The 51,873-nt window shown below is 70.4% G+C and carries 42 protein-coding genes; 14 read left to right on the forward strand and 28 right to left on the reverse strand.

The genetic code is table 11. The annotated features are described in order from the left end of the window. Window positions 1-154: 154 nt before the first annotated feature. The 11 genes from GXY85_03515 to GXY85_03565 form a co-directional block, all read right to left on the reverse strand. Window positions 155-2,194, reverse strand: coding sequence for a hypothetical protein (locus tag GXY85_03515; GenBank protein ID NLW49896.1), 2,040 nt, complete (start codon window positions 2,192-2,194; stop codon window positions 155-157). A gap of 125 nt (window positions 2,195-2,319) precedes the next feature. Then, complete coding sequence (locus GXY85_03520; protein ID NLW49897.1) at window positions 2,320-2,832, reverse strand: flavin reductase family protein; 513 nt, start codon at window positions 2,830-2,832, stop codon at window positions 2,320-2,322. Continuing rightward, window positions 2,832-3,461, reverse strand: coding sequence for a DUF502 domain-containing protein (locus tag GXY85_03525; protein ID NLW49898.1), 630 nt, complete (start codon window positions 3,459-3,461; stop codon window positions 2,832-2,834). Before GXY85_03525 ends, GXY85_03520 begins: the two co-directional genes overlap by 1 nt. A gap of 104 nt (window positions 3,462-3,565) precedes the next feature. Beyond that, window positions 3,566-4,045 (reverse strand): DUF3093 family protein, encoded by a 480-nt coding sequence (locus GXY85_03530; GenBank protein ID NLW49899.1) that lies wholly within the window; start codon window positions 4,043-4,045, stop codon window positions 3,566-3,568. A 178-nt stretch (window positions 4,046-4,223) separates the two neighbouring features. Continuing rightward, complete coding sequence (locus GXY85_03535) at window positions 4,224-5,426, reverse strand: hypothetical protein (protein ID NLW49900.1); 1,203 nt, start codon at window positions 5,424-5,426, stop codon at window positions 4,224-4,226. A 111-nt stretch (window positions 5,427-5,537) separates the two neighbouring features. Then, complete coding sequence (locus GXY85_03540; protein NLW49901.1) at window positions 5,538-5,819, reverse strand: PqqD family protein; 282 nt, start codon at window positions 5,817-5,819, stop codon at window positions 5,538-5,540. A 65-nt stretch (window positions 5,820-5,884) separates the two neighbouring features. After that, entirely contained in the window at window positions 5,885-7,108 is a 1,224-nt protein-coding gene (locus GXY85_03545; protein ID NLW49902.1) for a nucleotidyltransferase family protein, read from the reverse strand. 16 nt (window positions 7,109-7,124) lie between these two features. Then, on the reverse strand, window positions 7,125-8,981 hold the full coding sequence (locus GXY85_03550; protein NLW49903.1) for an ABC transporter ATP-binding protein: 1,857 nt from the start codon (window positions 8,979-8,981) through the stop codon (window positions 7,125-7,127). Between the two features lie 85 nt (window positions 8,982-9,066). Continuing rightward, window positions 9,067-10,083 (reverse strand): hypothetical protein, encoded by a 1,017-nt coding sequence (locus GXY85_03555; GenBank protein NLW49904.1) that lies wholly within the window; start codon window positions 10,081-10,083, stop codon window positions 9,067-9,069. A gap of 1,056 nt (window positions 10,084-11,139) precedes the next feature. Beyond that, window positions 11,140-13,107, reverse strand: coding sequence for an asparagine synthase (glutamine-hydrolyzing) (gene asnB / locus GXY85_03560; GenBank protein ID NLW49905.1), 1,968 nt, complete (start codon window positions 13,105-13,107; stop codon window positions 11,140-11,142). Then, window positions 13,104-13,607 (reverse strand): lasso peptide biosynthesis B2 protein, encoded by a 504-nt coding sequence (locus tag GXY85_03565; GenBank protein ID NLW49906.1) that lies wholly within the window; start codon window positions 13,605-13,607, stop codon window positions 13,104-13,106. The genes asnB and GXY85_03565 overlap by 4 nt, the downstream gene beginning before the upstream one ends. A gap of 186 nt (window positions 13,608-13,793) precedes the next feature. Here GXY85_03565 and GXY85_03570 point away from each other — a divergent pair, with 186 nt between their 5' ends. After that, window positions 13,794-14,759: a hypothetical protein gene (locus GXY85_03570; GenBank protein NLW49907.1), complete on the forward strand. Its 966-nt coding sequence runs from the start codon at window positions 13,794-13,796 to the stop codon at window positions 14,757-14,759. A 68-nt stretch (window positions 14,760-14,827) separates the two neighbouring features. On the opposite strand, the gene GXY85_03575 is transcribed toward GXY85_03570, so the two are convergent. Both GXY85_03575 and GXY85_03580 read right to left on the reverse strand, forming a co-directional pair. Beyond that, window positions 14,828-15,421: a four helix bundle protein gene (locus GXY85_03575; protein NLW49908.1), complete on the reverse strand. Its 594-nt coding sequence runs from the start codon at window positions 15,419-15,421 to the stop codon at window positions 14,828-14,830. A 527-nt stretch (window positions 15,422-15,948) separates the two neighbouring features. Beyond that, complete coding sequence (locus tag GXY85_03580) at window positions 15,949-17,184, reverse strand: CapA family protein (protein ID NLW49909.1); 1,236 nt, start codon at window positions 17,182-17,184, stop codon at window positions 15,949-15,951. A gap of 230 nt (window positions 17,185-17,414) precedes the next feature. Between GXY85_03580 and GXY85_03585 the strand changes: the two genes are divergently transcribed. Both GXY85_03585 and GXY85_03590 read left to right on the forward strand, forming a co-directional pair. Continuing rightward, complete coding sequence (locus GXY85_03585) at window positions 17,415-19,196, forward strand: ABC transporter ATP-binding protein (GenBank protein ID NLW49910.1); 1,782 nt, start codon at window positions 17,415-17,417, stop codon at window positions 19,194-19,196. Between the two features lie 34 nt (window positions 19,197-19,230). Further along, on the forward strand, window positions 19,231-21,066 hold the full coding sequence (locus tag GXY85_03590) for an ABC transporter ATP-binding protein (protein NLW49911.1): 1,836 nt from the start codon (window positions 19,231-19,233) through the stop codon (window positions 21,064-21,066). Window positions 21,067-21,076: 10 nt separating this feature from the next. On the opposite strand, the gene GXY85_03595 is transcribed toward GXY85_03590, so the two are convergent. From GXY85_03595 to GXY85_03655, 13 genes are all read right to left on the reverse strand, one after another. Next, window positions 21,077-22,444 carry a hypothetical protein gene (locus GXY85_03595; protein ID NLW49912.1) on the reverse strand — a complete coding sequence of 456 codons (1,368 nt, stop codon included), beginning with the start codon at window positions 22,442-22,444 and terminating at the stop codon, window positions 21,077-21,079. Window positions 22,445-22,456: 12 nt separating this feature from the next. After that, a complete protein-coding gene (locus tag GXY85_03600; GenBank protein ID NLW49913.1) occupies window positions 22,457-24,319 on the reverse strand; it encodes a hypothetical protein in 1,863 nt (620 codons plus the stop codon). 13 nt (window positions 24,320-24,332) lie between these two features. Continuing rightward, entirely contained in the window at window positions 24,333-25,010 is a 678-nt protein-coding gene (locus GXY85_03605) for an RraA family protein (GenBank protein ID NLW49914.1), read from the reverse strand. Between the two features lie 29 nt (window positions 25,011-25,039). After that, window positions 25,040-25,813: an MBL fold metallo-hydrolase gene (locus GXY85_03610; protein NLW49915.1), complete on the reverse strand. Its 774-nt coding sequence runs from the start codon at window positions 25,811-25,813 to the stop codon at window positions 25,040-25,042. A gap of 2 nt (window positions 25,814-25,815) precedes the next feature. After that, entirely contained in the window at window positions 25,816-26,436 is a 621-nt protein-coding gene (locus GXY85_03615) for an acetyltransferase (protein NLW49916.1), read from the reverse strand. A gap of 14 nt (window positions 26,437-26,450) precedes the next feature. Beyond that, on the reverse strand, window positions 26,451-27,620 hold the full coding sequence (locus GXY85_03620; GenBank protein NLW49917.1) for a mandelate racemase/muconate lactonizing enzyme family protein: 1,170 nt from the start codon (window positions 27,618-27,620) through the stop codon (window positions 26,451-26,453). Continuing rightward, a complete protein-coding gene (locus GXY85_03625) occupies window positions 27,620-28,651 on the reverse strand; it encodes an alcohol dehydrogenase catalytic domain-containing protein (GenBank protein NLW49918.1) in 1,032 nt (343 codons plus the stop codon). The genes GXY85_03620 and GXY85_03625 overlap by 1 nt, the downstream gene beginning before the upstream one ends. Continuing rightward, window positions 28,648-29,490, reverse strand: a complete 843-nt coding sequence (locus tag GXY85_03630; protein NLW49919.1) for an amidohydrolase — start codon at window positions 29,488-29,490, stop codon at window positions 28,648-28,650. The genes GXY85_03625 and GXY85_03630 overlap by 4 nt, the downstream gene beginning before the upstream one ends. A gap of 18 nt (window positions 29,491-29,508) precedes the next feature. Beyond that, window positions 29,509-30,381 (reverse strand): GNAT family N-acetyltransferase, encoded by an 873-nt coding sequence (locus GXY85_03635; protein ID NLW49920.1) that lies wholly within the window; start codon window positions 30,379-30,381, stop codon window positions 29,509-29,511. Between the two features lie 14 nt (window positions 30,382-30,395). Next, window positions 30,396-31,109 (reverse strand): hypothetical protein, encoded by a 714-nt coding sequence (locus GXY85_03640; protein ID NLW49921.1) that lies wholly within the window; start codon window positions 31,107-31,109, stop codon window positions 30,396-30,398. 34 nt (window positions 31,110-31,143) lie between these two features. Beyond that, window positions 31,144-32,541 (reverse strand): hypothetical protein, encoded by a 1,398-nt coding sequence (locus GXY85_03645; GenBank protein ID NLW49922.1) that lies wholly within the window; start codon window positions 32,539-32,541, stop codon window positions 31,144-31,146. A gap of 28 nt (window positions 32,542-32,569) precedes the next feature. Further along, window positions 32,570-33,496, reverse strand: a complete 927-nt coding sequence (yddG, locus tag GXY85_03650) for an aromatic amino acid DMT transporter YddG (GenBank protein ID NLW49923.1) — start codon at window positions 33,494-33,496, stop codon at window positions 32,570-32,572. A gap of 104 nt (window positions 33,497-33,600) precedes the next feature. Beyond that, complete coding sequence (locus GXY85_03655) at window positions 33,601-34,320, reverse strand: class II glutamine amidotransferase (GenBank protein NLW49924.1); 720 nt, start codon at window positions 34,318-34,320, stop codon at window positions 33,601-33,603. A 170-nt stretch (window positions 34,321-34,490) separates the two neighbouring features. Between GXY85_03655 and GXY85_03660 the strand changes: the two genes are divergently transcribed. Then, window positions 34,491-35,801, forward strand: a complete 1,311-nt coding sequence (locus GXY85_03660; protein NLW49925.1) for an FAD-dependent oxidoreductase — start codon at window positions 34,491-34,493, stop codon at window positions 35,799-35,801. Between the two features lie 87 nt (window positions 35,802-35,888). Here GXY85_03660 and GXY85_03665 read toward each other — a convergent pair whose 3' ends face one another. Beyond that, window positions 35,889-36,548: a hypothetical protein gene (locus GXY85_03665; GenBank protein NLW49926.1), complete on the reverse strand. Its 660-nt coding sequence runs from the start codon at window positions 36,546-36,548 to the stop codon at window positions 35,889-35,891. A gap of 360 nt (window positions 36,549-36,908) precedes the next feature. Between GXY85_03665 and GXY85_03670 the strand changes: the two genes are divergently transcribed. From GXY85_03670 to GXY85_03715, 10 genes are all read left to right on the forward strand, one after another. Beyond that, window positions 36,909-37,736, forward strand: a complete 828-nt coding sequence (locus GXY85_03670) for a M55 family metallopeptidase (protein NLW49927.1) — start codon at window positions 36,909-36,911, stop codon at window positions 37,734-37,736. Window positions 37,737-37,749: 13 nt separating this feature from the next. Next, window positions 37,750-40,425: a hypothetical protein gene (locus GXY85_03675; protein NLW49928.1), complete on the forward strand. Its 2,676-nt coding sequence runs from the start codon at window positions 37,750-37,752 to the stop codon at window positions 40,423-40,425. 54 nt (window positions 40,426-40,479) lie between these two features. Then, a complete protein-coding gene (locus GXY85_03680) occupies window positions 40,480-43,149 on the forward strand; it encodes a hypothetical protein (GenBank protein NLW49929.1) in 2,670 nt (889 codons plus the stop codon). Between the two features lie 36 nt (window positions 43,150-43,185). Then, window positions 43,186-43,977, forward strand: coding sequence for a PIG-L family deacetylase (locus GXY85_03685; GenBank protein ID NLW49930.1), 792 nt, complete (start codon window positions 43,186-43,188; stop codon window positions 43,975-43,977). 47 nt (window positions 43,978-44,024) lie between these two features. Then, window positions 44,025-44,807 (forward strand): hypothetical protein, encoded by a 783-nt coding sequence (locus GXY85_03690; GenBank protein NLW49931.1) that lies wholly within the window; start codon window positions 44,025-44,027, stop codon window positions 44,805-44,807. 121 nt (window positions 44,808-44,928) lie between these two features. Then, the gene (locus GXY85_03695) at window positions 44,929-45,681 is read left to right on the forward strand and encodes an amidohydrolase family protein (protein NLW49932.1); all 753 of its coding nucleotides are present in this window, start codon (window positions 44,929-44,931) and stop codon (window positions 45,679-45,681) included. Continuing rightward, the gene (locus GXY85_03700) at window positions 45,665-46,453 is read left to right on the forward strand and encodes an amidohydrolase family protein (protein NLW49933.1); all 789 of its coding nucleotides are present in this window, start codon (window positions 45,665-45,667) and stop codon (window positions 46,451-46,453) included. Before GXY85_03695 ends, GXY85_03700 begins: the two co-directional genes overlap by 17 nt. A 48-nt stretch (window positions 46,454-46,501) precedes the next feature. Then, window positions 46,502-48,445, forward strand: a complete 1,944-nt coding sequence (locus GXY85_03705; protein NLW49934.1) for a hypothetical protein — start codon at window positions 46,502-46,504, stop codon at window positions 48,443-48,445. 286 nt (window positions 48,446-48,731) lie between these two features. After that, entirely contained in the window at window positions 48,732-49,340 is a 609-nt protein-coding gene (locus tag GXY85_03710; GenBank protein NLW49935.1) for an MBL fold metallo-hydrolase, read from the forward strand. A 140-nt stretch (window positions 49,341-49,480) separates the two neighbouring features. Then, window positions 49,481-50,773, forward strand: a complete 1,293-nt coding sequence (locus GXY85_03715; GenBank protein NLW49936.1) for a hypothetical protein — start codon at window positions 49,481-49,483, stop codon at window positions 50,771-50,773. 159 nt (window positions 50,774-50,932) lie between these two features. Here the strand turns inward: GXY85_03715 and GXY85_03720 are convergent, their stop codons facing one another. Beyond that, the gene (locus tag GXY85_03720) at window positions 50,933-51,640 is read right to left on the reverse strand and encodes a hypothetical protein (protein ID NLW49937.1); all 708 of its coding nucleotides are present in this window, start codon (window positions 51,638-51,640) and stop codon (window positions 50,933-50,935) included. Window positions 51,641-51,873 lie beyond the last annotated feature (233 nt).

Here is a 51,873-nt window from a genome sequence, read left to right on the forward strand (position 1 = left end):
CGGACGCATCCTGCGTCCGGGACGTTGTGACAGAGAGGCACGCGTGCAAGCTCCAACGAAGGGGGCGGGCAAGATGCCCACCCCACAGCCGGCGAGACGCCGGCGCTACGTTCCGCGCGGCGCGCACGCGGCTACCCGAGGGGGGGGAGGCGAGTCAGGGCACACGCGAGTGGAAGAGGCGGCCCTCCCCGGCGTGGCCGCCGGCCTGCCAGGGCAGGTTCCACTGCATGTGCTGGTCGACGTAGACGTCCCGCTGGCCGTCGATCTCGATCTCCAGGCCCGTGGCCTCCCACGGCGAGAGCGTCCGCCCGTCCGCCTGCACGTCGATGGTCCGCACGGCGACGTCGGGTGCTTCCTCACCGTCGAACGGCACGAGCAGCGTGACCATGATCTGGCCGCCGGTGCCGTGGCGCGTGTAGGTCAGGTGCTCCGGGTTCTCGTAGCCGTCCAGCGGGTAGGGGCACGGCTCCAGCCGGGGCGTGCCGGCCAGGCCCTCGACGGGCACGATCAGCAGGTTGCCACCGCTGGTGGCAAGCCGGTTGCCACCAGCGCCGCTCGTGACGAGCCGGCCGCCGTCCAAACGGCACGGCGCGCCGATCTGGAAGTGGAGCGTGTAATCGTGCCCGGCGTCCGTTTCCGGCGTGAACCGGTCGATCAGGATCCAGTACTTGCCGCGCAGGTAGAAGAGCTTGCGCCGGCCGGCGGCCACTTGATCGGCCAGGTACCGGTAGCCCTCGTGCGCGCCGCTGAAGTAGGCGTAGTCCGGCTCGCTCCGCCAGGCGTCGACGGTGGGGATCACCGCGCCTTTCCAGCGCCACTCGTCCTCGATCGGTATGTGATCGGCGCCGTCGACGGTCGCCACGTTGTGCGCGGCGCTGCTGACGCGCCACATGCGCTCCGGGCTGTCGCCGTAGGGCGCGTTGCCGTTGTCGATGAGGATGGGACGGCCGCGGCTGTAGAGTTCCAGGTTGAACACGTGCGTGTGGTTGTGGCTCTGCACCGCCGAACCGAGCGGCCCCGCCTCGATGCACACCCAGTCGGACGCGCGCGTCCAGTCCTGGCGCATGAAGTAGTAGCCGGAGCGCGGGAGGACGGTGTCCGCCGCCGAGCCCTCCGGCGCGCGGGCCTGAAGGCGCTCGTATTCGGGCAGCACGTTTCGTCCGCCGTCCATCAGGAGACCGCCATAGGGCGCCCGCCAGTCCGGGGCCAGCGCTTCGGCGACGAACTTCGCCTCGGGCATTTCGAACAGGGCGGCGAGCCGGCGCAGCCGCTCGAGCGAGCGATCGGGGCGATAGCGCGCGTTCGTGTCGCCCATGTGCGGGAACTCGCCGCTCGGCGCCATGGTCTTCCACTCCGTCTCGGCGACGCGCCGGAGTCGTTCGTGGAACTCCGGGCTCAGTTCCACCCCCGCCACGTCCGCCAGGCGCTGCACCTGGAGCCAATGGTTCAGCGTGCCGCTGTGGTAGCCGGAGGCCCGTTCGCGCGTGTAGCCGTCCTCCTCCATGAGGACGTTCATCTCGAACTCGAAGTAGGTCGGCATGAAGGCCCCGAACTGTCCGAACCATTCGACTTCCGGGAAGAACAGCGCGGCTTCGTAAAAGCCCATGAACGTGTGAAGCCACCAGTTGTGGCCCGAGGTGCCGAGCGAGCGTTCGCTCCACGTGCGGGACCATTCCCATTCGGCCCGCGACTGGTCGAGCAGCCAGCCGAGCAGCGGCACGAAGGTCTCGTCCGGGCACTCGGGCACGGGCAGCAGGTCCGTGATCAGCTCGCAGAGGCTGCGCGTGACGCCCCATGCGCCGCCGCCCCATTCCGCCCTGGCGGCCAGCACGGCCTCGCCGATCCGCCGGTACAGGGGCTCATCCTGCACGAGGATCATCGCGTCCGTGCCGATGGCCGAGAAGGGGTTGCTGTGGTATCCGGCGCGGATCAGGGTCCGGCCGAAGGCATCTTCCAGCCTGGCCCGAGCCCGCCGGCGCTGCTCGTCCGTTGCCCGGCTGCGGATCAGCTCGACGTATTCGCTCCCGTGGATCAGGCGGGGCTCCGTGCGGCTGCGCAGGCGCTGCACCAGCGCGATCGCCGCCGCGCGCGCTCCGTCGGCCTCCCTGACGGCCGCAACGGCCTGCAGTTCGGGCCGGTCCCAGTCCAGTTGTTCGCAGATACGCTCCGCCACCTCGTTCAGTTGGTCTTGCACTGCAGGGGGCTCCCCGTCCGGTCTTTCGGCGGCCGAAACGACCGCCGCCAGGCAGAAGGCAGATACGATGGCCAACGTCCGAATTCCGACTCGCATGGAAAACGTCCTCCGTCTGTCCGCTTCGCTCACGCACGTTCCGTCGTGCGGAGGATCTGACCGTAATAGAGGCGATGGAGATTGCCCTGGGGATAGGCGCCGGCGCGGATGTCGTCGGCGATCTCGGCGTCGAGCACGTCATTCCGATGCACCACGCGGCACTCGTAGTGGCGCACGCACTCCGCGATGAGGGGCACGGACACCGTGGCGGCGTCGACGGGCGTCAGGCCGCACCGCTCGAACTTGTCGACGTCGCGACCGGACTCGGTGCCGCAGAAGTCGCAGACCTCGCCCATGTCCTGATCCGGCACGCTGACGACGAACTCGCCGTGGGCGCGCAGGTTGGCGAACGTGTGGCGGGACGGCCGCACCAGGACCGTGAAGACGGGGCGGCTCCAGATCACGCCGACGCTGCCCCAGCCGATCGTCATGGTGTTCGGCCGGCCGGTCTCGCCGACCGTCGTCAGGAGCAGGCCCTTGCCGCGCAGTATCTCCAGCGTATGGCCCAGGTTATGGGTGTACTCCACCTGCGTCCATTCCATCATCCATCTCCTCGCGGTTGGTCTGTGGCGGCCGTCTTGCGGACCGCGGAGCCGCCGACGCCGGCCGTCAGCGTCAGCTTCATCATCTCCTCGACGGACACTCCGGGAAGCTCCTCGACCAGGTCCTTCGGCACGAAGACGGTGTAGCCGCCGAGCTGGTAGCTCATCGGCAGGTAGACGGCCACCTTGCCCTCCTGACCGGGCAGGAACCGCTCCGGCTTCTCCTGCGTGATGATGCCCAGCAGCTCGATCCGGCCGTCTTTCGAGCGGAGCACGGCGGATTTGCCGCGGCTCTGCGCCTGTGTGCCGCCCAGGAACTGGAGCAGGTCGCGCACGGCCGAGTAGAGGCTCTTGACCAGCGGGATGCGGTCGATGAGCTTCTCGCCCAGGCGGATCAGGCCGCCGAATATCCACAGCTTCGCCAGCAGCCCGACGGCGTAGATCGCGCCGAGGCCGATCACGATGCCGATCCCGGGGGGCGGCCCCCCCCAGCTCAGCCGCGTCAGCCCGGCCCGCACCGTTGTGTCCAGCCACCAGAGCGTCTTCCACACCACGTAGACCGTGACGATGATGGGCGCGACGACGATGAAGCCGTTCAGCAGTACGGCGCCGTGTCTCTTGACGTTCATGGCAGCTCCATGATCAGGGCCGGACAGCTCCGGGAAACGACGGGTCACTATAGGCTACGCGAAGGCGGGAGCCGAAACCATGGCAGGGCGCGGGCGCCGATGACTCAGCGCCCCGGCCCGATGCGTTCGTTCAGGAAGGCAAGCAGTCCTTCCGGGTCGTCCGTGCCGACAATGACAGAGCGCACGCGGGTCAGGCCCCGCGGCTTCTTCAGCCGGATGCGCACGGCGTCGAAGCCCCAGGTGTTGTAGACGGCGAACCGGCCGGGGATGCCATGCATGCCGTAACCGTGCAGAAAAAGGCGCGTGCGCATGCGCTCGGCGGACTGCATCGTCTCATACGGAACCCGGACGCTGAAGAGGCGCAAGGGTTTGAACTCCGCGACGAGCGCCTCCGGTTCGCCCCGCACGTCCAGCCAGGCGAAGCAGGCGCCGACTGCGAGCAGCAGGAGTCCGCAGGCGGCCAGCGGGGCGGAGGTTTCCGCCCCCATACCGCGGGCATAAACCCCGGCGGCGATGAGCGCCAGTGCCGGCAGTCCCATCAGCCAGAGCCATGGGCCGCGCTGCCTGTGCTCATAACCTGCCATGGACGCGGCTCCCGGTCAGAGGCGCCTCTGCACATGCATACTCAGCACACCCAGCCGACATTCACCACCGGAGTCCGTCATCGGCGTGGTTCCTCATCGGGACGACGGGCGACCGGGCCTGCGTGCCCGCAGGCCGGTCTCTGCGCCCTCCGCGCTCTCTGCGGTGGATTACAGCTTCTCAGGCCTTCTTTGTCCTCTTCCGCGCGCGCTTTGCGGGCGGGCTCTTGCGGGCCAGTTCGCGGAAGACGGCCTGCATGGCCCTCTGCGTGACCTTCTCCGCACGCGGTCCGACGCGCGTGGTGCGGATCTCGTAGCCGCCCTCGGGGTAGACGGCGGCAGTGGGCAGGTAGCCGATGTTGCCGTTGCTGTAGCCGAGGATGAGCGTGGCTTCCGCGGGAGACGCCTCGCGGCCGAAAAGCGCATACTCGACGAAGACCTCTGCGCTCAGCGCGACCAGCATGGCCTCGCCCACGCGCACGCCCTGCAGGCGCAGCCGGCGCGCCTCCTCGCCCTTCTCCTTCGGCGGCAGGTCGGCCGTGCTGTTGACGACGCGCAGGGGCAGGGGCTCCAGGTCGCGCACGTGGCTCAGCGCTTCCAGGACGGCGGAGCAGGCGTCGCGGGCGTGCTGTTCCATTTCGCCGAAGGTGCCGCGCATCCCGGGGCGGTGCGTGCTGTAGGGGTTCTGGTTGGCGCCGCAGCCCTGCAGGAACACGTAGCGCGCGCCCGGCGTGCGGCATTCCAGGCGCTCGACCGCGCGGGCCATCCACTCGCCCGAGAGACTCAGGTTCCATTCGCCCAGCGTCGTCCCGTGCAGGGGCACGCTGAAGAGCACCACGTCGGGCCTGTGCTCGCGCGCGAACCGCCAGACGTCGACCTCGTGGAGCGTCGGGCCTTCGGGGTTCTCGCCGAGGATGATCTGGCCGTCCTCGCGCAGTTCGCGGCGGTTCACGCCGATGTCGAGCGGCGCGTTGCCGACGCTGAAGCGCGCCGGGGAGGCGTCGGCGAGGGCCACGCGCAGGGCGCGGACGCTCTGCCGGACCATCTCGGCGCGGTAGGCCTCCTGCATCTCGTCGGGCTCGTGACGGCCGACGGCCGGCCCGGCGTGCGTGTGGCTGGTGTTCAGCAGCACGCGGTCAGGTTCAAGGCCCGTGGCCTCCCGGATGGCGGCCTTGAACGCGTCGGCATGGTCGAGGCTGAGCAGGCAGACGTCGTAGGTGAGCAGCGCGACGCGCTCGTTGCCGGCCTCGATCACGACGGCGTTGACGAACAGGTCGTCGTGCACGTCGTTGGCGCCCTCGGTGCGCGACGCGTAGCCGGCCATCCGGATGCCCAGCGGCGGCGTGATGCATTCCCGTCCATGCCCGACCGATACGGTGTCCATGCGATGCCCCTTCCCAGGAGGTGCGGCGGATGCGCCAACGCAACGTCTCGGAGTCTACAGCCGCCCCGCCGGGCTGTCAATCCGCCGGCGGGCCTGGTGCGGGGTCTGCGATCAGGAGAGTTCGGCCAGACCCTGCTCGACCAGCCGGGCAATCAGGTCGCGCATGTCGGCCCGCAGCGTCTCCGGCTCCACGTCGTACTCGTCGAGCAGGGCCTCGTAGGCGCTCTGAATCGAGTCGGATTCCATGAGCACCTGCCACATGCGGGCGCCGACCTCGTCCAGACCGTAGTAGGTCTCGTTGTCGAGGTTCAGCAGGACGGCTTCGCCGTCGAGGACGTTGATCAGCACGTTCTCCGCCGCCGACACGCGCTGCGAGAAGGGCACGTCTGCCATGGCCGGTTTCTCCATGCTCTCTGAGTCCGATGCCGTGTCTCCCGGCGGCCCGGAGCCCCGGACGGTCACCGCCTTTGCGCCGTCCTGTGCCCGGGCCGCACCAGCGCAGCCAGCAGCCGCCCGACGGGAGCCACGGCATGCTTCCGTATCATGCGCCAGGGACGCACGCCATAGTAGAGGAACGAGAGCCCGTGCGGCAACCGGCAGTGCGACCAGTCGGCCACCGTCGGGAACGCGGTGGCCTGCCAGCAATGGCCGATGCCGTCCCGCAGGCGTTCGCGCAAGCGCAGGGCGTAACGGAGGGAGTCCGCCGGGATCTTCCCGCGCTTCTCGCCGGCCAGGAAGGACTCCGCCATCCGCTCCGCCAGCCGCACCGCACGGGAGTCCGCGTTCATCGCGTCCTGCACGTGTGCGGGCACGGGCGCCTGCAGCAGGCGCCGGGCCAGCAGAAGGCCCAGGTGCAGTGCGCGCAGGGCGTGCGCGGCGGCCGCGCGAGCCGTGATCTCATCCCAGTGCAGGCAGGGGGTCGTGCGCAACAGCTCCGCCACGTCGCTCAGCCAGCCCAGACAGCTCCAGCGGTGTTTGCCCCCGTGCATGCACAGCAGCACGACCATGTCCTCGGGGCAGAACGTCGGCACCTGCCGCCCCAGCAGGGGCACGGCGCGGAGCCGCCGCCGGAGCGCCTCGCGGTCGATGCGGGCCGGGAAGGTCTTCCCCAGGAGGCCCGTGTGCAGCTCCACCGTCAGGGCGCCGTCGCCCTCGCCGCGCACCATCGGGAGCTGCCGCGCCCGCCGCACCTGGGCCCTCTCCTGAGCCGGCGTGAGGTCGAACGCGCAGCGGTAGCCTTGCCCGCGGAGCAGCGCGCGTGCGCGGGCGAAGTCCGGCGGGTCGATCAGGATGTCCAGATCGCCGAACTGCCGCAGCGCGATGTTGCCGTACGCCAGGGCGGCCAGCGTCGGGCCCTTGAAGGGCACGGCGGGGATTCGGTGCTCGTCCAGGAGGTCCAGCAGGCGGAGCAGTTCGGCGGTCAGGCGCAGGCTGTGCGCTGCGTTGGCCCGGCAGTCCGCCGCCATCCGCTCCAGGGCGGCGGCCGGCACGGCGTCCGGGCAGACGCCGCTCAGGGTCCTGTGCAGCAGGGGCACGAGCCCGTGGTCCTGCGCCGTGCCGCGCAGCCGGTCCCAATCGAGCACCTGCGCGGCCAGAGCGGCGATGTGCGGGCGCGCGTCGGCCTCGACGACCGTGCGGGCGCACGCCGCAAGCAGCTCCATCTCGGGCTTCGCGCACGTCATCACGCAGCGCTCCCCATCACGGGTGTTCGCCCTGAACGACGAGTTGGCCGCGCTCCATCTGCGCATGCCAGGACTGTGCATACGGCCCCGCCCGCTCGACGAGTTCCGCATGGCTGCCCGATTCCACGATCCGGCCCTCCTGCATGACGTGGATCACGTCGGCGTGCATCGCCGTCGTGAACCTGTGCGTGATCAGCACGGCCGTGCGGCCCTCGGCGAGCGTCCGGAACCGCTGCAGCCAGTCGCCCTCGGCCCACGAGTCCATGGCGCTGGTGGGCTCGTCCAGCAGGATGATGGGCGCGCGGCGCAGGAACGCCCGGGCCAGGGCGACCCGCTGCCACTCGCCGACGCTGAGTTCCGCGCCGCCGGCGAACCACTTGCCCAGCAGGGTGTCGTAGCCCCGCGGAAGGCGGGAGATCGGCTCGTCTGCGCCGGCCGCCCCGGCGGCCGCTTCGATCTCGGACGCGCCCGGCGCGGCCGGCAGGTCGCCCAGGGCGATGTTGTCGGCGGCCGTGACGCTGTACTGGACGGGCTGCTGGAACAGGACGGTCACCAGGCGGCGGTACTGCGCGACCGGCAGGTCCCGCAGGTCCACGCCGTCGATCTCGATGCGCCCCCGGTCAGGATCGTAGAGCCGGCACAGCAGCTTGATCAGCGTGCTCTTGCCCGCGCCGTTGGGGCCGACGATCGCCACGATCCGTCCGGCGGGGAGATGCACGTCGAAGTCGCTGAGCGCAGCGTTCCCGCTGCCGGGGTACCGGAACGAGACGCCGCGGAACCGGATGCCGTCGCGGAGTTCGGCGGGCACCGGCCGGGGGGCCGCCGGGCTGACCACGCGGGGCGCGAGGTCCAGAAACTCGAACAGGTTGCCGAGGAACAGGCAGTTGTAGTAGATCTGCCCGATGTGCTCGGTGAAGCTGCGCATGGCCGCCTGCCCGCGGCTGAAGACGGCGTAGAACAGCGCCAGGTCGCCCAGTGTGCCGCGGCCGTGCAGCACGCGCCAGACCATCCAGAGCAGGGCGGCGCCGGTCACCAGCAGCCCCAGCGCGGCGGCCCCGGCCTCGCTGAGGGCCTGCCGACGCGAGAGCGCCACCCGCTCATCGCGCAGCCGCTGCCGCAGCACTCGGTGTAGTGCCCGGAAGTGGTCTCCCAGCGCGAAGAGGCGCAGTTCGGCGGCGTTCTCCTTGGACGTCAGAACCCAGTCGTAGTACCACGTGCGCCGCTCGTTCTCCGTGTTGCGCAGCCGCCACTGGTGCTCCCGCAGGGCGAAGGCCAGCATGACGTAGAACGCCGGCATTGCGGCGGTCAGCAGCGCTACGGGAAGCCACCATCCGTACGGGACCAGCACCGCCGCCATGGCCAGCAGCGTGACGCCGTTCTGCAGCAGGCTGCCCGTGTTCTCCAGCAGGGCGACGGACCGGTAGCCGGCCTGGTCCCGGGCGCGATGCAGGTGATCGAAGAACTCGGGCGACTCGTAGAACGCCAGGTCGGCGGCGACCGACTGCTCGTGGATCAGGCCGCTGATGTGGTCCCGGAGGAGTTCCGACTGCACGGTGCGCACCAGGCCGGCGGCGACGCGCAGCAGTTCGTGCGCCAGCACGAGCGCCGCCACCAGGGCCGCCAGGACCAGCACCGGCCGCATGCGCTTCCAGTCGCCGCCCGCCAGCGCGACCTCCTGAAGTCCGTTGATCAGCGAACGGGCCAGGTAGACCGTGGCCGCCGGCAGGACGCCCTGCACCAGCAGCAGAACGACCCAGACCAGCGTCCATCGGCGCGTGGCATCCCAGACAAGGCTCAGCGTGTCCGGCATGTGCCGGATCTGTGCCAGGGCCTTGCGGAGGTTGGTGCCGAAGATACCGAGTGCGGATTGCATGGTCTGATGTCACCACGGCCGGCCGCGCATCTGTCGGGGCGCGCGGACGGCGTTGTCGGGCCTCCTCAGGCCCTGCACGGCGATGCTACGCGCACTCCGACTCGACGGGTGCGGCGGCCGAGTCGGGTTCCGTGCCCGGCGTTCGGGAGGTCTGCGGCGGTCCGACGTGGGCCAGGATCGCCGTGCGAACGTCCTGGAGGAGCGAGTAGTGCCGCGGGTAGGACAGGCGGAAGAGCGGCACCATGCGGCTCCAGCGGACGATCCGCTCGAACTCCCGGCGGAGCAGGTCCCGATCGTCCACGAGCAGATGGAACGTGCCCTTCATCAGTTCCATGGCCGTATCGCGCAGGGACACCGGCGCGATCGTGATCCCGTCGGCGTCGGCCGTCTGCCCCGGAGGTGCCAGCAGGTAGGCGCCGCGCAGCCGGACGGGGCCTTCGTGCCAGGTCATGCCCGTGTCGGCAGGCGAGAGCCGCCTCTTCCCCGTGTAGTGGGCGACCTGCGGCAGCGCCGTGTCCGCTCCGAACAGCGTCTCCACACTGTCCCGCCAGAGGCGCAGGCTGGGGTAGGTGGCCACGACCGAGAGCGCCCCGCCGTCTTCGCTGACGATGATCGAGTCGTCCGAGAGCAGGGGAGCGCCGTCGAGGCCGAAGCTGGACACGAGGGTGGACTTGCCCCGGCCGGTCTCGCCCAGGAAGGCCACCGCCTCGCCGCCGATGAGCACCGCCCCCGCGTGCACGACAACCCGGCCGCGGCGCGAGAGCGCAAGGGGCAGCACTTGGTCCAGGAGCAGGTGGCAGAGCGTCTGGCGCGGCAGGCGGGGTTCCGGACGGCAACTGAGGCACCGGCCGTCGGGGTCCAGCACGAAGTCGGCCATGCCGTAGAATCGCACCAGGTGCCCCTGCGGGACGACGCCCACCGAATACCAGGCGCTCCCATCCGGCAGCTCCGCGTGCCGCACCCACCGGTGGACGTGCGGGCTGGCCGTCTCGGGAGGAAGCAGCGGAACGGGAGGCAAGGGACCCTCGCCCGTCACCCGCGGAAGCACCAGATGGGGGCCGCTTCCGCCGAACATCTCATCGAACCGAGACGGTTGGGTCATCCTTGGGACACCTGCCAGGGTTATGCGGTTGTCGTCCTCCGCCCGTGTCGGACGGAGTGGCCGCCATCGCTGTCTGCAGACGGTCCGGATGCGGAAAGAACGTGGACGGTGCGATGCCAACGATGTCGGACCTGCGTTGCGACCTGCACTCGCGGCGACTGCCCTCAACGCGGTCCCTGGGCGGCAGTGGGCGGCGTCCGGCCGATGCCGCCCACTCCCATGGCAGCGAGCGACTCCGACCGACAGGCCGAGGAGGCGAAAGGGCTCTCGGACGATCCCGTGCCGGCCTGCGCGCGTCCGGCATCCTGCCCGGTCAGTTGCACAAACGGACCCACACACGTCGGACAACGGTGTGCAGGCACTCGCCCGGGTCCGGTCCGCCCACGTTCCGCGGCCGGCCGCGACCGTCGGCACTTCTCACTGCGACAATCCGCAACCGGCTGCACCACACACCCGGCGCGGCAGATCATCACCCTCGGTCATCCCCGTCCGGCGGTTCGGGCGCGGTGCGGGAGAGGCCGGGCATCCCATGCTATCGCGGACACAATGTCCCGCGTTCTCTCCTAACCGTCAGGCGCCGCCCGCCATCACACTCCGGCGAACCGGGACAGCGCCCCGGCCGCCCATCGAGCGCCTGTCACGAACGGTGACCGGGGTCCTTCCCGTGAGAATGCGGAGCCGAGTGCTCCACCATGCTTGAGCCTCCGCCCTTGGTCAGTTGCGCGACCGTCCCGTATGTGCTCATACACGGGGCGGAGTACCGTCTCTTTGCTGACAGAAAGCGTGTGGTGTCCTTCTTCATGGATCCTCTCCGGAGCGGCCCGGATCCTGCAACACGGTTGCCACACTCGTCGCTCGTTGCAGCGCAACCGTAGAGAGGATCCGCCCGCGTGGCGTTCTGCACGTCTCTCCAGTGTGCCGGTCACCGCAGATTGGACGGACGGCAACCGATGCACCCGCACCGGTCGCGAATTATACCGGCAGGCGCGCGCCTTGTCAATAGGGAAAATGCGCAGTCTGGACCCATCCTTCTCCGGAGTCTCGAGACCGCCGTCCTCACGGCCTGGCGGTTGTCTGCTGCGGCTCCCGTGCCGCCCGGCCGTGGCCCCGGCGCCAGACGGCCAGTGCGACGGCCTGCCAGATCCTGCCGCCGTCTTCCACCGCCCCGGTGGCCGCATGGCGGCGACGGGCCTCGTCCAGCGTGTTCAGACACACCAGGTCAGCCAGGTCCGTCCTCGGGCCGTCCAGCGCATCCGCGATGAGGCCGGCGGCCAGCGCGAACCACCGGGAGAGGAACGCGGCCCCGAGGTGTTCCCAGCCCTTGCGCCAGGTGACCTCGGGCGGGAGCAGGTGCTCGACGGCCCGGCGGAGGGCCACCTTCGTCCAGCCGCCGCCGAGGCGCTGCGTGCGCGGCAGGCGGAAGCAGAACTCGACGAGCCGCTTGTCCAGGAACGGGCGGCGCGGTTCGATCGAGAAGGCCGCCGCCATCCGGTCGTAGCGCTCGAACGCCACGGGCAGGTTCGGGGAGTCGAGCCGCCCTACGTCCAGTTCGCGCAGGCGGCGCGGGAGCCCCCGCCCCGGCCGGCCGCGTCCGTAGTGGGCCTCCACGCGATCGGCCAGCCGGATGCGGTCCGCAAACGCGGGATCGACAAGCGAGTTCCGAATGAGGGCGGCGGCCCGCCGCCGTCTGCGCATGTCCCTCAGCCGACCGCTCATCGGGATCCTGTGGGTGGGCAGCAGGGGCCGAAGGCCGTCGTGGAACAGGAAGTGCCACGGAGACTTCTTCCAGCGGCGGTAGAAGTCCGCCAGGCCCCGGGCGTCGGCCGCGGCCTCCCCCCACCGGCCCTCCCGCAACAGATAGGCCAGGTACACCCCGGCATGCGAGGCCACCACGTCGCCGTCCACGCCGTCCAGCAGGACCCGGATCCCCTCCCGCCGCGCGGCGGCGTACATGGGCAGCGGCACGCTGATCATGTCGTTGTCGAACAGGTCCTCGGTGTGGCGGACGATCCGCTCGAGGTCCGGCAGGAAGGCCGGCAGGTCCGCCGGGCGGACGGTGAAAGGCCGCACGCGGCCCTGCGCGAGCACGGCGCGGATGGCCCGGCTCTCCGGGCAGCCGGTCTCGTCGTCCGCCACCGCCGAGAACGTGCGCAGCGGGCCGTCGGCGGCATTCGCCAGGAGGTCCCGCGCCACGGCCACGATGGCCGACGAGTCCATGCCCCCGCTGAGCATCGCGCCGACGGCGTCGGGGGACCGAAGCCGGCACCGGACCGCCTCGGTGAAGACCTCCAGGAACGCTTCGGCATGCTCCGCGTCGGACCCGAGGCGGAGGTCCTCGGCGGACGGGTCGAGCGCCCAGTAGCGGCGCAGCGTCGCGCCCTGTCCGGAGACCGTCAGGGAGTGGGCCGGCGGCAGGCGGAAGACGTGCTCGTAGAAGGTGCACGTCTTGTCGATCGGCTCCAGGTCCGTCAGCAGGTAGTCGGCGATCCGGGCCTCGTTGATCCGCCAGGGCACCGCCGGCAGGGCCATGACGCCCTTGGTCTCGGAGGCGAAGGCGAACAGCGAGTCGGACAGGTGGTAGCAGAACGGCTTGATGCCGAAGTGATCCCGGGCGCAGAAGAGGGTCTGTCGGCGGGCGTCCCAGACGGCGAAGGCGAAGTCGCCCAGCAGGCGGGCAGGGCAGCCCTGGCCCCAGCGCTCGTAGGCGCGCAGGATCAGCTCGCTGTCGGTCACCGTGTCGGCCGGCCGGCCGGCGGGGCCCAGGGCCGCGATCAGTTCCTCCCGGTTGTCGATGCGGGCGTCGGCCGTGATCGTCAGGCCGCGGACGGGGTCGGTTGCCGGCAGCGTCTCGTGGAGCGATTCGGGCGTGGTGCGCAGCATGCAGTGTCCCAGGCCGACCGGCCCCTGCGCCCACGTCCCTGATCCGTCGGGGCCGCGGTGGAGAAGGGCGCTGACCATCCGCTCGACCTCGCGGGGCGCGGCGGGGCGACCATCGAGACGACAGAATCCGGCAATCCCGCTCACGGCGGCCCCTTTCGGACGGGCGGGTCCCCGGGCGGGCCGTCGGGCCGTGCCGCCGTCCGGGCCTGTCGGAACCGGCCGAACCGGCGGCGGACGCCTTCGGGCTGGTTGACGGGCTGGCCCATGAGTTCGACCCAGGCGTGGGCCTCGAGTCGGCCCGCGTGCTTGTATGCGCCGACGCAGAGTTCCGTCTCGATGCCGCGGCGCCGCAGCAGATGCTGCAGGACGATGGACTGCAGGAGGCACGCGGCGCGGAACGGACACCAGCGCGCGGCGACGGCCACCATGCGTGCCGCCTCGACCGCGCTCACCATGGCGCCGGCCGCGCTCGCTGCGTGTCTTGTGTCGGGCGGCGTTCCCGTGGCCGCCCGTCCGAGCACTTTCAGGCGCCGGAGCCCCAGTACCCGCAGGGCGACTGCCGTCAGCGGCAGCAGGACGAGTGCGCGGAGCAGCAGGCTGCGCTGGCGGCGGCTCAGCGCGCGGTACTGGCGCCACTTGCTCATGGATGCGGGCGTTGCTTTCGGCTGACGGGGAGGCACGGCCCGGGCCAGTGTACCGGCTGGCCCCGGCAGGGGCAAGTGGTGGCGCGGCGCGGTGGCTTGAACGCCCCGGGGGCGGCCCGTAGAATCCGGTGCGGGACGGTGGTCCCGATGTCAGGTTCTGGGAACGCGGGCCGGAAGGGGAAGGTCATGTCGATGCTGTCGGTCGGGCTGGGGGTGGTGGTGTTGATGGGGTGTTCGGTGGCGTGGGCACAGGAGGCGTCGGAGGGGATCGCGGCGGGCTTCCCCGGCGACGTGGGGATCGAGAAGCACCCGGCGGTCCTGTTTGCCTCGGGGTTCGAGGACGGCTTCGAGGGCTGGTCGCTCGTCGAGCGCGACCGGCGGATCAGTTCGCTCGTTGAGGATCCGGAGCTGGCCCACAGCGGCACCACCTGCTGCCGGAGCGTGGCGGTGCGGGGCGTGAACACGGGCGGGAACGTCACGCACAACTTCCGGAGGGAAGTGGACCAGGTCTTCCTGCGCTTCTACTGCCGGTTCCACAGGGATGCCGTCATCCCGCACCACTTCGTGAAGATCCGCGCCATCCGGCCCGGCGGCGACGGCATCCGCGCAGGGCGGCGTCCCGCCGGCGACCGCGCTTTCTGGACCGGCATCGAGCCGGTGCGCGATCGCACCTGGCAGTTCTACACCTACTGGCACAAGATGCGGGCCTCCCAGCAGCGTGCGACCGAAGCCGAGAGCACCTACTACGGGAACCGCATGATCATGGGCGGCCAGGAGCGGCTGGAGCGCGAGCGCTGGATCTGCGTCGAGGCCATGCTGAAGGCCAACACACCGGGACAGTCGGACGGCGAGCAGGCGTTCTGGATCGACGGCGAGCTGATCGGCTGGTGGAAGCCGGGCAGCCCCATGGGCAACTACCGCGGCGCGCACTTCGTGACGCCCGCCCCGCCCGGGACGGAGCCGATCCCGTTCGAGGGCTTCGACTTCCGCAGCGATCCGGCGGTGAAGATCAACCAGGTGCTGCTGCAGTGGTACGTCACGGAGCGCTACGCGCGCGCCGGCACAAGCGACCGGAATATCGTGTACTTCGACGACGTGGTGATCGCGACGGAGTACATCGGGCCGATGGCGGCACGCACTGACACGGACTGACACACGGACCATCCTTCGCTGGAGCGTCCGTGTCCGTCCGTGCTCGTCTGTGTTGGCTCTTGTCCCCCTTATTCGCCGCGCCTGCGGGCGCGGCGGGTGCGGTACAGGCGCTCCGTGAAGCCCCCTTCCGCCTCGAAGGCCGCTGCCTGCGCGGATACCTGGCGGTCCAGAAGGTGGCAGCATATGTTCAACAGGGAAAGGACCGCGTTGGCCGCGAGCGCGGAGTACGGCGGCGCCTCGCCGTCAGCCGAACGGTGCTCGTGCTGCGCCCAACTGCGCACTTGTGCCAGTGTGGAGCAGCGGCGTGCGCGGAAACGCTGCAGCGCGGGGTGGTCGGGCGGCCATTCCGCCAGCCCGTGCTGGCGCAGGTAGTCCTGGTAGTCCAGCCGGAGTTCCTCCAGGCTGGCTCGGGCCACGTTCGTGAGCTTCAGCTCCATCTTCCTGGACGTGCCGCTCGCCGTGCTGCCTTCGGCGATGTTCTGCACCCCTGAGCGCGCAGCCTGCACCATCTGGTCTCTGGTGCGGCTGCGTCTGTCAATGTAGCGCTCACAGAAGCGCACTGTCATATCGTAGATCAGCTGTGCCACGCGAAAGCTCCTCAGGCGGCGGTATCCGCCGTGCCTCGGCAGCAGAGGTTCGCGCTGGCCATCTTTGCCGGTCATGGTGCTGGAGCTTAGCATGCCGGCACGCTGCCTGTCCAGGGAAAACGGCAAAAACGAACACGGACGAACACGGACGAACACGGATGGACACGGACGAACACGGACGGACACGGACGGACACGGACGAACACGGACCGGCAACACGCCCCCCCGGCCCGTGCCGCACCCGGCCCGTGCCGCACCCGGCCCGTGCCGCACCCGGCCTGCCCAGCCCCGGCGCAGGCGGGCTTGCCCGCCGGAGGCGGGTCCGTGTCCGTCCGTGTTCGTCCGTGTTCGTCCGTGTGTCCGTGCGTTCCTGTCTGGACTCTCATGCACAAGACGTGCATCTTCCCCAAGCGCCCATTCCACCACCGCGACAAAGCCGGCAGCGGCAGCCGGCATTTGTGTGTACCATCTGAAATGAGGATAAGGCAAGGCCATGACTGCCGATATCCCCCGCCCGGAGCACCCGCGGCCGCTGCACTGGAGGCGGATATCGACGGGGGCATGGCCCTGGGTTTCGACGGAGCGCGCCTGAGGCCGTCCCGTCACCTCACCATCTCGTCGTAGCGCAGGCCCGTCCAGCGCGCGACGAGGTCGCGGGCCCACTGTGGGGAGGTGTCCTCCTCGCCGCGGGTGACGCGTTCGCAGGCGCGCAGGTAGAAGCCGTGGTGCGCGGGCGTGCGCAGGACGTTCAGCAGCTTGGCCGCGGCGGCCACCCGATCGGTCTCCGAGAGGGCCAGTGGCGACTTGCAGACGCCGAGGTGCGCGTCCGGGCCGTGGCTGTCGATGAAGGCGTCCCAGCAGGCCTGCACCGCCTCGGGGTCCGCCAGCAGGTCGGAGACCTTCTGCAGGTCGTCCAGGAACGGTGCGCGTACGGCGTCGGGCATGAGCCGCAGTCGGTCGGCCTGGATCAGGTAGGGTGTCAGCGAGGCGCGCTCCAGCACGTCGCCGCGGAAGTCCAGGTGGAACAGGTAGCCGCAGTGGCGGTAGAACAGGTCGTTGGGCTGCCAGAAGCAGAAATTCCCCAGGCTGTAGGCGATCGGCACCTGGTCGAGCATCTCGATGCCCTGCGGCACGTGCGGGTGGTGGGCGATGACGGCGTCGGCGCCGGCCGACGCGATCAGGCGCAGCCCGTCGACCATGTAGGGCGGCGGCAGGGGCGTGTGCTCGCGCCCGCCGTGGACGATGACCACGACGACCTGCGCGGCGCCGCAGTCCTTCAGGGCCAACACCTGGTCGGCCAGGACCTCGGGCTCGAAGCCGTAGCCGCCGGGGCCGCCCTGGCGGGAGCGGCATTCCTCGCCCTCGGCGCAGTTCAGGACGGCCACGCGGACGCCGCGGACCTCCAGCAGTGCGGGCCGGGCGGCCTCGTCTTCGGACATGCCCGCGCCGACCGTCAGGACGCCGGCCGCGTGCAGGTGGTCCAGCGTGTGGGCCAGGCTCTCGTCGTCGAAGTCGCGGGTGTGGTTGTTGGCCATGCAGGCGACCTCGAAGGGGGCTGCTGCGAAGGCGCGTGCGCCCTCGACGGGGGCGTTCAGGTTGGGGCCGCCCTTGGGGATGGGCCGGCCGACGTCGCCGAGCACGCACTCGAAGTTGGCCACCCGCACGTCGGCCTGCCGCAGGACGGGCAGCAGGTCGCCGTAGACGCCCTCGGGGTCGGAGAGCATCACGCCGCCCAGTTCGCGGATGGGCGCCCAGTCGCCGGCCAGCGTCATGCGCCAGGCCGGCCCCTGGCCCCTCAGGTCGGTGGTGAACACGCCGCTGCGCCAGTCAGCGCCCATGGTGATCCGTCCTTCCGTTCGTGGTGCAGGAGTTGCGAGCGCGCCGCTCGGACAAGCGGCGGTCAACGATAACACGGATCGCCGCCCGAGACCACCGCCGGCGCGGCCGCGGCGCCGCTTGAATCACGAGTCGAATCCGGTACACTCTGTCCGGACCGATGAGAACGCACAGACTGCGCACGCGCGCGATGGGCCGCATGGCACGGCGGACGGGTTGAGGAGCGGCGGGCATGAGCACCCCCGACGGTCCGGCCGCGTCCCTGGCGCCGCGTGCCCTCTCCTCGCTGGGCCGCCTGGTTCCCTTCCTGCGACCGTACGCCACGCCGATCCTGATCGCGCCCGCGCTGCTGGCGGCCGAGGTCTTCGCCGGCCTGCTCCAGCCGCGGCTCCTGCAGACGGTCGTGGACAAGGGCATCCTCGCCTCCGACTTCGGCGTCGTTCTGCACATGGGGCTGCTGATGATCGGCCTGGCGATCGTCGGCGTCGCGTGCGGCGTGGCGAACACCCTGCTGGTCGTCCCGGTCGCGCAGGGGTTCGGCGCCGATGTGCGCGCGGCCGTCTTTCGCAAGGTCCATTCGCTGTCCGTGCGCAACCTCGACGAACTCGGCACGGGCAACCTGATCACGCGCTGCACGAACGACGTCACGCAGTTGCAGGACGCCCTGCAGTCGCTGCTGCGCATCTTCGTGCGGGCGCCGCTCATCCTGCTGGGCAGCATCGTGCTGGCGGTGCTCACGTCGCCCTCGCTGGCCTTCATCATGGCGGGCATCGTGCCGGTGCTGTTCGTGGCCATCTGGGTGTTCTTCCGCTTCTCGCACGCGATGTTCACGCGCATGCAGGCGCGGCTGGACGCGCTCAACCGTGTCACGCAGGAGAACATCGCCGGCGTGCGCGTGGTCAAGGCGTTTGCGCGGGCGGACCACGAGGCGGCCCGCTTCGAGCGCGCCAACGAGGACCTGACGGCCGCCACGGCCGGCGCGATGCGGTTCGGCGCCCTCATCATGCCGTTCATGGAACTGGTCGTGGACATGGCGCTGGGAGCGGCGGTCTGGTACGGCACGCGCGGGGTCTCCTACGGCGACCTGCAGCCGGGGCAGGTGATCGCCTTCGCCAACTACCTGCGGCGCACGGTGATGGCGCTGCGCCTGGCGGCGATGGTGCTGGTGCGCCTCTCGCGGGCGGGCGCGTCGGGCGCCCGGGTCGTGGAGGTGCTCGACAGCGAGCCGGACGTGCAGGACGCGCCGGACGCGCCGGAGACCCCGTCGCTGCGCGGGCGCGTGGTGTTCGAAAACGTGACGTTTCGCTACCGGGGGGCCGAAACGCCGGCGCTCCGGGACGTGTCCTTCACCGCCGAGCCCGGCCAGGTGGTGGCCGTGCTCGGGGCGACGGGCTCGGGCAAGTCGACGCTCGTGCATCTGATCCTGCGGTTCTACGACGTCGAATCGGGCCGGATCACCGTGGACGGTCTGGACGTGCGCACGCTGCGTCGCCAGGACCTGCGCCGGCACGTCGGGATCGCCCTGCAGGAGTCGGTGCTGTTCTCCGGCACGATCGCCGACAACATCCGCTTCAGCCGGCCGGCGGCGGCGGACGAGGAGGTCGTCGCCGCCGCGCGGACGGCCCAGGCGCACGAGTTCATCTCCGCGTTGCCGGGCGGTTACGGGACCCGGCTCGGCCAGCGCGGCGTGAACCTGTCCGGCGGCCAGAAGCAGCGCATCGCCATCGCGCGGGCGCTCCTGGCCCGGCCGGCGGTGCTGATACTGGACGACAGCACGAGTTCGGTGGACGTGGAGACGGAGGCGCGCATCGAGGACGCCCTGCGCGAGGTCATGGCCGGCCGCACCAGCATCGTCATCGCCCAGCGGATCAGCACGATCCTGAACGCCGACAAGATCCTCGTGCTCGACTCCGGACGGCTCGTGGCGGAGGGCACGCACGGCAGCCTGCTGGCCGACAGCCCGGTCTACCGGGAGATCTACGACTCACAGCTCGGCGGCGGGGTGGGCCAATGACCGGATACCGCACCATGCCATCGGGGGGCCCGACGTGAGCTGGCACGAACGGGGTCCCAGCTTTCGGATGGGCGGCGGGGGCGGACCGCGCCGGCGCATGATGCTGCTGGCGGCCGAGAAGCCGAAGAGCGGCCGCCGCGTGTTCGCGCGCCTCTGGGGCTACCTGCGCCGCCGCACGGCCGCGCTGCTGGTCATCTTCCTGCTGATCATCGTGGCCGCCGCCGTCGACCTGGTCAACCCGCTGATCCTGCGCACGGCGATCGACGATTACGTCATGGCCGGCCGGATGGGCGGGCTGCCGGGCGTCGTTGCGCTGCTGGCGGGCGTTGCGCTGCTGCGCGTGGCGGCGAACTGGCTGCAGGCGTTCCTCATGGTCGGCGTGGCCCAGCGCACCGTGTTCGACCTGCGCCGCGCGCTGTTCACACGCCTGCAGGCGCTGTCCGTGCGCTACTACGACGAGCACTCGGCCGGCGACCTGATGAGCCGCTTCACCAATGACCTAGACAACGTCAGCACCACGCTCAGCGACAGCGTGTCGCGCTTCTTCCTGGGGACGATCCGGCTGCTCGGGGCGGTCTCGATCATGTTCTACCTGAGCTGGCGGCTGGCCCTGATCTCGCTGGCCACCGTGCCGATCGTCATGGGTCTGGTCCGATGGGTCTCCCGGCACACGCTGAAGGGATACCGCGATCAGCAGGAGGCGCTGGGGACGCTCAACGGGCTGATCGAGGAGACCATCACCGGCGCGCGCGTCATCAAGGCCCATGCCTGCGAACCGCGAGTCCTGGGGGAGTTCGACGAGGCCAACGCGCGCCTGCGCTCCGCCGCGATGCGGGCAATGACCTTTGCCATGCTGCTGCCGTCGCTCATGCACCTGGCGAACAACCTGAGCTTCGCCGTCACGACCGGCGCGGGCGCATGGATGGCCATCCGCGGCTGGGTCAGCGTCGGAACGATCGTCGCCTTCCTCCGCTACTCGGAGCAGTTCGGGCGGCCGCTGAACGAGATCGCCAACGTCTTCAACACCATCCAGGCCGCCCTGGCCGGGGCCGAACGCGTCTTCGAGGTCATCGATCAGGAGCCGGAGACGACCTCCCCGCCCGACGCCGTCCCGCTGGGGCGCGTGACGGGCGACATCGAGTTCGACGACGTGACGTTCGCCTACGAACCCGGCGTGCCGGTGCTCCGCAACGTCAGCTTCCATGCCAGGCCCGGGCAACGGGTCGCGCTGGTCGGCCCGACCGGCGCGGGCAAGACGACCATGGTCAACGTGCTCGCCCGCTTCTACGACGTGGACTCCGGCACGATCCGGATCGACGGCTGCGACCTGCGCCGCTTCCGCAAGGACGACCTGCGCCGTCAGCTCGGCATCGTGCTGCAGGACAGCTTCCTGTTCGGCGGCAGCGTGATGGAGAACATCCGCTACGGGCGGCTCGAGGCGAGCGATGACGAGGTCGTCGAGGCGGCCAGGGCGGCCAACGCCGACGCCTTCATCCGCCACCTGCCCCGGGGCTACCACTCCACCCTGGCCGAGCGCGGGGCCAACCTCAGCCAGGGGCAGCGCCAGCTCCTGACGGTCGCCCGCGCGCTCCTGGCCGACCCGGCCATCCTGGTGCTGGACGAGGCGACCAGCAGCGTCGACACGCGCACGGAGCGCCACATCCAGGAGGCGCTCGGGCGCCTCATGACCGGCCGCACGAGCCTGGTCATCGCCCATCGGCTCAGCACCATCCGGGACGCCGAGATGATCCTGGTCATCGACGGCGGCCTGATCGTCGAGCGCGGCCGCCATGCGGATCTTATGGAGCGGCGGGGCTTCTACCACCGGCTCTACGTCAGCCAGTTCAAGGGCCACGCCGCGCCGGAGTGAGGCGCGCGCCTCATGTCAGCCGCACAAAGGCGACGCTGTCGGCAGGCACGTAGACATGGCAGTTGAACGTCTGCGAGACGGAGACCGCGCGTTGCTCGACCGGTTCGAGTTCCAGCGTCTCCTCGCACCAGCGGGCGTCGCCGTCCACGCGCCGAAGGGTCAGGGTGCGCACGCCGGGCGTCAGGTTGCGGAACGTCAGATTGGCGGCGCGGTCCTGCGGTTCGTCGGCGTTGTGGTTCACGATCATCACGCCGACGGCATGCCCGCAGCGGCCGGCGAGGACGCGCAGGCCGTGCGGCGCCTCAACGGGAAGGCGCGCCTCGCCCAGTTGCGCGAGCATCTGGTAGACGAAGTACTGCGGCCGGACCTCTCCGCCCACGCCGAACAGGCCGAGCCTGTGCGGGATCTCGTTCCAGTGCCGCGTCATGAGGCGCACGCCGTTGTCCGAGAAGAACGGCTCGAAGTCCTCATGGAAGCAGGTCTGGTCCCAGATGTGGTAGTAGAAGGACCAATCGAGTCCGGCCTCCATCATGTCCAGGATGGCGGCGGCGACGATGGCGGCCCGGCGCGGATCGCGGGCCTGCTCGGCGACCGAGACCTTGAGCGCGAGGTCGCTGTTCCACTCCGTGACCAGCGTCTCCGGCCGCCGGCCCGGGTAGCCGTCCAGCACCTTGCGGATCTGCCGCACGCACGCCGCGTGCTTCTCGGGTGAGTCGTGGTACAGGTGCCAGGAGACGAAGTGGAGGGGGGTGTCCGTCTGTGCGCAGAACTCGACCAAGCCGGGCAGCAGGGCGTGGCCCGCGCTCGCCAGGGCGGGCCCGCCGACCCGGGCCTCGGGGAAGACCTCCAGGACCGGGCGGACCGTCATCGCGTAGTACTCGGCGTACTCGGCGGGATCCTTGATGAGGTAGGGGCAGCCGCCGTTCTCGCCGATGTCGGGCTCGTTGCCGATCTCCCAATGGGTGACGACCCGCCGCTGGACGCTGTAGCGGCGCACCAGTTCCCGGACGACGTTCTGCCACTCGGCCACGTCGCGCGGGCGCCAGATGCTCTGGTCGATCTCGGGATAGAGGGCCTTCGGCTTGATCGTGACGGCGGCGACGACCTTCGCGCCGGTCCTCTCCAGGGCATCCATGTAGGGATCGAGCCGGCTCCAGTCGAAGCGGCCTTCGCCCCTGTAGACCCGGAAGAACTCCTGGATGAAGATGCGGATCAGGCGCGGCCGGAGCCGGCGGGCGTCCTCCACAACGCGGCCCGGCAGGGGCAGCCAGTTGACTCCGCCGTGCCCCAGGGAATGGCGCCACGTTTCGAGCGGCTCGCCGTTCGGCTTCGCGTCGACCGTCACGTCCGTCAGTTCGTTCGGCAGGTTGAGACGCATGGAACTCTCCGCTCAGAGCCGGCGCCAGGAGTGGGAAGACAGCTGACCTGTTTCGGCCGTCTCCGCATCGTGCTCGGACAGGTTGGCGACCACGCGCGTGCCGTCCGCGAAGGTGGTCGCCTGGACGGCCCGATCCTCGGACAGGAACTCATGGGAGACCATCTCGTGCTCGCCGATCTGCTTATGCAGCCGGCTCACGGGCAGCGCCTCCCGCAGCGCCTCCTGCACCCCGGATTCCTCGAGCCGCACGAGGTACGAATACGTCTCCCGCGTCTCGATGTTCACCCAGCCGTACTGCTTGCCGAAGGGGAAGACGTTCGGCGGGCAGCCGTAGAGGGCGTCCATCGACGCCTTCAGCGCGGGCGCGCCGCAACCCGTCGTGCCGATGCCGTGCGGCAGATCCTGCAAGCCGAACCCCGGATGCGCATTGTAGTTGTGCACCTCCCACCAATCGTGGATGCAGGAGTCGTGGAAGACGAGCATCGTCATGGGCACCGGCACGCAGCCGGCGCTCCACGTGCGGGGCGGCATCATCTTGGTCGAGCCGATGTCGTACCAGCCCGTGTGGTAGTCGTTGAACCCCTCGCTGGAGACGGCGCGGTTGCCGACCGTCTCGTCGCTGAACAGCCGGCGGACCCAGTCCATGTCCTCGACGCGGCCCATGGGGCGGTTGCCGTGCAGCTCGTGGTCCGTGTCGAAGCAGCGTCTGCCGGACCACGTGGCGCTCACGTCGAAGTGCAGCCAGTCCATGGCCGCCATGTCGCCGGCGAGCCTGCTCTTGACGTGCTCGGCCTGGTAGGGGGTGCAGACGAGGTACCAGCGCTGCTCGTCGATCTTCCAGTTCGGGATGGGGCGCCCGTCCGGCCCCTTTTTGAAGATCGCGTGCATGGCCTCCGAACCGTCGTCCAGCCCTTCGATGACCCACGCCCACGGGCCGACGTGGGCGCCGTCCACGGCCTTGACGGCCGCGATGGTCTCGTCGGTGAGCCAGATCGGCGCGTCGCCGCCCATCTGGAAGTCGAGCGAGTACTGGAACATGCGGACGGGGTAGTAGAAGACGGACTCGAAGCCCATGCGGCGGAGTGCTGCAGCGCCGGCGGCGTAGTCGAGATCGGGGCATTTGTTGTACCCCACGAAGGCCATGAGCGCCCCGAACAGGTCGCGCAGGATCGGCTTGCGCCCGATCTTCTCCTCCCACGGGACGAACTCCCCGCGGTCCTCGAGGCGGGCGCGGTAGCACTTGCAGGCGGCCGTCAGGTCCGCGTCCGTGGGGTAGATCCGCACCCGGGCGCCCGTCCACCCGTCGATGGGGCAGCGCTCGTGGGCGAACTGGAAGTAGGGCCCGTCCGGAGACTGCCCCAGCCTGGCCGTCCAGTTGGCGGGGCTCTCGTGGCAGACCATCAGGCCCCCGCGGCTGCCGAGGACCGCCGCCATCGACATCGAGAAGCTCATGTGGCCGCCGTGGCCGAGCGTCTGTTCCCACGCTTCGCCCGTCCCGCTCAGCAGCACGCCCTGGTAGAGGGGCGCGGCCACCTGCCGAGGCCCCGCGTCCGGCAGCAGCGGGCCGGGCAGCGACACCGCTTCGACGTCCTCCGCACTGCAGTCCAACCGCACCTCTACGTGATCCTCGGCGGGCAGGTAGAGATGGGCGAACCCGCCGCCCGCCGTCGTGTAGCGGACCTCGATGCCGCCCTCGGCCCGCCGGGCGGCGCCCTCCGGCAGCGGCCGAAGGGCTCGGTCATCCCCTCGGAGGCGGTAGCCGGCCCGCGACAGATCCACGTGCCAGCGGCAGCCCCGCCTGCGATCCGTGATGGCGATTGACGAACCGTCTTCCGCGATGGCCAGCGATATCCCGGTGGACGTCATTTCGATCATGGGGGCACTCCCCCTAGAGAACGCCGTACTTGTCGTAGACCTCGCGGAGCGTCTTGCCGGCAAGCAGTTCGGCGCGGGAGGCCGACTCCTTGCCCGCCTTCTCTCGCGCGCGCTCCAGCACCTCGTCCTCGACCTGTCTCGGGATGACGACGACGCCGTCGAAGTCGGCGAACACCAGGTCGAGCGGCTGCACCAGCACGTCGCCGCACGTGATGGGCACGTCGTAGGCCATGACCCGCCCGCGCCCCTGCGAGTCGAGCGGCCGGATCCCGGCGCAGTAGACTGGGAAGCCCATGTCGATGATGCGGTTGCAGTCGCGCACCTGGCTGTCGCAGACGCAGCCGACGGCGCCGTTGCGCTGCGCCACCGTGCTCATCAGCTCACCCCAGGGGGCGTTGGTCCCGCCGTAGTCGGTGGAGTGGACGGCGACGTCGCCGGGGCCGAGGGAGTCCATGGCTTCGATCTCCAGGCCGTACGGGTCGTCTTCGACGATGTAGTCCGTCTCCATCCAGCGGAAGGTGCGCGCGCGCCCGACGAAGCCGCAGTTGCGGCGGCCGGGCAGCAGGGGGCGGAGGCGCTGGTGCATGGCCTGCCGCCTGAACCCCATGCCGTCCAGGATGTCGCAGACCGCCGGCACGTAGAGATGGCTGTGTATGAAATCGAAGCGTTCGCCGTCGTCCACAAACGTCATGGCCAGTCCTCCCGGCGCGTCGCGCGCCTCTACCAGACGAGCGGCTCCATGATCTTCAGGATCCGCCCCTCGCACTCCGGCAAGGCCTGCCGGAGAAGGTGGATGAACGTGTCGGGGTTCTCCGCGTTCAGCCGCATCAGGTCGTAGTGCATGGGAACCGCAACGTCGGGCCGCACGGCCCGCGTCAGCCGGACGGCCTCGTGCACGTTCAGGTTGCCGTACTTGCCGTTGATGCAGACCAGCAGCACCTGCGCCCGGGGCGCGGCCCGTTCGAGCAGATCGGACCACGCGGTGTCGGACGAGTGGTAGACGCTCTTCCCGCCGGGCAGTTCGAGGCGATAGCCGCATGTGTCGAGTACGTCGGGCCCGGTGGGCACGGCGTAGACGCCGCGCAGCCGGATGCCGTAGAGTTCGGCCTCGTCGCCTGCGTCGACTCGCAGGACGTTTTCAGAGGGGATGCCCAGTTCGCGCAGTCTCCGGCAGGCCAGGCGCGGCGCCACAAATCGCGTCGAGGCGGGGTGTCGGTAGCGCCCGATCGTCTCCGGATCGAGGTGGTCCAGGTGGTCGTGCGTCACCACGAACATGTCCACCTGGAGGTCTTCGGGTTCGATGGGTGAGGGGACGGCCCGCGCGAACGCCGGAGACGCTTTGCCGACGGAGTCGGTGAGGTAGGGGTCGATGGCAACCGTCACGCCGCCTCCGCGAATGAGAAAGCCCGCCTGCCCGAGCGGCCAGAGCGCGGCCTGATCGTCGGCAAGCCGGTAATCTCGGACACCCGCCATGGCGCCGGCGCTTGTGCTCACTTTCACGCCTCCCTGTCCCGAAGTTCGCGGGCCGGGTTGCCCGCCATCACGGCGTCCGGCGGGACGTCTTTCGTCACGACGGCTCCCATGCCGACGAGGCTGTTCCGGCCGATGCGCAGGTTCTGTCGCACCGTGCAGGCCTGGCCGAGATAGCAGCCGGCCTCCACGTGCACGCCTCCGGCGAGTGTCACCCCGCTGCAGACGACGGCGCGGTCTTCCAGAACGTCGTCATGGTTGACCACGGCGCCGGCCAGCATGAAGACGAAGTCGCCGAGGACGGCGTTCAGGCCGACGTAGCCGTGGGGGTAGATCACGCAGCCGACCCCGATGCGGGCCGTCTGCGAGACGAAGGCGGACGGATCGATCAGCGTGGCGATGCGATCGCGCGGCAGTTCGATCGGCTCACGATACTCGTTGTCCGGCACCACAAGACAATCCGGATGGCGTTCCAGCGCCTCCCGCGTGCCGAGCACCGGGTGGCCGTTGATCTCGCCGCCGGCCAGATCGGCCCGGCGCTCGGGCACCACAAAGCCCCGGAGGCGCCACGAGCCACCGCACCGCCCGGCGATCTCCGCCATCTCGGCCCCGTGCACGCCCGCCCCGAGTATGATCAGGTCCCTCACGTCGTCCTCCGCAATCAGAGCACGCGGTGCTTCTCCACGATCTCATCGTCGACCTCCACGCCGAGGCCCGGGCCGTTCGGGATGGGGATCCGCCCATCCTTCATGCGGATCGGCTCCCTGCAGATCCGGTTCAAGAGCGAGGCCGACGAGACGTTGTATTCGAGGTAGAGTGCGTGCATCTGGTAGGCGTTCAGATGCAGGCTGGCCGCCTTCAGCAGGTCGGTCAGCCAGGCATGGGGCACGCAGTCGATCTGCCGGCGCTGCGCCAGGTCCGCCACGCGCCGGCCCACGCTCAGGCCGCCGCAGCGGCTCAGGTCGGGCTGCAGCACGTCGACCCGCCCATGGTCCGCCAGGCGTTCGAACTCGCTCTCTCCCGCGGCCTGTTCGCCGGCCGCTATGCGCAGCCGGTCGGCCGCCGCCGCCACGGCCGCGTAGCCGGCGACGTTCTCCGGATGCAGGAAGTCTTCGAGCCAGAACACGTTCAGCTCTTCCAGTTCCCGGATCAGCCGGATCCAGTCCTTGATCGGGCGCGGCCGGTAGACGTTGGCGGGATCGATGCCGTACCAGCCGGCGTCGACCATCAGCGCCACGTCCGGGCCGGCCTCCTCGCGGGCCGCCCGCACCAGTTCCACGTCCATCTGCAGGTCGCGGCCGAAGACGCCCCAGCCGAACTTGACCGCGCGGAATCCCTGTGCGACGTATTCCGCGACGGCCCGTTTCATGGCCGATGCCGAAGGCCGGAAGAGGGTCGAGGCGTACGCCGTCACGCTGTCGCGGTAGCGGGCGCCGAGCAGCGCCCAGACCGGCTGGCCGAGCGCCTTCCCGGCGATGTCCCAGAGGGCGATGTCCGCGCCGGAGATCATCTGCATGCCGGCGCCCTGGCGGCCGTAGTAGCCCAGGCAGCGGTACATCTTCTGCCAGAGCCGCTCGCGTTCCAGGGGGTTCTCCCCGATCAGGGCGGCGCGCAGGGACTCGAAACCGACCTGCCCTCCCGAAGGCGCCTCCACGATGGCCCGGCCCACGTGGGGCTGCGTCTCCACGTCGGACCAGCCGGTGATGCCTTCGTCCGTCCGGATGCGGATCAGGCTGATGAACCGCACCCCGTGCGCCTCGGCCGCCTGTGCCGGGTCGCTGTAATCCTTCCCGGTGTCCAGCACCATCGCCTCGACGCCGGTGATCTTCATCAGGCTTCCTCCGCCTCCGGGATGATGGCCACCTTCATCGCCTCCTCGCGCCCCCGTTCCGCCAGACGGAACGCCTCTCGATAGTCGCGCATGGGCAGGCGATGCGTCACGAGTTCCCCCAGCGCCAGCGAAGGCTCGCGGAGCAGGGCCACCGCTTCGTCGAAGCGGTCCTGATCGTTGCAGGCGCCGACGATCTCCAGTTCGCGCACGTGCACGTCGAACAGGTCCAGGGAGACGGGCCCCGGCACGGGCGAGAACAACACGAGGCGGCCCTTCGGCCGAAGCAGCGACAGGCCTTCGCGCACGGCCTCGGGGGAGCCGGCGGCGGCGATGACGGCGTCGTAGCCGGACGCCCCTCCGGCGGCGGCGCGCAGGGCGGCCGCGGCATCCTCGCCCAGGGCGCGGGTGTTGACCGTCGTGGCGCCGGCCGCAAAGCCCAGCCTGAAGTCGTGCCGCCCCGCCACGACCACGCACGACGGCTTCAGCCCGGCCGCGAGCCTCGCGATGAGGATGCCGAACGGCCCGTCGCCGATGATCAGCAGGCGCGCGCCCGTCGCGAGCCGCGCCTGGGCCAGCGCCTCCAGGCAGACGCTCACGGGCTCGGCCAGGGCCGCCACCGCCCAATCCACGTCCGGCGGTAGGCGCCGCGCGCGGTCCGCGCGCACCACGTAGTACTCGGCGAACGTCCCGGGCATATTCAGCCCGAAGTGGCCCATCCGCGAGCAGAGGTGGCCCATGCCGGCCCGGCAGTTCTCGCACTCGCGGCAGGGGTGGACGGGATGGGTCGCGACGGCATCACCCGGGGAGAACCCCTTCACCTGCGAGCCGACGGACTCGACCGTCCCCGCGCCCTCATGCCCGATGGCCGCCGGCAGCCGGATGCCGAAGGGGTTCTCGCGCACGTCGTTCAGATCGGACGTGCAGATGACGGCGGCCCGCGTTCGCACCAGCAGCTGGTCGTCCGCCGGCACGGGGCGGGGGACGTTCGCCGGTTCCAGCCGCCCGACGGACTGCAGAACGAGGGCTCTCATGTTTTCACCCCCAGGAGGTCGAGCGAGTCCCGCGCCAGTATCTCCTCCAGCGCCGAATCCGAGACGCGCGGAAGGCCGCTGTCGCCCGTCACCCGGTTCACCCCGCGCAGGCCGTCGATGGACTCCCCGCTGCGGGCGAACGGATAGTCCGTGCCGAACAGCAGCTTGTGCATCACGCGGTATTCCTGCGCCAGCATCAACGTGTTGTAGAACTGCCACGGGCGGTAGTAGAGCGCCGCGACGTCGGCGTAGACGTGCGGATGCTTGCGGATGACGGCGATGCATTCGCCGCCGAACGGGTGGCCCAGGTGGGCGAGCACCATGCGCAGGTCCGGATAGCGCATGGCCACCTCATCCCAGAGCCACGGGCGTCCGAAGGAGAGCGGGGCGAGGCGGTTGAACGTGGTCCCCGTGTGGAAGATGATCGGCAGGCCGCGGTCCTGGCAGTACTCATAGACCCCCTGGCAGCGGGGATCGCGCGGGTCGACGCCCGCGTAGATCGGCCCGATCTTGACGCCCTTCAGGCCGAAGGTCTCGATGCCTTCCCGCAACTCCTCCATGTGCTCCGGTTGGGTGGGATCGCAGGAGGCGAAGCCGATCAGCCTGTCCGGCGCCTGCGAGACCACGCCGGCGACGTACTCGTCCGGCACCCAATAGCCCGTGCGCCGCGCCTTGAGCCCGAAGACGACGGTGCGGACGAAGGGCGCCATGTCCTGCAGGAGGGCGTCGAGCTGCACGGTCAGGTCCAGGCGGTAGCCGCGCGATAGGTCGGTTTCCCGCACGGTGTCCTCGCGGAAATGCTGCGCCTGGTCCCAGACGTGCGCGTGGATGTTCTGCATGGCGCGGCGCCCCTACAGTTACAGGTCCTTCATCCATTCCGTGATCAGGTAGCGGCGCCGGTAGCCGGCCCGCTCATAGGCCCGCAGGGCCGGGAAGTTCTCCAGCCCCGTGGCTATGAGGGCCTCGCCGGCCCCCATGTCCGCCAGGCGGCGAAGCGACATTTGCACCATGATCCGCGCCAGGCCGCGGCTGCGGTGTTCCGGCTGCGTCGTCACGTTGCCGATCTGCCCGACGAGCGTCCCGTCCGGCGAGCGCAGATGGGGGTAGAGCCGCGCGTAGCAGTGCGCCGCCTTTCTCCCGTCCCGAACGGCGTGATATCCAAAAACATCGGCGTCGTATTCCGGGGCCGTATCGACTTCGATGACCTCGTAGCCCTCCGGCACGGCCTCCTGCCGGATCGGCTCCGAAAGGTCCCGGATGAGGATGACGTCCGAAGGCTTCATCCGGTAGCCGGCGCGGATGAAGGATTCGATGGCGCCGTCGGCCCAGGATGGCAGGTAGGGCTCCTGGCCGATGACGAAGCCGCCGTAGCACGCGCCCGACCGCCAGCCCGGCCCGCGCGCATGCTTCAGGTTGCGCTCCGACAGCAGCCGGCCCCATTCCTCCAGAAGCCAGGCCCCGTCCCCGGCGTTGCCTGGCGGGACGGCGAGGATGAGGATGCCGCCGGTCTCGGCGTCGACCCGTTCCCCGTGGATGAACGCACGCGGCCGGCCCCCACGCCACGCCGTCAGCATCAGGTCGGGCTCGAAGCCCGGCTGCGTCCGCCAGTGCCGGACCAGCGCCTCGTCGATCGGACGGCTGTAGGGCCAGCCGGCCGTGAAGGCGTTCACCACTGCGATCTCCGGACCCGGCCGGTCGGGATCAAACGGCCTCAGCTCACGTTCCGCCATGCCTGGTTCCTCCTTCAGGGGAGGACATTATATGGCTTGATCGCCCCGCGCGCCCGCATGGGGACGAACGCTTCGGCGAAGCCGCAGCCCGCCTGCTGCCCCCAATAGGCGTCGGGCCGGCCGCAGAGTTCGGCAAAGCCCGCCTTCACTCCCGCAGTGGCGCGCATCGCCTTCTCCTGCGACTCGTGGCGACCCAGCAGGCGCACCTTCTCCTGTTCCTGGCCGCTGATGTCGACGAAGTGCGTCGGCACAAAGCCGAAAGGCCCGTGCGGCTCGACCATGAAGACCGCCGGATGCCGGGGCAGCGGGGGCGAGTCCGTGGGCAGCACCGGCAGGCACGACTGCATCACGCAGTGCCGCGCCAGCCACGACGTCATCCCATGATCGGCATTGTAGTCCTGCTCGAAGTGAGTGAAGACGAGGTGCGCGCCCGACCAGCGGATCGCCTCGATGACCTTCATCCGCACGTCCGGCGTGTCGTAGAGGAATTCGTCCGGCTCCCGCAGGTTCAGGTACTCCGCCCCGATCGCTGCCGCAAGGGCCGACATCTCTGCATGTCGGATCCGGGCGGCTTCGTCTGCGGCGATGTCGGGCTGCTGGACGAAGCCCTTGGCGCCGTCCGTGAGCGTGACGAAAAAGAGCCTGTCGCCGCGATCCCGGCACTTCAGCATCGTGCCGAGGCAGCGCATCTCGTCGTCCTGATGGGCCATCAGGGACAGCACGTTCATCTCGCCACTCCTCTGAGGTAGACCCCGTATGCGCTCAGACGACCAGCGGGTCGAACTCCTCGAACCGGTAGCCGAGCCCCGGGCCGCGCAGGCTCCCGGTGCGCAGCAGGCCGTCTCGGGCGCGGAAGATGCCCGGATGGACCTGCTCCTCGCGGCGGGAGGCCCCCGGGCAGAACTGGCGCGCGTTCGCCTCCACGCCCATGATGGGGCGGATACGCGCCGCAAAGCCCACCGACTGGACGAGCCCGAGGCCGGTCAGCGTCAAGTCCTGCACGCTGTAGGGCACGCCCGCCTCGGTGGCCTTCGCGAGCATCAGGAGCGAGTTCGACTGCCCCTTGCAGGTCTTCAGCGCCACGCCCGTGTAGCCCTGGCGCAGCGCCTCGTCCATGGCCTCCAGGCCGCTCAGTGCCTCGTCGGCGAGGATGGGCTTGAGTTCCGCCGCCCGCGCGACGTCCAGCGGCCGCTCGAACAGGTGCCGCGTCGTCGGCTGCTCCACGTAGAGGATCGCGTCGTATGCCTCGGGGCTGCGCTCGCGTACCTTGTGCAGATACTCGATGACGTACTCGACGTCCCGGCACATCTCGTTGGCGTCGGAGGTCAGGTAGACCTCGGACCGGCCCGACCCGGCCAGCGCCTCGCGCACGACGTGGTGCACGTCGACCGTGCGTTCGACGTCCCAGTCCAGGTCGTTCCCGCGCATCTTCACCTTGTGGCAGAAGACGCCGTCGCGCTTCACCCAGCCGGCCAGGTCGGCGGGGTATTCGTCGCGGGGGTCGTCGGGGCCGACGTCGCCCGGGGTCAGCGGGTCGTAGCCGCCGACGAGGTGGAAGACCGGCAGCGTCTCGTCGTAGCGCGGCTTCAGGTAGTCGGCCGGGTACCTGCCCTTGAACGCGGGGCCGAGGTAGCGGCTCAGGTCCCACGAGACGTGCTCCGGGCCGAGCGCCGCATAGGCGTCGAGCCCCAGGGCATTGCCGAAGGCGTCGTGCAGCGCGGCGTCGAAGGCCGCCCCGACGACCAGCGCGCACATGCGCGGCATCGGCTCGCCGGGCGCATACTGCTCGATGATCTCGTCGGCCAGTTCCAGCAGCAGCGGCTCGGTTTCGAGCGCATGCTCCATCGGGTGGCCGTATGCATCGCGCCGGCGCAGTTCGCCGCCGTAACGCACGGCCAGGTTGCGCATGAAGTCGGTGACCATGAACGAGGGCACGACCTGCGAAGGCCAGCTCCAGGCGGCCCCGAGCACCATCGAGCCGCGTCCGACCGCGCGGCGGCCGTCGCGCGTCTCGACCAGCACCGCCACGTTCAGGTCCGCACCGGACCGGGCGCCCGGCCCCTTGACGGCCCCGCCGAACTTGAGCGTCGCGCGGTACGCCTTGTAGGAGAAGGCCGTCTCCACGTCCAGAATCCGCACGTCGGTCTCGAGCCGCCGCATGGTCGGCCCCCCCTTCGCACGTCCGGCGTTAGTCGTCCGATATGGACAGTTTGCACACAACCGCGCCGACGACCACCATGGCACACGCCACCCAGAGGGTCAGCCCCGGCCGGATCCCCAGGCGGAGGGAAGAGACGAACATCGAGAGAACCGGCGTCAGGTAGGAGAACGCCGCAACCAGGATGATGCGCCCGTTCCGCATGGCCAGGTCCCAGCACGTGTAGCCGAGCAGGTTGGGCACGAGGGCCAGGAAGAGCAGCTCCCACAGGGCGCGCGGGCTCCATTGCGGCTGCTCGGCGACGAAAAGGCGCAGCAGGAAGAAGGCCCCCGCCGTGGCCAGAAAGAAGAACGGCACGCCCGTGCTGCCCCCGTTGCCCGCCCATCTGCGGCTCAGGTTCGAGTAGAGCCCCCAGGAGACCGCCGCTCCCAGGGCGAGCAGGTAGGGCGCCGGCGCGCTCAGGAAGCCTTCGGCCAGGCCGGACCAACTCAGCCGCCCCTCGTGCGACATGGCCAGCAGCACCCCCGTCAGCGCGATGACGACGCCGGGCATGAGCCAGAGCCGGGCCCGGCGCTTCAGGATCCAGACCGAGAACAGCAGCGTCAGGCCGGGCCAGAGGTAGTTGATGACGCTGACCTCCAGCACCTGCTGCCGCGTGACCGCCCGGCCCACCGCCAGGCAGAGGCCCAGTTCGCAGCAGACGAACAGAGCGCCGCAGCCGAGCAGGTAGGCCGGCGGCAGCTTCAGCGCGCTGACCAGCCCGCCCCGCTGCAGCGCCAGCAGCGCGCACCCGGCCACGCCCGCCACCAGGAACATGAAGGCGCCCATCGTGACCGGCCCGAGGAACTCGGACGCCGTGCGCGTGAAGGCGATCGTGGAACTCCAGCAGGCGATGGCGATGAAGCCGAACACCGTGTTCAGCGGAGCGTGCGAGTGGACGCCTTCGGTCTTCTCCATGGAACGTCCTTGCACCGGCAGGGCGGGGAGGGGCAGACGACTGCAAGCATACCGTACGGGGCGGTTCTGTCAACTGCATGCGCCCCGCGCGCGGCGTTGCCGGTTCAGCCGGCGGACCACAGGCGGATGGTCCCGGTCGGATCGACGTACCCTCCGTCGGCATCCGGCAGGTCCGTCCATTCCTCATCGCCGATGGGCTCGGAGGCCAGCAGGAGCATCGGCGGCTCGGCGCTCCGGGGGCTCAGCCGTTTCAGGGGGTTGCCGCTCCGGTAGAAGTGGAGGCAAACGCCGTCAGAGAGCAGTATGGCCGTGCCCGTCTGCGGCCGCACGCGGGGCATGATCTCGGCCAGACAGGCCGCCACGGCTTCCGGCGGCGCCGCCGGATACTCGGCGCATGTCTCCCGCATCTCCGTCAGGATGCGGCAGAACAGCAGTTCACTGTCGGTCTGCCCCAGCGGCGCGAGGTCCGGCGCAATGGCGTTCCGGAATTCGTCATCGTTCAGGACCGTGCCGTTGTGGGCGAACATCCAGCCGTGGCGCAGGAACGGGTGGGTGTTCGGCAGCGTATGAGCGCCGCGGGACGCGTTGCGGATATGGGCGATGAAGGTGGTCCCGCGGGCGCTGCGGGCGTCTCGCACGAACTGCTCGTCCTCATGCGCGGGCCTCGGCGCGCGGGTCAGCGTCCAGGCGCCGCTGCGGAAGGCGGCGATGCCCCAGCCGTGCGGGTGCTTCGGCCCCTGCTCGCGCAGGGCGTTGCGCGCGTCGACGAGGTAGTAGCTCAGATCGCGCTCGCGTCCACTGACCATTCCCAGCAAACGGCACATGCCCGGTGTTCCTCCAGAGTGGCGGCGTCTGGCAGGTGGCAACGTATGGCCGAGCAGCATAGCGTCTCCCCCGCCCGAATCAAGGGCGCAGTCCGCCGCGCCTTCGCCTGGCCGACGCCGGGGCGTATAATGGTGCGCTCGTCCGATGGGGTGTGTCAACAGGGGAGTGCATGATGGATCGATACGACGTCCTGGTGGTCGGCGGCGGGACGGCCGGCGTGGTTGCCGCCATCCAGAGCGGCCGGGCGGGCGCCCGCACGCTGCTCGTCGAGAAAAACGGCATGCTGGGCGGCACCATGACCGTCGGCGGGGTTAACTACCCCGCGCTCTTCTACGCCTGGGGACGGCAGGTGATCGCCGGCATCGGCTGGGAGTTGGTTACCGCCACGCTCGCCGAGACGGGCGGCCAACTGCCCGACTTCAGCGACGCCCAGGCACCGCACTGGCGCCACCACGTGCGCATCGACAAGGCGGTCTTCGCGGCGCTGGCCGACGAGGCCGTGCTCGACGCCGGCGTTGAGATGCTGCTGCACACCATGATCGGCGGCGTGGAATGGAACGGCGACGGCTGGGACGTGACCCTCTGCACCAAGTCGGGCCTCCAGCCCGTCCGCTGCCGCGTGCTGATCGATTGCACGGGCGACGCCAACGCCGTCGCGCTTGCCGGTTTCCCGGTGGACCAGCCGGACGAATGCCAGCCGGGCACGCTGACCTTCCGCATCGGCGGCTACGACGCCGACGCGCTGGACATGGAGCGCATTTCCGACGCCTACAAGGCAGCCGTGCGCGAGGGCGTGCTGAGCGAGAGCGACCTGTGGCAGGGCCTGGGCGCGGCGCCCGGCTTCCTGCGCGCCCGCGGCGGCAACGCCAACCACGTCTGCGGCATCCACGCCGCCGGCAGCGAGGAGCGCACGCAGGCGGAGGTGGAAGGGCGCCGCGTCGTGATGCGTCTGTTCCGCTTCTTCCGCAGCCAGCCGGGTCTGGAAGGCCTGCGCATCGATGACCTCTGCCCGGAGGTCGGCATCCGCGAGGGCGGCATCATACGCGGCAAGAAGACGATCACGCACGATGACTACTGGGGCGGCCGCCTCTGGGACGACGCCGTCTGCTACAGCTTCTATCCGATCGACCTGCACCTGCCGGTCGGGGTCGACACGCGCCGGCTGCCCGAGGGCGTCGTGCCGACGATCCCGCGCGGCGCGATGCTGCCGGAGGGCAGCCGGGGCCTGGTGGCCGCGGGCCGCTGCATCAGCGGCGACCGGCTGGCGCACTCGGCCTATCGCGTCGAGGCCACCTGCATGGCCACCGGCCAGGCCGCCGGCGCCATGGCCGCGCTCTCGGCCGACGGGGGCCTGGACGTGGAGGCGCTGCCCATCGGCGACGTGCACGACCTGCTCCGCGCCCACGGCGCCATCGTGCCCGAGCTGCCGGGCGCGCGCAGTCCCCACACGGCGGAAGTCCATCATGGCGGAGCACGGTGAGCGCCCGGGCTCCCTGTTCGTCATCACGGACCGGCAGCGGGCGGACACCCTCCGAAGGCATCCCACGCGTGAGTGCTGGGGGCCTGCTCAGTACTTCGGCCGGCCGTTCCAGAACCGGAAGGCGTCGTCGCCCATGGGGTCCAGAAGGAGCATCGAGAAGAGGAGATCGGTCGCCTGCGCCGGGTCCATCCCCAGCCGGACGTACACCCCCAGGCGCAGCAGGAGGGGTTCGTAGAGCCCCGCCTCCATCGAGACGTGCGCGAAATCCTGCCAGCCCTTATGGAAGTAGGGCGACTTCTCGCCCGTGAAGATCAGCTCCTTGGCGGGCGAACGCCCCACGCTGGCGCTGCCCAGGTGCTCGCGCCAGCCGTCCAGCTTGTTGCCCGTGCGCTTGTAGGCGTTCGTCGTCCACGGAATCTGCTCGATCCGGACGGAGTGCCACGGGCCGAGCCCGACCTTCGTGCGCACGTCGCCGAGCGTGCCGAGGCCGCGCCGGTCCCACTGGATGTCCGCGCCGGCGCGGGAGATCATGCCGAGATGCAGGAAGTCCGTCGCCTCGACGTAGAGGCCGATCGGGGGGCGGAAGGGCGTGGGGTTGCTCCCGATCCGGGGCAGGTTGAGGCCGACGCTCACGTCGACCAGGTCCATCACGTCGTCGCGCACGTTCCTGGCATACCCGCAGCCGGTCGCCAGCAGGATTCCCGCGACCGACAGAAACACGGTGAGGCTCCGCACTGTTCGCGCCATGGCCGTCGTCTCCCTTTCACCGGCAGGACGAAGATCCCCGGATGTGAACCGATTGCCCATGCGATTATGTCCACCTCCCGGCCCCCAAGTCAATGCGTTCGGGTCGCGTCTCCGTTTTCGGCCCTCCCCGAGCCATGCAAGACCGCCGGCGGCGCCGGCGGCGGCTACGTTCTCAACTCCGTACACAACATCCAGCCGGACGTGCCGCCGGAGGACGTCGTGGCGCTCTTCGCAGCCGCCGAGGGCGCCTGAACGTCCGTCCGTGCGCGTGCCTGTGCCGGGACGATTGAAGCCGGGACGGGTCCGCTGTATAAGAGGCCGGACCGTACCAGAGTGCTCTTCACCGGAAAGGGGGAGCAGATGAGGCTGTACATCCAGGCGGACATCGAAGGCATCGCGGGCATGACCTACTGGGAGGACCGCGAGGACAAGTCGCCCGAGAACCTCCACCGGCGCCTGCGGCTCCGCAAGATCATGACGGCCGAACTCAACGCCGCCGCGCTCGGGGCCTTCGACGGCGGGGCGGAGGCCGTGACCATCTGGGACTCCCACGGCGCGGGCAACAGCGTCGTCGTCGAGGAACTCGACAGGCGCGTGGAGCTGATCACGGGCGACTACCACCGCGCGCCCTGGCTGCCGTTCTGGGAAGACGGCTACGACGCCGGCATGTACCTGTGCGCGCACGCCATGGCGGGCACGCCGTTCGCCTGCCTGCCGCACACGCGCGTGGTCCTGAACGGCACGGTCTACGGCGAGGCCGGCATGTTCATCGCGCAGCTTGCGGCGGCCGGCAAGCCCACCCTGATGGTCTCCGGCGACCGGGCGGCCGTCGACGAGGCCCTTGCCCTCGTGCCCGAGATGAAGAGCGTCGTGAGCAAGGTCGCCCTCGGCCCCTACCTGGTCAAGACGCGCACCCCCGAGGCCGTCTGCCTGGAGATGCGCGCCCGGGCGCACGAGGCCGTGCGCGCCTGGCAGCAGATGCCCGTCTACCGCATCGAGCCGCCGTTCGTCTTCTCCTACACCCAGGACGGCGCCGAGCGGGAGTACGTGGGCGGATCAGACGACCTGGTGGACGTCTACCGCCGCTTTGTCAACACCGTCTTCCACTGCGAAGGCGGCAATCAGAGCACCGGCAGGGATCATCTGGACCGGTTCCTCCCGGACGAGTACAAACGGAAGCTGACGTGAGGAGGCCGACGTGATGAGGCTCTGGAGGCGGACCGGGGCTGCGGCCCTGTGCGTGATGCTGTGTGCGTTCGGCCTCGGAGCCGCTGCGCCGGATGGCGAGACGGCCGCGCGCGTGCCGATCCTGGATACCTACGGCCCGTGGCGGATGCACTGCACGCTGGCGCCGCCCCTGCTGGCCTCCGGCGAGGCCATCGGGCTCCGGCACGCCTGGCTGAACTACAGGACGCCCGACCCCGACCCTGCCTGGCCGTCCCGGGACTTCGACGACCGCTTCTGGAACCGCGGCCCGCTGAAGCTGTCCTGCAAGACGGCGCTCGCCGCGCGCATCTGCCTGCGCGGCAAGTTCACCGTGACCGACCCCGCCGCGGTCGCCGACCTGCGCCTGACCGTCGGCTACAAGGGCGGCCTGATCGTCTACCTCAACGGCGAGGAGATCCACAGGGCGCACGTCGAGAAGGGCGCGGCCGTCGCCGACGGGCTGGCCGGCGAGGAGCGCTTGCTCGAAGACCACACGGTCCCGCTCGACCGGCTCGTCGAGGGCGTCAACGTGCTGGCCCTGGAGGCCGTGCGCTCGGTCTACCCGCAGGTGGAAGAGGAGGACAACTACGAGCCGAACGCCTGCGAGTTCCTGCACGCGCGGCTCTCGGCGGCCTCGGCCGGCGGCCTGGTGCCGAACGTCGTGCGTCCGGCGGGGCTGCAGGTCTGGAACGCCGACGTGCTGGCGGCCGACGTGGACCTGGACTTCGGCGACACCGCCGAGCCGCTCAGGCCGGTCACGATCGTCGGCGCCCGCAACGGGCGCTTCTCCGGCAAGGTCGTCGTCGGATCCACCGAGCCGATCCGCGCGCTGGCGGCCCGCCCCGAGCCGCTCGTCGGCGGCGGCGGCGCCATCCCCGCTGCGGCGGTCCGCATCCGTTACGGCGTCCGCGGGGGTGGTTCGGGCCCCAACCTGTCGACGCGCCTGGTCCCGCACGCGCCGTATCCCCAATACGCCAACCGTCTGAGCGCCCTGGCCGAGGAGCCCCTGGAGGAGTTCGAGGTGCTGGTGCCGGGCCGGCGCGGGCGGCAGTACTGGCGCTTCGAGTCGTTCCCCGGGCAGCCCGAGACGGTCAACGGCGCGGTCGTGCCCGTCTGGATCACCGTGCAGGTGCCGGCCGACGCCGGGGCCGGCGACTACGCGGGCGCCGTGCGCATCGAGGTGGACGGCCAGGAGCCCGTGCGCGTGCCCGTGGAGCTGCACGTGGCGGACTACACGCTGCCCGACACGCAGGACTACCGCACGTGGCTCGACGTCATCCAGAGCCCCGACACGCTGGCCCTGGAGTATGACGTGCCGCTCTGGTCCGACGATCACTTCGACCTGATCGCGCGGTCCTTCCGCCTGATCGGCCAGACGGGCGCGCGCACGCTCTACGTGCCGCTGATCGCCCACACCAACCTGGGCAACGAGCAGTCCATGGTCCGCTGGATCCCGGACGGCGACGCCTATGCCTACGACTTCTCGGTCATGGAACGCTACCTCGACACGGCCCGCGAGCACATGGGCACGCCGAAGCTGATCGTGTTCGTCGTCTGGGACCACTACATGATCCCGGAGTCCGACGCCTCCGGCGACGAGGCCTCGCAGGCACGGGGACGCCAGCGGCAGATGGCCCAGCACGTGCAGAAGGAGGGTGGGGACCTCGGCCAGGGGCCGATGGTCACCCGCCTGGACCCGGCCACGGGCGAGACGGAACTGCTCCTGCTTCCGTCGCACACGGATCCGGAGGCGAGCCGGCCGCTCTGGGCGCCGCTGTTCGAGGGCGTGCGCGCGCGTCTGGCGGAGCGCGGGCTGGAGGAGACGATGATGCTGGGCATCATGTCCGACGCCTGGCCGACCAAGGAGGACTGCGAGTTCTTCCGCGAGGTCACCGACGACGCGCCGTGGGTCATCCAGTCGCACGAGGGCTACCTGCGCGACGGGCGACGCCTGCACGACGTGGCCCGGCTGGGATACCAGGTGGTCGTCTGGCCCGTGCATTTCTCCGACGACGGTACGCACCGCGGCGAGCGCGACATCGGGAAGATCACCAGCCTCTGCGGCTGGCGCCGGGATGACCTGGTGGCCCGGTTCAACCGGACCAACGCCCTGGAGACGTGGATGGAAGCCGGCTGCCGGTTCGCCATCGAGCGCAACATCACCGGCGACCACCGCGGCCAGGGCCGCGTTGGGGGCGATTACTGGCCCGTGCTGAAGAACGAGCGGGGCGACCGCGTCGGCCGGGTGCACGAACGCTACCCGGAGAGCAACTGGCGGAACCTCGTGATCCGGGCCTCGCTGCTGGCGCCGGGGCCGACCGGCCCGGTCGCGACCAGCCGCATGGAGGCGCTCCGCGAGGGCGTGCAGGAGTGCGAGGCGCGCATCGCCATCGAACGCGGCCTCTACGACGACGCCCTGCGCGCGAGGCTGCCGGCCGACCTGGTCGAGCGCTGCGAGCGTTACCTGCACGACAGGCACATGATGATGTGGCTGAGCGGGAGCGGTCTGCAGTTCTACCATCAGTACCCGGACGCCTCCTGGCGGGCCAAGTGGCCGCACGGCTGGGGGGGCGGGTTCACCGGTCACAACTGGTTCCTGGGCTCCGGCTACCAGGAGCGCAACCGGGAGTTGTTCGCCCTGGCAGGGGAGGTGACGGCGGCGCTCCGGTGAGCGCGGCCGTCCGCCATGCGGCAGGGCGATGAGACAATCGTGCGGAGGAGTGGGATGAGGGCGTTCGGCGCGATGTGGGTGGCGGTCGGGCTTCTCGGTGCCGTCTGTGCGGCCGCCGAGTCCCCGGCGCAGGAGGGACGTGTGCCGGTGCTGGATACGTACGGGAACTGGCACATGCGTTCGATGCTGGCGCCTCCGGTGCGGGCCTCCGGCGAGGAGGGGGCCCTGCCGCGGGTCTGGATGGCCCACAAGACGCCGCCCCCGCCCGAGGGCTGGGAGGCGCCGGACTTCGACGACCGCTTCTGGAACCGCGGCTCGCTCGTGCGCGTCCCCAAGACGGGCATCCTGGCGCGGGCGTGCATTCGCGGGAAGTTCGCCGTGACCGACGCGTCCGCCGTGGAGGCACTGTGGCTTTCGGCCCGCTACCGCGGCGGCATCGTCGTGTACCTGAACGGCCAGGAGGTGCATCGTGCGCACAGGGAGCCGGGGCGGGAGCCGGCGGACGGCCCCGGAGGCGAGGAGCGGGAGATCGTGGACCTGGCGCTCCCGACCGACCGGCTGCGCAACGGCACGAACGTGCTGGCGCTGGACGTCGTGCGGGCGCCGTACCCGGAGTCCGGCGGGCAGCCCGGCGAGTTCGTCTACGACATCAAGACCTGCGAGGTCCTGGAAGTGCGCCTTTCGGCGCCGAGCCGTGCGGGCCTGATCCCCAACGCCGTCCGCCCCGAAGGGCTGCAGGCGTGGAACTCGGACCCGCTGGCCGGCGACCACAGCCTGGACCAGGGCGACGCGGGCGTTCCCCTGCAACCGGTCACCATCATCGGCGCGCGCAACGGCCTCTTCTCCGGCAAGGTGGTGCTCGGCTCCACCCGGCCGATCCGGGGACTGAAGGTGGCCCCGGGGGCCATCTCCGGGCCCGGCGGCGCCGCCATCCCCGCCGACCACGTGGAGGTGCGCTACGGGGTGCCCTGGGGCGAGGAGCGCCTGGCCGACACCGGCCTCTACCACGGGCAGTGGCTGCGCGACAGCCCGTATCTCGACTACACCGTCGCGCTCGGGGCGCTGGCGGATGCGGCTCCGGACGAGGTCCCCGTGCTGCACGGGCAGCGGCAGGCATCCTTCTACACCTTTCCCCGCGGGCCGCAGGTCGTCAAGGCCGTCCCGGCCGCCGTCGTGCCCCTGTGGCTGCGCGTGCGTACGCCCGCCGACGCCGCCCCGGGCACCTACACCGGCTCGCTGCGCGTCCAGGCCGACGGCGAGGAGCCGATCGACGTGCCCCTCGAACTGCGCGTGGCGGATTACGTGCTTCCCACCACGCAGGACTACCGCACCTGGGTCGACATCATCCAGTGTCCCGACACCCTGGCGTTGGAGTACGACATCCCGCTCTGGTCCGACAGGCACTTCGACATGATCGCCCGCTCCTTCCGGCTGATCGGCGAGACCGGCAGCCGCATCGTCTACATCCCCCTGATCGCCCACACGAACCTCGGCAACGAGCAGTCGATGGTCCGGTGGATCAAGCGCGAGGACGGGGGGTATGACCATGATTTCTCGATCATGGAGCGTTACCTGGATGTCGCCCGCGAGACCATGGGCACGCCCAAGCTCATCGTCTTCGTCGTCTGGGACGTCTACATGATCCCGAAGGAGACGGACGGCAAGCGACGGACCCGCGAGGTGTGGCACACGGCGCACCTGGACAAGATCGGCGCCGAATACGGCCAGGGCCCGATGGTGACCGTCCTGGACCCCGCCACCGGCGAGACGGACGTGCTGAACCTGCCGCCCCACGAGGGCGACCCCGCGGACAAGGCGCTCTGGCAGCCGGTCGTCGACGGCGTGCGCGAGCGGCTGCGCGCGCGCGGCCTGGAGGACGCCATGATGTTCGGCCTGCACCACGACACCTGGGCCGGCAGGGATGACGTGGCATTGTTCAACGACCTCGCCCCGGACGTCCCATGGGCGATGCATTCGCACGAAGGCCATAAGGCGGACGCGAAGATGTACGGCATCGCGCAGGTCGCCTACCAGGCCTGCGTCTGGGCCGTCGCCTTCTCGGATGACGGCACGGATCGCGGCGAACGCGACAAGGGCCGGATCACGAGCCGTATGGGCTGGAACCGTGAGCACCTGATCGCCCAGTTCGACCGCGTCACGCGCGACGACCACCCGAACACGCGCTGGCGCCACCTGGCCGAAACCTGCATCACGGGCTCCCAGAGGGGCCCCGGCCGGCTCGGGGCGGAATACTGGAAGGTCGTCCGCAACGCGCGCGGCGAGCGCGCGAGCACGTCGTTCGAACGCTATCCCGAGAGCAGTTGGCGGAACCTGTTCATCGCCTCGAGCCTGATCGTGCCGGGACCGGAGGGGCCGGCGGCCGGCCGCCGCCTGGAGGCCCTGCGCGAGGGCGTGCAGGAGTGCGAGGCGCGCATCACGATTGAACGCGCCCTGTACGATGCCGAACGGAGGGCCCGGCTCGGAGACGATCTCGCCCGGCGCTGTGAGGAGTACCTCCACGAGCGCCACATGATGCTCTGGCAGAGCCTCTGGAGCATGCAGTGCTATTACCGGTATCCCGAGAAGCAGGAACGCTACGAAGGAGGCGGTTGGCGAACGATGCCCAACGTCTCCGGGCACAACTGGTTCCTGGGCTCCGGCTACCAGGAGCGCAACCAGCAGCTTTTTGCTCTGGCCGGAGAGGTCGCGCGGGCGCTGCGATAGACGTGGACGGAACGCCGTCCCGAATGGAGTGGAGCGATGGGTTGCACGGGCTTTCCTGACGGGCTGAGGCCCGAGGACGTCGTGCTCTTTGCCGGGGCGCATCCCGACGACGAGACGGTGATCGGGCCGCTGCTGGCCTACTGCGCCGACCGCTGTCGCCGGGTCGTCGTGCTCTCGCTGACGCGGGGCGAGTCCGGCCACAACCTGACCCGCGAGGATATGACGCATACCCTCTCGCAGGTGCGCGAGATGGAGTTCAGGGCGTCCGTCGGCGCCTTCGGCGGCCTGCCGATCATGCTGGACTACGTGAACGGCACGTCCCGGGCGCACCCGGGCGGGCTGGCGGTCCTGGACCTCCGCCCGGAGGCCCACAAGCGCTGGCGCGCGGCCGGCCGTGAGACTCCGGAGCAGATCCGGACGCGCTGGACGGAGCAGACGGGCGACCCGGTCGAGGCGGTCCTGGCACTCCTGCGCGCGAACAAGCCGAGCGCGGTCATCACGTTGGACCTCGAGCGCGGCTTCACGGACCACGTCGAGCACATCGCCCTGGCGCACATCACGCGCGACGCCGTCAGCGCATACAACCGCGAGGCCGACGCGAAGGCCACCCTCTACTACGCCTACGACCCGAAGGGCGACGTGCAGGAAGGCGAGCACATCCTCACCAGCGACCTGAACCGGCTCGGCGGGAAGGACTACTTCGCCGTTGCCGCCGAGTGCCGGGTCATCTACGAGAGCCAGTTCGGCCCCCGCGGCTCGCAGGAGAGCACGAACTACTCGGCCGCACGTTCCGCAGAGGCGCTGCTCCGGCGCCCGGACGCCGGCTGAACGGCGTCCCGCGCCCTGTCCCGCCGTTTGCAGAGGAGGTGAGCAGTATGTCGTTCCTGGAGTCACTGAAGCCGGACGACGTTGTGCTCTTTGCCGGCACGCACGCGGACGATGAGACCTTGATCGGGCCGCTCCTTGCCTACTGCGCCGATCATTGCCGGGAGGTGGTGGTCAGCTGCATGACGCGCGGCGAGTCCGGCCACAACCTGACCCGGGAGGACCTGACGCACACCCTCTCGCAGGTGCGCGAGATGGAGTTCAGGGCGTCCGTCGGCGCCTTCGGCGGCCTGCCGATCATGCTGGACTACGTGAACGGCACGTCCCGGGCGCACCCGGGCGGGCTGGCGGTCCTCGACCCTGACCCGCAGGCCCAGGCACGCTGGCGGGCGGCGGTGTCGCAGACTCCGGACGAGATCTGCGCGCGCTGGACCAATCAGACGGGCGATCCGGTGGTGGCATTGCTCGCGCTCTTGCGCCACAAGCGGCCGAGCATCGTGATCACCCTCGACCTGGAGGGCGGCTACACGGGCCACGTCGAGCACGTCGCCACGGCCCGCGCGACCGTCGAGGCCGTACGGGCCTACAACGCCGACCGCGAGCCGAAGGCCGTGCTCTACTGCGCCTGCGACTGGACGGACGCGTCCAAGGACGGCGAGCACATACTCACCAGCGACCTGAACCGCCTCGGCGGCAAGGACTACGTCGCGCTTGCCGAAGAGTGCCGGGCGTTCTACGAGAGCCAGTTCGGCGTCCGCAGCGGCGGCGGAGGCGGCTCGTACGTCACCAAGCGCGCCCCGGAAGCCCTGCTCCTCCGCGTGGACGCCGGATAGGGGGCCGCGCCCGAAGCGCACACGGTCCGTCCGACGCCCCCACGGGCGAACCTGCGCTTGCGCCTGCCGCCGCCGGCGGGTATCGTCGAAGACTCATCCAAGAGAGCGGGAGTCGCCGGCCGTGAAGCTGTTCGACGCGCGCATCGTCCTCGGCCGTGCCATCGACCTGGAGCCGTTCCAGTCGTCCGACGTGGAGTCGATCCGCCGCGCCCTGGACCGGTACGGCATCGAGCGGGCGCTGCTCAGCTCGTTCGCGTCCTTCCGATTCGACGTGTCCTACGGCAACCGCCTGACGTTCGAGGCGGCCGCGGCCGATCCGCGTCTCATCCCGTGTCCGGCCGTCCTGCCCGACGCGGTGGGGGAGGTGGGGGACGAGGACGCGCTCGTCGGCGGGCTGATCGAGCGCGGCGCCCGGTGCGTGGGGCTCTACCCGAAGAGCTGCGGCCTGGCCGCCGACGAGCGCGTGCTCGGCCGCCTGCTGTCCGCCGCCTGCGTGCGCCGCCTGCCCGTGCAGGTGCCCGCCGGGGAGCTGGACCTGCTCCCGATGGCGGGCCTGGCCGCCCGGCATCCGGACGTGCCGTTCATCTACTGTCCGTACCCGCCGGGCCTCTACCGCGACCGCAACCTGCTGCCGGTCCTCGCCGACACGCCGAACCTGCACATGACGATCAACCCGCCGTTCGGCCTCAACGAGGGCATCGAGACGATCTGCGCGCGCATCGGCTCCGGGCGCCTGCTCTTCGCCTCGAACTACCCGATCGCCGAACCGGGCGCCGCCATCGGCCACCTCGCCTATGCCGACATCCCTCCCGGCGACCTCGAGAGCATCGCGTTCCGCAACCTGGAAGGGCTGATCCATGCCGTCCGCCTCTGAGAGCCTCTGCGACCGTGTCCGCGCCCGCCGGCCGCTGCCCCTGGACGGCATTGTGGACATGCACATCCACCTCGGCTCGTGGGCGGCCTTCGCCATGCCGGGAAACGATGCCGACTCGATGGTGCGGCAGATGGACCGCGTCGGGGTCGCGGTGGCCGTCTGCAGCCACCAGGCGTGCATGACGCCTGAGGTCGCCTACGGCAACGACCAGGTGCTGGAGGCCATGCGGCGCCATCCGGGGCGGATCCTCGGGTATGCGTCGGCCTACCCGGTGAACGACACGCTCGGGATCGACGAGATCCGCCGCTGTCTGGACGCGGGGATGGTCGGCGTCAAGATGCACAACGCGAACAGGATTCCCTATACCGCAGAACGCTACACGCCCATCTGGCGGCTGGCGAATGAGCGTCGTCTGCCCGTGCTCCTGCACACCTGGGGCGGGCTGGGCGCGCACGAGCGGCTCTTCGAGGAATACACGGACTGCCCCATCCTGCTGGCGCACTCGGGAAGCACGCGCGCCGACGACTACGTGCCCTGGGCCGTCCGTTACCCGCACGTCTACCTGGACCTGGAGTTCTCCGGATGCCCGAACGGGCTGGTGGAGTGCCTGGTGCGGCGCGCCTCGGCCGAGAAGATCGTCTTCGGCTCCGATATGCCCTGGATGCCGCTCGGGCAGCAGATCGGGCGCGTCGTGTTCGCGGATATCGCCGAGGAGCAGAAGCGCGCCATCCTGGTGGACAACGCGCGCCGCATCCTGGGGCTGGCCCCCTGAGGTCTGTCGATGAGGTGAAGTGAGATGGTACGACGGAAAATGCGAACGATGGCGCTTGTCTGTGCGGCGGCGGTCCTCTGCGCCGCCGACGTCCGGGCGGCGGAGGGTGGCATCCTGCCCCCCGACCGCGTGGCCGACTGGAGCCGGGCCGGAGTGCCGGGGGGCATCCCGACCGACCGAGACCATCTGCTCGACGTGACACAGGAACCATACAACGCGGACAACACAGGCGCGGCCGATGCCCAGCCCGCCATCATGAAGGCCATTGCGGACGCCGCCGAAAACGACGTCGTCTACCTCCCCGCGGGCACGTATCGCATCGACCGCGGCATCTCGGTGTACGGCGGCAAGGGCCGGCTCACGATCCGCGGCGACGGGCAGGACCGGACGATCATCCGGCCCACAGGACCGCAGAGCGGCGGGATCAGCGTCAAGCCGGCCGACGGCGGCGACTGGTGGTACGCCCGGCGGCTGAAGCTGGACATCGCGGGCAGCCACGCGCGCGGGGCGACGGAACTCTCGGTCGGCGACACGACGCCGCTGGACGCCTATCCGAACGGCGGCGTCGGCCAGCTCTGCCAGATCTCCCTGAAGAATGACCTGCGGCTGCCGGTGATGACGACGGCCGGGTTCGAGTACGCGCGCAAGTACGTCACGCGCATCGTGGGCCGCACCGGCACGACCGTGACCATCTCGCCGCCGCTCCTGTTCGATCTTCCGCAGGAGCTTGCGCCGGTCCTGCGGCCCGTCGGGCGGTACACCGAGTTCGTGGGCATCGAGGACCTGACCGTCGACGGCGTCCATTGCCCGTCCGGCAACTGCCTGGTCAACATCGGCCAGGCCTACGGGTGCTGGATCAGGAACGTGACCGTGCGCAACGGCGAACGCCGCCTGCTGAGCATCGACGGCTCCCTGCACTGCGAGATGCGGCACTGCAACCTCTACGGGCGCAAGGTGGAGGCGCAGCCGAACAGCGGCGGGCTCTTCCTCACCATGTCCACCGCCTGCCTGATCGAGGACAACATCCTGTCGCCGGCCACCGAGATGAGCGGCGGCGCCACGGGCAACGTCCTGGCCTACAACTTCTGCGACGACGTCGGCGTCCAGGGCAACCTGCTCTGCGCCAGCCTGAACGCCAACCACGGCGCGCACAACAGCTTCAACCTCTTCGAAGGCAACTTCATGCCCAGGTTCCAGAGCGACGGCTACCACGGCAGTGCCTCGCACGACACCGCGTTCCGGAACTGGTTCCACGGCACCTCGACCCGGACGACGCAGTACTGGATCTGCGTGACCCTGAACCGGTTCAGCCGCGACTACTCCCTGGTGGGCAACGTGCTGGGCCGCCGCGGCTTCGACTGGCTCCGCGAGGTGGAGATGGAAGGCTTCAACTACGCGAAGCACTTCATCTGTTCCTTCGGCTATCCGAACATGGGGAACGGCTGGTGCAACGGCCGGACCGCGCAGCCGAGCCAGGGCCGATACTGGGCCGACTGGGATCCGAGCGTCGGCACGGCGATCCGGGGCGTCCTGACCGAACGCACAAGCGACGAGACCGGCGTCATCACCCTCACGTCCGGCACGCTGACGCCCGGGCAGTCGCCGATGCTGCGGGGCGGCCAGACCCAGAGCTGGGTGCGGATCGGCCGGGTGGAGGGCGACACGGCCGAGGTCGACGCCCGCCCCTGGGGCGCCAGGCTGCCGCGCGTGAACACCGAGGTGCTGCTCTTCCCCGGCGCGGGCGGCTTTCAGGAACTGGACCTGGACGTGGCGGCGACGACGCTGCGGAAGGGGAACTACAACTTCCACGACGGCGGCGTGCCGCCCGATGAGGCCCTCGGAGACGCCGTGCTGCCGCCCAGCCTCTACCTGGACGGGAAGCCGGACTGGTTCGGCGACCTCGCCTGGCCGCCGTTCGGCCCCGACACGGACTTCGAGGACAACACGATCCCGGCGCAGGCCCGGTACGAGGAGATCGGGATGCAGGGGTGAATCCGGCGCTGCCGGGCGGGCATGCGTCCTCGCCCGCTCAGCCTCCGGCCGGGACGCCCGTCGATTCAGGAAGGAGCAGGCCACGCAGACCGCTGAGACGTCCGTTCCGCCGGCCATCGGGCCGCGCCCCGGCCTGACGCTCATCCCGCTGCAGTCCGGCAGCAGCGGGAACTGCCTTTACGTCGAAGGCGGGGGCGTCTCCCTGATCCTCGACGCGGGCATCGGGGGGCGGGAGGCGTGCCGGCGCCTCGCGCCCTACGGACGCAACATCGCGTCCGCCGGCGCCGTGATCCTCTCGCACGACCACGCGGACCACACCCGCAGCGCCGGCGTGTTCAGCCGCATGTTCGGCCTGCCCCTCTGCATGACGGGCCCGACGCATGCAGCGATCGGCGGCCGCCTGGGGCGGGTGGCCTCCGTGCGCGTCTTCGAGCCCGGGGAGGTCCTGCAGTTCGGCGGCCTTCGCGTCGAGACCGTCGTCACCGCTCATGACGGCGCCGGGGGCGTCGGGTTCGTCCTCTCCGACGGCGTCCGCCGGCTGGGCATCCTGACGGACCTGGGGCACGTGTTCCCGGGGCTGGGGCCGCTGATCGCGTCCCTGGACGCCGTCTACATCGAGAGCAACTACGATCCCGAAATGCTTGCGAACGGGCCGTACCCGTTCAGCGTGCAGGAACGGATCCGCGGCTCCGGCGGGCACCTGAGCAACCACGAGGCGGCGAACCTTCTTCGCGACCAGTCCAACGGGCGGCTCCGCTGGGTCTGCCTGGCCCATCTGTCGGAGACGAACAACCGGCCCGAACTCGCCCTCCGGACGCATCGCGCCGCGCTCGGCCGGCGCTTGCCGATCCACGTCGCCCGCCGCGATCGGGCGGTCGGGCCCTTCCATCTGTGAGGCAGCGTCCCTCTGCCGGCCGGATGCGGAGCAGACGTTGACAGCATCCTTGCCGGCGACTACAGTGCGCCGGCGGAGGTACGCGAAGTGCCTCGCGGCGGTGGACGGGGCCGGCGGCCCCCATGCGAAGGAGAGTACCGATGCGTTTCGGCCTGGCGGTGGCGGATATCACTCCTATGTCCCGCATGCCCATGCGGGGCTATGCAACGCGCAAGGACCTGTTCGACCGCGTCCACGACCCCCTCACGGTCACGGCGGTCGTCCTGGAGGAAGGCGACCGGCGGGCGCTGATCGGCGCCGTGGACCTGGTCACCCTGCCGGGAGACGGCAGCCTGCCGGGGCTGCTGGAGCGGCTGGGCGGCATCGTCGGCTGCCCGCCGGACTGCGTGATGCTCAACGCCTCGCACACGCACGGCGGCCCGACGCCGTCACGCTCTGCCTGGGGCGACGACGACCCGTACGGGGACCTCTGCGAGCGCTACAAGCAGTTCGTCTACGACCGGATCGCCGATGCCGCCGCGCGGGCGGTTGCCGACCTGCGCGAGGGCACACTGCGGTTCGGCGAGGGGACGACCGACCTGCCGATCAGCCGCCGCCTGGAACGGGACGGCCGCATCCTGCACGCACCCGCGCCCGACGCGCCGACCGACCCGCGCACGCATCTGCTGGCCCTGTATGACGCCGACGGCACGCCGGCGGCGCTCGGCCTGAAGGTCTCGTGCCACGCGGTCGCGACCGCCTGGCAGCACCAGATCACGGCCGACTACCCGGGCGCCTGGCGCGACGCCTTTTCGGCGGCCTTCGACGGCCGGGTGACGCCGTTCTTCCTCCAGGGCGCCGGCGCGGACACGCGGCCCCGGCAGGCGGCCGACGGCGACGACTGGCGCGCCGTGCCGCACGAGGAACTGCCGGACATGGCCCGCGGGCTGCTGGCCGAGACGCTCATCGCGCTGGCCGGTGGGCTCGAGACCGTCGGCCCGCTGGTGCTCGCCGGCGCGATCCGGCCCGTTCAGGTTCCGTGCCGGCCGCTGTATACGCGCCGCGAGCAGTTCCAGGATCTGCAGAAGTCCCGGAACGAACGGGAGCGGCGCTATGCCGAGAAGTGCCTGGGTCTGCTCGATGAGGGCCGGTCGGTGCCCGGCCACGCAACGGTGCAGGTGCAGACGCTCTGGCTGACCGAGGACCTCGCCCTGGTCGGGCTGGACGTCGAGCCGCTCTGCGCGCTGGGGTTCGCGGTGGAGGAGGCGCTGGCGCCGGCGCGCGTTGTGCTGCTCGGCTACACCAACGGCTCGTGCTGCTACCTGCCGACCACCGCCGAGATCGAACGCGGCGGCTACGAGGCCGAGAGCTACCTCGGCAAGACCTGGACCGGCCCGCTCGGCCCGGGCATCGAGGAGAGCATCATCGCCGGCCTGACGCGTGCGTGCAGGTAGGAGGCCGCGCTCCGTCGCGGCCGGGGATTGCCGGAGGCCGGGCACGACGGAGCGTGCCCCTCCAACGGCCCCGCCCCCCAATGGGTAGCCCCGGGCGTCTCCGCCCGGGGCGTGCGTGCAAGCAGGGGGTCGCCCGCCGCCTGTGCAGCGCGTGCGCTGCTACTGGACGACGAACGTCGTCTGGAGCGTGTTCGAGACCTCGTCGGCGGCCACGGTGATCTGCACCTCGTACGTGCCCGCGGCGGCCTCGGCCGGCAGGGCCAGGGGCACTTCGCTCGTGTAGGTGCCGCTGGTCCGGGCCACGTCGACGGGCGCCTGCGCGACCGTGACGCCGCTGAGGAGGATGGTCCGGGTCTCGCGCACCGTCACCACCTGGTCCAGGTTCGGGGCCATCACGGCGTAGGTCACCCGCAGCGTGACGCTCTCGCCCGGCCGGACCGTGGCGGGCTCTGCGGCGACCTGCGAGACCTCGAGCCGCACACCCTGGCTCGGGGTGTAGTCATACAGCTCCACCGTCTCCTCGGCGGTCCGGTCCCTGTGCTCGAGGTATGCGCCGATGGCGCCGCCCGCCAGAGCGCCCACGACGGCGCCGACGGCCGCGCCCTTGCTCCCGCGGGCGATCCCGCCCGCGAGCCCGCCGGCTACCGCCCCCGCGCCCGCCCCAATGGCGACCTTGCGGTGTTCCTCGACGAACGAGCATGCCGGCAGCAGAAGAACCATCGAAGCCGCCAGAGCCAGCCAGACGCCACTTTGCGCGCGCATCGCACACCTCCCACGTTCACAGATCGATCCGCCGGCCCCGGACTCGTGCCCGAGATACGCCGGGGATCCCTCGGCACACGGGTGTGCCGCCCCTCTGCCCGCCATGCGGCGGACACCCTCGTAAACGGTACCGTTTACGGTCCCGGGTTGTCAATGAGTTTGCGCGACGGCGCGCGGCCCTCCACCGGCACGGACGGTTCACGCCGCTGGAGGGGCACGCTCCGTCGTGCCCGGCTGTGCGTCTGCCCGCCTGTGCATGTGCCCGGTCCGGCCATCCCCGGCCGCGACGGAGCGCGGCCCTCCACCGGCACGGACGGTTCACGCCGCTGGAGGGGCAC

This window comes from Candidatus Brocadiaceae bacterium (assembly GCA_012728835.1).
Taxonomy (GTDB): Bacteria; Planctomycetota; Brocadiia; order SM23-32; family SM23-32; genus JAAYEJ01.

Coding starts and splice junctions, on each gene's coding strand:
- GXY85_03640 (NLW49921.1), bottom strand. CDS start 31,109: ATGAACGTGCTGTCCCTGATGGCCCATCAGGACGACGAGATGCGCTGC.
- GXY85_03675 (NLW49928.1), top strand. CDS start 37,750: ATGAGGCTCTGGAGGCGGACCGGGGCTGCGGCCCTGTGCGTGATGCTG.
- GXY85_03700 (NLW49933.1), top strand. CDS start 45,665: ATGCCGTCCGCCTCTGAGAGCCTCTGCGACCGTGTCCGCGCCCGCCGG.
- GXY85_03685 (NLW49930.1), top strand. CDS start 43,186: ATGGGTTGCACGGGCTTTCCTGACGGGCTGAGGCCCGAGGACGTCGTG.
- GXY85_03550 (NLW49903.1), bottom strand. CDS start 8,981: ATGCAATCCGCACTCGGTATCTTCGGCACCAACCTCCGCAAGGCCCTG.
- GXY85_03630 (NLW49919.1), bottom strand. CDS start 29,490: ATGCAGAACATCCACGCGCACGTCTGGGACCAGGCGCAGCATTTCCGC.
- GXY85_03665 (NLW49926.1), bottom strand. CDS start 36,548: ATGGCGCGAACAGTGCGGAGCCTCACCGTGTTTCTGTCGGTCGCGGGA.
- yddG (NLW49923.1), bottom strand. CDS start 33,496: ATGGAGAAGACCGAAGGCGTCCACTCGCACGCTCCGCTGAACACGGTG.
- GXY85_03625 (NLW49918.1), bottom strand. CDS start 28,651: ATGAGAGCCCTCGTTCTGCAGTCCGTCGGGCGGCTGGAACCGGCGAAC.
- GXY85_03690 (NLW49931.1), top strand. CDS start 44,025: ATGTCGTTCCTGGAGTCACTGAAGCCGGACGACGTTGTGCTCTTTGCC.
- GXY85_03680 (NLW49929.1), top strand. CDS start 40,480: ATGAGGGCGTTCGGCGCGATGTGGGTGGCGGTCGGGCTTCTCGGTGCC.
- GXY85_03535 (NLW49900.1), bottom strand. CDS start 5,426: ATGGACACCGTATCGGTCGGGCATGGACGGGAATGCATCACGCCGCCG.
- GXY85_03660 (NLW49925.1), top strand. CDS start 34,491: ATGATGGATCGATACGACGTCCTGGTGGTCGGCGGCGGGACGGCCGGC.
- GXY85_03595 (NLW49912.1), bottom strand. CDS start 22,444: ATGCGTCTCAACCTGCCGAACGAACTGACGGACGTGACGGTCGACGCG.
- GXY85_03520 (NLW49897.1), bottom strand. CDS start 2,832: ATGGAATGGACGCAGGTGGAGTACACCCATAACCTGGGCCATACGCTG.
- GXY85_03575 (NLW49908.1), bottom strand. CDS start 15,421: ATGACCGGCAAAGATGGCCAGCGCGAACCTCTGCTGCCGAGGCACGGC.
- GXY85_03635 (NLW49920.1), bottom strand. CDS start 30,381: ATGGCGGAACGTGAGCTGAGGCCGTTTGATCCCGACCGGCCGGGTCCG.
- GXY85_03525 (NLW49898.1), bottom strand. CDS start 3,461: ATGAACGTCAAGAGACACGGCGCCGTACTGCTGAACGGCTTCATCGTC.
- GXY85_03720 (NLW49937.1), bottom strand. CDS start 51,640: ATGGCGGGCAGAGGGGCGGCACACCCGTGTGCCGAGGGATCCCCGGCG.
- GXY85_03545 (NLW49902.1), bottom strand. CDS start 7,108: ATGACGTGCGCGAAGCCCGAGATGGAGCTGCTTGCGGCGTGCGCCCGC.
- GXY85_03655 (NLW49924.1), bottom strand. CDS start 34,320: ATGTGCCGTTTGCTGGGAATGGTCAGTGGACGCGAGCGCGATCTGAGC.
- GXY85_03600 (NLW49913.1), bottom strand. CDS start 24,319: ATGATCGAAATGACGTCCACCGGGATATCGCTGGCCATCGCGGAAGAC.
- GXY85_03585 (NLW49910.1), top strand. CDS start 17,415: ATGAGCACCCCCGACGGTCCGGCCGCGTCCCTGGCGCCGCGTGCCCTC.
- GXY85_03670 (NLW49927.1), top strand. CDS start 36,909: ATGAGGCTGTACATCCAGGCGGACATCGAAGGCATCGCGGGCATGACC.
- GXY85_03645 (NLW49922.1), bottom strand. CDS start 32,541: ATGCGGCGGCTCGAGACCGACGTGCGGATTCTGGACGTGGAGACGGCC.
- GXY85_03705 (NLW49934.1), top strand. CDS start 46,502: ATGGCGCTTGTCTGTGCGGCGGCGGTCCTCTGCGCCGCCGACGTCCGG.
- GXY85_03530 (NLW49899.1), bottom strand. CDS start 4,045: ATGGCAGGTTATGAGCACAGGCAGCGCGGCCCATGGCTCTGGCTGATG.
- GXY85_03570 (NLW49907.1), top strand. CDS start 13,794: ATGTCGATGCTGTCGGTCGGGCTGGGGGTGGTGGTGTTGATGGGGTGT.
- GXY85_03540 (NLW49901.1), bottom strand. CDS start 5,819: ATGGCAGACGTGCCCTTCTCGCAGCGCGTGTCGGCGGCGGAGAACGTG.
- GXY85_03580 (NLW49909.1), bottom strand. CDS start 17,184: ATGGGCGCTGACTGGCGCAGCGGCGTGTTCACCACCGACCTGAGGGGC.
- GXY85_03715 (NLW49936.1), top strand. CDS start 49,481: ATGCGTTTCGGCCTGGCGGTGGCGGATATCACTCCTATGTCCCGCATG.
- GXY85_03555 (NLW49904.1), bottom strand. CDS start 10,083: ATGACCCAACCGTCTCGGTTCGATGAGATGTTCGGCGGAAGCGGCCCC.
- GXY85_03620 (NLW49917.1), bottom strand. CDS start 27,620: ATGAAGATCACCGGCGTCGAGGCGATGGTGCTGGACACCGGGAAGGAT.
- GXY85_03565 (NLW49906.1), bottom strand. CDS start 13,607: ATGAGCAAGTGGCGCCAGTACCGCGCGCTGAGCCGCCGCCAGCGCAGC.
- GXY85_03605 (NLW49914.1), bottom strand. CDS start 25,010: ATGACGTTTGTGGACGACGGCGAACGCTTCGATTTCATACACAGCCAT.